Raw genomic sequence first — 56,801 nt, forward strand, 5'->3', positions numbered from 1 at the left:
CCGGGGCGATCGGGACGGTCGCGGCGTTCGCGCCCGGTGTCGCGCAGGCGGCGTCCGGCCGGCCCGTGCTGACGCACGGCGTGCAGTCCGGCGACGTGACGTTCGACGGCGGGCTCGTGTGGACGCGGTCCGACCGGCCGGCGCGGATGCTCGTGGAGGTGGCGTCGGACCCGTCGTTCCGGCACGCCCGCGGGCTGCGCGGCCCGCTGCTCACGCCGTCGACGGGCGGCACCGGCCGGACTGCTTCCTGCACAGCGGCGACACGGTGTACGCCGACAATCCCATGCAGGAGACGGTCGCGCTGCCCGACGGGCGGATCTGGCGCAACGTGGTGACGCCGGAGAAGCTGAAGGTCGCCGAGACGCTCGACGAGTACCGCGGCCAGTTCGCGTACAACCTGGTCGACCCGAACTTCCGGTCGTTCGCCGCCGACGTGCCCGCGTTCGTGCAGTGGGACGACCACGAGGTGGTCAACAACCGGTACCTGGGCGAGATCCCGGACTACCGCTTACCGGGGTTACAGTAACACGCGATTGATCACTACCTCTTTGACCAAGCTCCGCCGACGCGGTCAGCTCTGGTGGATCAGCCGGTCGGGCGCGGCCTTCGTGTCGAGCCAGGCCCTGGCCAGCTTGCCCGCCGCCGCGCGGAACACGCCGTCGCGGTTGCCGTCGTCGGGCGTGATGGTCTCCGACCGCTTGTCCAGGACGAGGTACCGCTCCGTCCCGCCGTCGGTGTGGAACCGGTAGCGCGCCTCGGCTTCGGTCTCGTTCTCCTTGTGCAAGTACACGAGCATCGCCAACGCGATCACCTCCAAGGCTTGCTGTAGTCCTCATCGGACGCGGGCGGGATCTGGGTCTCCCACCGCGACACGTCGTTGGCCGCCGCGTGAGCGTCCCGGTACGAGGCGTTCGGGTTCTGCTGCCAGTATCGCGCCTCGGCGAGTTCGTGTTCGAGCAGGGCGATGTCCGAGGGCTGCGCGCGTCCCGATCGCAGCCTCAGCCACGCCTCCGCCATGTCCGGGTTCGGGTCGAAGCGGGCCATGACCGTGCCCCCGTCGACGCCTTCAAGCGGGTGCAGGTCCTCGAACACGTGGTTCTTGATCTGCTCGATCTCGGCTCGGCTGAACCCGGTGCCGCCCCCGACCCGCGGCACATCAGCGACATGGCCCGCGACGTCGTCGATGTCATCGGACCCGCGGATCGATTGGTACGCGTTCTCCGACCAGCGGTCGATGCGGTCGTAGGCGCGCAAGGACCCGTCGTCCACCGGTCGCGCGCCGCCGGTCTGGCCGGGGCGTGGGAGTTCATCGCCCGATCGCGCCGGGGCCTTGAGGTCGTCCAGCACCTTGCGGACCTTGCCGAACACGTCGCCGAGTTTGCGCAGCAGCGGGACGAGCTTGCCGATCGTGCGCACCAGCTTCTTGAGGATGTCGCCGATCTTCACGCCCCAGCGCGCGACAGCCGCGGACGCCTGCGCGACCACGACAGGTGTGGCCAGACCGAGCGTGAATGCCACCTCCAGCGCCCAGGCGATCAACCGTCCGACGAGGTCGGCGATCAGGTCCCGCACGACCTCCCGGACCACGGCGACCACGACGCCCGCCATCTCCACGGCCGAGCCGAACCCGTCGGCGGCGGTGGACGCGCCACCCAACACCTCGGCGGTGTTCCCGGCGGCGGCCCGGTAGGCATCCCCCGCCTGCCCCTGCCATCCCGCGGTGTCGTTGGCGACGTCGCGCGTGTAGTCGTCACGGACTTCGGCCACGGCCTTGGCGACGTTCTTCCACGTAGCCGCGTGCGAGGCGACGAGGTCGGCGTTGCCCGCGAGCCAGTCCAACGCGTCGGACAACGGCTTGACGTGCTCGATCAGCCACGAGACTCCGGCCGACAGCAGCGAGCCCAGCGGGTCGACGACCATGCTCAGCGCCTCAAGCCCGACACCCGCGACACCCATGCCGATGTCGATCCAGTTGCCGCTCTCGATGCCGGACTTGAGGTCGGCGGCGGACTCGGCGATCCCGATGCCGGAGTACCACCGCGTGCTGTCCTGGACCGGCGCGATGAGGGGATTGGTGTCGGTCACCGCAAGCTCCCGAAGGTGACGGCCGCGTCGTCCTCACGCTGCTCGTACTCATCGGCCGTGTACTTCACCTGGGTGGCGATGTCGGCCATTCCCTTGGTACCGGCGGTCAACGCCTCACTGGCCTGATCCTCGATGCCGCGCATGACCGAGGGCAGGAACTGGCACAACTGTCCGTAGGCGCCGTCGGCCATGCTGACCGTGCGGGCGGCGTGCACCGCCTCACCCAGCCGTTCGGCCAGTGCCTCGAGCCTGACGGCATGCGCGCGCAGTTCATCGGGCAGAACGTCGTATCCGTCCACTGCGCCTCCTTCACCTCAGGTACGAGTCGTCGCCGAAGTCGTCGTCATCGCGCCGGGGGGTCCGTGGTGCGGGCGGCGGAGCGTCACCGAACCGATCGCGGTACGCGTCCACGACCATCCGACGGGTTTCCGGCAGGTCGTCGCCCACCTGTGCCTCCGTCGCGGCCCGGACCTCACCGGCGATCCGCGCGCGAGCGGCCTTCAGGGTGTTCATGAACAGCGGACCGAGGTCGTCGGGGCGCACCGAAACCGCCCGATCGGTGAACCGCACCTCCACCGGTGAGCCAGTGGAGTCGACGGTCACGACAACCGCGCCGTTGGAGCTGGTCTCCGTCACCCGGATCCGCTCCACCTCGTCGCGCAACGCCTGCAGGCGATCGGCCCGGCTGCGCATTCCCTCGACCCAGTCGTCGATGCTGCGCTCGGCCTGCCCCGGATCTCCGTTCAGCAGCCCGTCCCAACGTGGCTCCGCCATGCGTCGGTTATAGCCGCACCCCATCGGTGTGATCAGGCGATCGGAAGATTTCCACCGGATGAGTGTCCTGGCCAGGAAGCGCGATTGCCTGGTCACCGCAGGGCATGCACATACCCTGAACTGACACTGGACCTGCCTCAGTACACGGAGAAGCGGGTGGACGTGCTCGCGGCGCGGGCGTTCCGGGCGTTCCACGAGTGGCAGCCCATCGACCCGCGGCAGGCCGTCGACGGGCGCGTCTACCGCGAGTTCGCCTACGGGTCGCACGTCGAGGTGTTCATCCTGGACATGCGGTCGTACAAGGACGCCAACGACGCCCCGCGCGACGGCGTCGGTCACGTGCTGGGGGAGCGGCAGGCCCGCTGGCTGGTCGACTCGCTCGACCGCTCGCGCGCCACGTGGAAGATCATCGCGACCGACCTGCCCATCGGCCTCACCGTGCCGGACGGCGCCGGCATCGAGGGCGTCGCCAACGGCCTGCCGGGCGCTCCCGGCGGACGTGAGCACGAGCTGGCGTGGGTCCTGCGGGAACTGCGGCGGCGGCGCGTGCGCAACACCGTGTGGCTGACCGCCGACGTGCACTACACGGCGGCGCACCACTACTCGCCCGAGTGGGCGGCGGTGTCGGACTTCGACCCGTTCTGGGAGTTCGTGTCCGGGCCGCTGCACGCGGGCGCGTTCGGGCCCAACGCGCTGGACCCGACGTTCGGGCCGGAGGCGGTCTTCGTGCACGCGCCGCCGGCGGCGAACACCTCGCCGCTGGACGGGTTCCAGCACTTCGGCGAGGTCGAGGTGACGCGTGACGGCGAGCTGACCGTGTGGCTGCGCGACGCCACGGGCGCGTCGCTGTGGTCGAAGACGTTGCAGCCCCAGCGCCGGTAGGGCTGGGCTCCGGGGGCTTGTCGACCGGAGATCGTCGTGGTTCCGTTGGCCCCGCCCGGTTCCGGTCGGGCGGGGCTCGCAGGTCCTCGCGACAAGGAGGTCGCCATGCGCCGTCGCGTGGGTCTCGTCGTCACGCTGTTGGTCGGACTGGTCGTCCCGGCGACAGCGGTGTCGGTGGTGCCCGCGTCCGGGGAGCCGTCGCCCGGCGGGCGCCTCGCGGTGGGCGCGGTGGTCGACCTCGCCCCCGGTGCGCGGCCCGGTGACCGGGCGCTGGCCCGAGACGCACTGCGCGACGACCTCACGGGCGAGCGGTTCTACTTCGTCCTGCCCGACCGGTTCGCCAACGGCGACCGCGGCAACGACCACGGGCGCTCCGGCGCGACGGACCGGGCGCGCACCGGGTTCGACCCGTCGGACAAGGGCTTCTACCACGGCGGCGACCTGGAGGGCCTCCGCGGGAAGATCGACTACCTGGACGGCATGGGCGTCACGGCCCTGTGGCTGACCCCGGTGTTCCGCAACCGCTGGGTGCAGGGCTCGGGAGCCGACGCGTCCGCCGGCTACCACGGCTACTGGACCACCGACTACACCTCGCTCGACCCGCACTTCGGCACCACCGACGACATGCGGCGGCTGATCCGGGACGCGCACCGGCGCGGCATCAAGGTGTTCTTCGACATCGTCGCCAACCACACCGCCGACCTCATCGAGTACGCCGAAGGCCGGTACGACTACGTCCCGACCGACGTCGCGCCCTACCTCGACCCGTCCGGGAACCCCGTCGCCATCGCCGCCATCGCCGGGCGGGAGGACTTCCCCCGGCTCACCGGCCCGTACACGCCGGTCGTGCGCGGGCGCAAGGCGCCTGCCTGGCTGAACGACCCGTCGCTGTACCACAACCGGGGCAACTCGACGTTCAGCGGCGAATCCGCCGAGTACGGCGACTTCGCGGGCCTGGACGACCTGATGACCGAGCACCCGGCGGTCGTCGCGGGCATGAAGCGCATCTTCACGAGCTGGATCGACACCCTCGGCATCGACGGCTACCGCGTCGACACGGTCAAGCACGTGAACATCGGGTTCTGGCAGGCGCTCGCGCCCCACGTGCGGGAGTACGCGGCGCAGCGCGGCAAGGAGGACTTCTTCGTGTTCGGCGAGGTGTTCGACGCCGACCCGGCGGTGACGTCCCGCTACACCACCACCGGTGGCATCCAGTCGGCGCTGGACTTCCCGTTCCAGGCCGGTGCGACGGCGTTCCTGTCCGGTCGCGGCGCGGAGCGGCTGGGTGAGGTGCTGGTGGCCGACGACCGGTACACCGACGCCGACTCCAACGCCTCGTCGCTGCCGACGTTCCTGGGCAACCACGACCTGGGACGCGTCGCCTGGGCGGTGCGGCACAACCGGCCCGGCGTGGGCGAGGCGGAACTCCTGGAGCGGCTGGAACTCGGCAACGCGCTGATGCACCTGTGGCGCGGCAACCCGGTCGTGTACTACGGCGACGAGCAGGGGTTCGCCGGTAGCGGTGGCGACAAGCCGGCGAGGCAGGACATGTTCGCGTCCGAGACGCCCGAGTACCGGGCGGAGGACCTGGTCGGCAGCGACCGGACGGGAGCCGTGGACAACTTCTCCACCGACCACCCGCTGTACCGGCAGCTGCGCGACCTGGCGTCGTTCGTCGACGCCGATCCGGTGTGGCGCGTCGGGAACCAGACCCTGCGGTACGCGTCGGGCGACGTGCTGGCGTTCAGCCGGGTGGCCGCCGCCGAGCAGGTCGAGCACCTGGTGGTGGCCAACGCCGGGACGTCCGCGGCGTCGGTCGAGGTGCCGGCGGCCAGTGCCGCCCTGTGCCCGGTGCGACCGGCGGCGGCTTCGGTGACGCCCGTGGTGGGCGGCAGGGCGCGGGTGACGGTGCCGCCGCTGTCGGTGGTGGTGCTCCGGGGCACCGACCGGCTGCCGTCCGCCGTGCCCACGCCGACCCTGGTCCTGCCCCCGGTCGGGACCGCGCTGGACGAGCGGGTGGAGCTGCGTGCGGACGGGATCACGGCGCCGTTCGCGCAGGCGACGTTCGCGGCGAGGGCCGAGGGCGCGCCCGACTGGACCGTGCTGGGCACCGACGACACCGCGCCCTACCGGGTGTTCGCCGACCTCGCCCGGCTGCCCGGCGCGGCGGCGGGTCGACAGGTCGAGGTGCGGGTGGTGGCGAAGGGGGCCGGCGGTCTTGTCGGGGCGGACGGCGCGGTGCTGTCCCTGGTGCCCGCGGACCGCTGACCGCCGGTCGGCGGTATTCCATTCCAGGCGGACATGTGATCAGGGATGTGGCGGCCTTGAGCGCGCAAGTCCCGACGGATGACGATCGAGCATCCCGACGTTCATCGCTATCAGCCGATGGTGTTATGCGGGTACCGACCGTGTATTTTCGCCGGGCTATGGCTGCGATGACGTCGCTTGAGTTCGCTCATTTGGCCTATCAAGGCGTTGTGCCGTCCAGTTCAGCGGACTCGGCAGACCGCTGGGCGTTCGAATTGCACCGCCCGGCGTTCGGGTCGAACGCGGACTTGCTAGCGTGTTGGTAGCATGTGGGAGATGGTCGCACTTGGTGCACACCAAACCCACCAAGGAATAGCAAGTCAGGGTGGTGGTTGGTAGTCGCGATGGTGAACCCGACACCAGAGGTGCCCTGAGGCGGCCCATTGAACGGGTTGAAGGTGATGTGCGTGGTACACGACGAGTGTGTGGGAAGGCGAGTGGAGAGCAAGGGTGTCGGTCCGGCTCGACGACGAAGACCGAGTGCGCGGCGGCAACGCTGCGCGGAGCTGACGGACGGGATGTGGGCGGCCTCGGGACGCGAGGTCAGATGATGATGATGCGTGAGGTTTCCCCGTCGCGGCGCAGCAGGATTTCGTCACCGTTCACGGCGACGGTCTCATAGAGGACCCTGCCGTACCCGACCATCCGCCGGACCGCTTCGGTCATGGTGATGCCCTCGCGATCGACGATCATCTGGAGCGCCTCTTCGGTGGCCGGGCTGATGTTGACGCTGAGCCGGGTGGGCTTGTCGGCCGACTGCGGGTTCTTGTCGGTCGGGTCGTCGCCGGACTTGCCCTTGGCGCCTCGTCGTTCGGCTCCACCTGCTGTGTGGGTCGTCATGCGATCCTCCTCCTCCAGGCGGACTGGTGTCCCCAGGGCCCGTGGCCCCGAACTTTCAAGATCATTATGGCATCGAGCCAGGGTGACCGGACAGCACCAGGTTCGGTGCCCGAGTGACGTTCGCATGGGCTGTGGGCGAACGTTGCTCCACTGGTGCAGTTCATATGAAGATTCGTGGTGTCGAGTGGAAGTTGTGTGACATGCTTTTGTTGGAATCCTCTCGCATGCAGCTCGTGCGGCGAGTGGGAGTCATGTGCATCAAGGGGGACGCGTGAACGGCTTACCTCCTCGCCTGTTCCGGCGCGGTCGCCGTCCCACCTCGGCGAACGGGCCGGCCCGACGACGATCCGGTGGCAGCGGCAGTTCCCCTCCGCCCCGCGGGGCCCGGCATGCACACAAGACACCACCGGAAAAGGCGCCAGTGAGTCCTCGCGATCCCGAAGATCGGCCTGACGAGGTGGGCCCACCTCGTTCGGCGGCCGACGACCTGCACGAACGCCCGTATCGAGAAGCGGGCCGCCATCGCCGCGAAATCGATGAGGACTTCATTCCGGCGGATCGCCCGCTGGTGCGTCTCGAGAAGGTCGTCAGGCATCGGCGGCTGACCGTGGTGCTGTTCGCCGCGGCGTTCATCTCACTGGTGGCCCGGATCGTGCTCGTGATGTCGGGCCTCGACGGAGGGCTGTTGGGCGCGACTCTCATCGCCATCGCCCCGCTCCTGTTCTTCGCTGCCCTGTGCCGAATCCTCACGAATCGCCCCCGGCACCGTCGTTGAGGCGGTGCGTCGGGAAGCCGCCATGCCATTGGCCATTGGCTCCATCCGCCGGATGTTACAACTTCGTGTTGTCCATCAGGTGTTCACCGGTCAGGCGTGAACCCCTTCGCATCCGGGAGGCGGCTGCTCGAATTCAACCAGATGGATTAGCGCGGATAGTCCCAGGGGTCGCTTGCGCTTGTGCGTGACCCTCACTTTCCCTGACAGGAGGAATATCCCGGCATTCATCGGTCGCCGCAGGTCGCCGATGCCGCCGAGCCCGCGACCCGGTGCCGGGTGTGCCTCGGCCTCGGCACCGCTGACCCGAACGCGGTGGTCACAACTCGACGCCGGCACGCGTCCGGCTACCCTTCACGCATCCCGACTCTTCTTGCCAGCACCCGTACGAAGGAGTACAGACGGCCGTGAGCGAGCGCACTCTGGTCCTGGTCAAGCCCGATGGCGTCAGCCGGGGCCTGGTCGGCGAGGTCATCTCCCGCATCGAGCGCAAGGGCCTCACGCTGGCCGCCCTCGAACTGCGCACGGTGGACCGCGCGACCGCCGAGCAGCACTACGCCGAGCACGACGGCAAGCCGTTCTTCGGCGACCTGGTGGAGTTCATCACCGGCGGCCCGCTCGTCGCGCTCGTCGTGGAGGGCACCCGCGCCATCTCGGCGTTCCGCCAGCTCGCCGGCGGCACCGACCCGGTGGAGAAGGCCACGCCCGGCACGATCCGCGGCGACTTCGGCCTGGAGGTCCAGTTCAACCTGGTGCACGGCTCGGACTCGCCGGAGTCGGCCGAGCGCGAGATCAAGCTCTGGTTCCCCAACCTCTGAGCACCGAGCACCGCCGTCACGGCCCGGACCGCCCGCGCGGTCCGGGCCGTGCCACGTCTTGCCCTCGCGGCCGGTCGCGCTTGGGCGGCTCGGCCGGTTGCTGACCACCTGACCTGGTTGAACACTGGACGGACCGCACAACCAGGAGGTCGTCATGGACGTGATCGCACTGATCGGCCGGATCCTGTTCGTGGTCCTGTTCTTCGGCTCGGCCGTGGGCCACTTCACCCAGACGGAGGCGATGGCCGGCTACGCGGCGTCGAAGAAGGTGCCCTCGCCGAAACTCGCCACGCAGCTCAGCGGGGTCGTGATGGTCGTCGGCGCGCTCATGGTGCTGCTCGGCGTGTGGGCCGACCTCGGTGCGCTGTTGCTCGCGTTGTTCCTGTTGCCCACGGCGTTCCTGATGCACGACTTCTGGGCGCAGACCGACCCGCAGGCCAAGCAGCAGGAGATGATCCAGTTCAACAAGAACCTGTCGCTGGCCGGCGCGGCGCTGCTGTTCTTCGGCGTCTACGCCGGACCGGGCTCCGACCTGGGCCTGACGGTCACGGGACCGCTGTTCGGATAGCACGCCGGGATGCCGTTACCCTGGGAACGTGAGTGTCGAGTCGGTCTTCCCCGCGTTGGAACCGCTGCTGCCCAGGGTCTCCAAGCCGGTGCAGTACGTCGGCGGGGAGCTCAACGCGACCGTGAAGGACTGGGACTCCGCCGCCGTGCGGTGGGCCCTGATGTACCCGGACGCCTACGAGGTCGGGCTGCCCAACCAGGGCGTCATGATCCTGTACGAAGTCCTCAACGAGCAGCCCGACGTGCTGGCGGAGCGGACCTACGCGGTGTGGCCCGACCTGGAGCGGCTGATGCGCGAGCACGGCGTGCCCCAGTTCACCGTGGACGCGCACCGGCCGGTCGCGGCGTTCGACCTGCTCGGCGTCAGCTTCGCCACCGAGCTCGGCTACACGAACCTGCTCACGGCGCTGGACCTGGGCGGCATCCCGATCCACGCGGCCGACCGCACCGACGCTCACCCGATCGTGGTGGCCGGCGGTCACGCGGCGTTCAACCCGGAGCCGATCTCGCCGTTCGTCGACGCGGCCGTGCTCGGTGACGGCGAGGAAGCCGTCCTGGAGATCACCGACCTCGTGCGGGCGTGGAAGGCCGAGGGCAGCCCCGGCGGGCGGGACGAGATCCTGACCCGCCTCGCCGAGACCGGCGGCGTCTACGTGCCCCGGTTCTACGACGTCGAGTACCTGCCCGACGGCCGCATCCAGCGCGTGGTGCCCAACCGCGAACGCGTGCCGTACCGGGTGTTCAAGCGGACCACGATGGACCTCGACGCGTGGCCGTACCCCAAGCAGCCGCTGGTGCCGCTGGCGGAGTCCGTGCACGAGCGGATGAGCGTCGAGATCTTCCGCGGCTGCACGCGCGGTTGCCGCTTCTGCCAGGCGGGCATGATCACGCGGCCGGTGCGCGAGCGCTCGATCGAGGGCATCGGCGCGATGGTGCAGCGCGGCCTGGAGGCGACCGGGTTCGAGGAGGTGGGCCTGCTGTCGCTGTCCAGCGCGGACCACTCGGAGATCGGGGAGATCACCAAGGGGCTCGCGGACCGGTACGAGGGCACCAACACCAGCCTGTCGCTGCCGAGCACCCGCGTCGACGCGTTCAACATCGACCTGGCCAACGAGCTGTCCCGCAACGGTCGTCGCTCGGGCCTGACGTTCGCGCCCGAGGGCGGCAGCGAACGCATCCGACGCGTGATCAACAAGATGGTGTCCGAAGAGGACCTGATCCGCACCGTCAGCGCCGCGTTCAAGGCGGGGTGGCGGCAGGTGAAGCTGTACTTCATGTGCGGGCTGCCCACCGAGACCGACGAGGACGTCCTGCAGATCGCGGAGATGGCCAAGAACGTCATCCGGGCGGGGCGGGAGGTCAGCGGTCGCAAGGACATCCGCTGCACGATCTCCATCGGCGGGTTCGTGCCCAAGCCGCACACGCCGTTCCAGTGGGCGGCGCAGTGCGATCCGGCCACGGTGGACAGTCGACTGAGGAAGCTGCGCGAGGCCGTCAACTCGGACCGCTCGCTCGGGCGCAACATCGGGATGCGCTACCACGACGGCCAGCCGTCGCTGATCGAGGGATTGCTGTCGCGCGGCGACCGGCGGGTCGGGCGCGTGATCGAGCGGGTGTGGCGCGAGGGCGGTCGGTTCGACGGGTGGTCGGAGCACTTCTCGTACGAGCGGTGGGTGACCGCGGCGGAGGCCGAGCTGTCGCCGCTGGGCGTGAGCCTGGACTGGTTCACGACCCGTGAGCGGGAGGAGTTGGAAGTCCTGCCCTGGGACCACTTGGACTCGGGTTTGGACAAGGAATGGCTGTGGGCCGACTGGCAGGACGCGCTGGACGAGCGGGAGCAGGACGACTGCCGCTGGACGCCGTGCTTCGACTGCGGTGTGTGCCCGGCGATGGGCACCGACATCGAAGTAGGCCCGACCGGCCGAACCCTGCTGCCGATCGCCCCGGTGGGCAAGGGCTCGCCAACCCGCAACCCAGCACTAACCCCAAACACGACCGGGTGAACCAGGGGGCGGACATGTACGAAACACGCGCCGCCCCCACTCGGTAATACAAGGAAGCCGCGCGACCACCCACACCCGTTCCCTCACAATCCTTCGAATCCCCGCCTCATTGCCCTCAAGTCCCCGGCCCCAACCACCCATGAACCCAGCTCCGACCACGTAGCCGTAGTCCGCACTGGACGATGCGGCAGAGCCCGTGCGGCGTGGATGCGGGCACTGGTGCGCCTGCCTGCCGAACGCGAGGTCGAACACGGGCATGAGCGGCAGCACCGGTGAACACGAGGGGAAGCGTCGGTGCAGCGGGCCGGTCCGGTGGCCCTGACTGCGCTCGGTCGGAGTCGCGAGCGGCCCTGATCGCCGACTGCGAAGAACACCGCCTCGGAACCCCCGCCCCAGCGACACTGCCCCCGCAGCCCCGCAGCCCCGCAGCCCCGCAGCCCCGCCCGCACCCCGGCTGCGTAGGTGCCGGACAGCGGCCGCGGGCTTGCAGGTCACCGAGCCGGCACCGGGCCTTCCAACCCGTGCCTTCCCAGCACCGCGCCTCCCGGTGGCGGGCTGAAAGGTGCCTCGGCCAGCGGTTGAAAGGCGTATTTCAGAGGCCACCTGCCGGCGACCAAGGAGGCGAGCGTCAGAGGCCGCTGTGGTCGTCACCACGATGAGCCGACGCCTGGACGCGTGGCAGACCGGGTGGAAAGGACGACCGGGTCGTGTGGCGTGAGGGTGCCGAATCCGGAGGGTGGCTTCAGACTGGTCTGGTCACTCGGACGTGGGTCACCTAGTTGGCCGCGTTCCCTGCGACGCCCACCTTGCCGCCAACGCCCATTTTGCCGTTAGTGTCCGATTTGCCTTCAGTGTCCGGCTTGCCACCCGCGTCGGGTTTCCCGCCGGCATCCGCCTTGCCCCCGACCTCGGCCCCGCCCCCGATCGCAGCGCCGCCCTCGGCCTTCCCATCGTCCTTCACCGTGCCAGGCCCCTGCACTGCGGCCTCCGCGTTCACCAACCCGTGCCCGTAGAAGCCGTTGTACTCCGAATACCCGGTGCAGTAAGCGTCCTGCACCCCGGTCCCACTGAGGTCGTAATCGGCCGGGCACGGGAGCGTCTCCGCCTGCGAGTTCAGCATCCGGCTCAACTCACCCACCGTCGCGCTCGGGTGCGTCGAAGCTAGCAACGCCGCCACCCCGGAAACATGCGGCACCGCCATGGAAGTCCCGCACGAGTAGTCATAACCCGAAGGCACGGTGGACAGCACGCAAGCGGGCCCCTCCTCCGGCGACTGCTTGCGATCGCCGCCGGGAGCCGTCACATCGACCGCGCCCAGCCCGTAAGAGCTGTACCCGGCCTTCACCTTGGCCGTCCCGACCGACGACACGGCCACCACGTTCCGCAACTGCGCGGGCAGCACCAGGCACGTGTTGTCCACCGGCCGCGGCTTGAGGTCCTCCGGAGCCGCGTTGGTGGGGCTCTGGGTGTCCCGCCCGGACTTGGACAGGTCGACGGCCCCGTTGCCCGTCGCCGCCACGGTCAGCACGCCGCGCCCGTTCGCGTAGTCGACGGCCCGCCGCACGGCCTCGTACACGACCGCCTGGCCGGCCTGGTTCTGGCAGGTGAACACCCAGGGGTCGATGAAGTAGCTGTTGTTGGTGATGGTCATCCCCTGTGCGGCAGCCCACATGAACCCGCACACCGCGTACTCGGGGTAGATGAACCCGTCGTCGTCCACGACCTTCACCGACGCGATCCGCACGCCCGGCGCCACGCCCGTGGTGCCCAGCCCGTCGTCCGCCGCCGCGATGGTGCCCGCCACGTGCGTCCCGTGCGCGGACGTCGTGGGCGACCAGGCGGCGGGTGCGGGATTCGCCACACCGGTCGTGCAGCCCGCCGACAGCGCCGGGTCCAGTGCGCCCACCAGGTCCGGGTGGGTCGGGTCGATGCCCGAGTCCAGGACGCCCACGACCACGTCGCGGCTGCCCCGGCTGATCGCGTGGGCCTCGGCGGCCCGGATCATGTCCATGTCCCACTGCTGGGCGGTGAGGTCGGCCGCACCGGTCGGGAACGACCTGGACGCCGACGTCTCGTCGTCCTTCTTCCGGGCGGGCGCCCCGGTGTGCTTGGACAGGCCCTCGGCCTGCGCGCTGTAGGCCCGGCCGAAACCGATCTTGCGGCCGAAGCCGGGGTCGGCCGACACCGCCACGGCCACGCCGATCTGCGGGTAGTAACCGGTGATCAGGCCGCACGCCCGCGTGATCGCCGCGTCGGCCAGCGGCTCGGCGGTGCCGGGCGCGAGCACCACCAGGTACCGCAGCGTGGGACCCGGTTGGACGCAGCCGGAGACGGCGGACGGCTCGTGTTCCGGCACGGTGGCGTGCGCGGGCGTCGCGGTGCTGCCGGTCGCGAGCAGCGCCGCGCCGACCGCGACCGCTCCGACGCGGCGGAGCAGAGGCACGGGGGACCTCCAGTGCTGGGCCACCGATCGACCACGGCGGCGGCCGTCAACGGGATCTCTGTCGCCGGACGGTAGCCAGGCGCGGCGAACCAGACAAGCTCAACGGTGTCGAAGGCCACCAAGGTACCGTCCCGCTGGAGTAGAAGCGTGGACCGTTGGGGTGCTCACCCCGACGGATCACCACCCGTACCCAAGGGGAGTAGCACTGAGCCGCCAGCAGCAGCCCAACCCGTCGGCCGCACCGGTCCAGAAGCTCCGGCTGCGCTACGCCAAGCGCGGTCGGTTGCGGTTCACGTCGCACCGCGACATCGCGCGCACCTTCGAACGCGCCCTCCGGCGGGCGGGCGTGCCGATGGCCTACTCGCAGGGTTTCAGCCCGCACCCGAAGGTCTCCTGGGTCGGCGCCGCGCCGACCGGCGTGGCCAGCGAGGCCGAGTACGTCGAGGTCCAGGTCGTGGAGCCGGTCGACCCGGACGCGCTGCGGACCGCGTTGGACGCCGTGCTGCCGCCGGGCCTGGACGTGGTCGAGGTGGTGCAGGCCGCGGGCGGCACGCTGCCCGAGCGCATCGAGGCGAGCGCCTGGCAGGTGGAACTGCCCGGCATCTCACCCGAACAGTTGAACGACGCCGTGACGGCGTTCCTCGCGGCGGACTCCGTCGAGGTGGAACGGCTCACGAAGGACGGCAAGAAGGTGATCGACGTCCGGCCCGCCGTGGTGTCCGCCACCGTGCGGTCCGCCGAGCCGGAGGCGCCTGGGTCACCCCAGGTCGGGGTGCATTCGAGCGACGCGGGACACGATGCACGGGATTTGTCACAACCGTGTGGGATACTCGTGACGGTCGTACGGCAGACAACGCCTACCGTTCGACCCGACGACGTGCTGAGCGCGCTCCGAGTCGTCGCCGACCTGGTTCCGCCGGTGCCCGCGAAGGCGACCCGGATGGCGCAGGGGCGGCTCGACGACCAAGGCCACTTGGTCGACCCGCTCGCCCCTGACCGGGCGGCGGAGGTCTGATCCGGCTGCCGCCGGAGCGGCGCTGACGGCGTCGTCGCGGGAGAAAGGCCCTGCTGTGCCGTGCGCACAGCGTGAAACACAGGATTCCCGCCGCCAGCCGCGGCGGTGAGTGGACAAGAGAGGCCCCTGCGCGGCCGCGTCTCCCCAGACGCGCCCGGGGGCGGAGGAGCTGCATGTCGAACACGAACAAGCCCGCCGGCGCCGGCGGGGGTAACGCCACATCCGCGCACCCCGCGCTGGCGGATCTGCCGGCCAAGCTGCGCGTGCACGCGCTGGCGAAGCTGCTGGGCACCAGCAGCAAGGACGTCGTGGCGGCGCTCGCCGACCTGGGCGAGACCGTCAAGGGCGCCCAGTCCAGCGTGAGCCGCGATCTGGCGCTCAAAGTCGCCGAGAGCCTGCTGAACTGGGACGACATCGTCACCGGCGAGGTCGACGAAGCCACCGAGGAACCGGCCGTGCCGGTCCGCGAGGCCGCCGCGCTCGCGCCGCTGTTCGCGCCGCCGTCCGCGGTGTTCCTGCCGCCCACCCCGGTCGCCGCCCCGGCGCCCGTCGTGGTGGAGGAGGAGCCCGAGGAGGAGCACGCCGAGGACGCGTCCGCCGACGACGCCGGTGACGAGGGCGAAGGCCGCCGCCGCCGTCGTCGTGGCCGGCGTGGTCGCGGTCGGGGCAAGGGCGTGGGTGAGGACGGTCACGGCGACGACGAGTCCGCCGAGGAGCCCGCCGAGGCGGAGGCCGAGGAGCCCGCCGCCGAGGAGGAGGGCCCGTCGGACGAGGAGTCGGACGGCGGCACCAGCCGTCGCCGCCGCCGTCGTCGGCGCCGCAAGGTCGGCGCGGACGACGAGGCCGCGCCCAGCGAGGACGACCCGCCGAACACCGTCGTGCACGTCCGCGAGGTCCGCGACGCGCGGGACGACAAGGCCGACTCCGAAGCCGCCCAGAACGAGGTGCGCAGCGTGCGCGGCTCGACCCGGCTGGAGGCCAAGCGCCAGCGCCGCCGGGACGGCCGCGAGGCCGGTCGCCGGCGTGCCCCGGTGCTGTCCGAGTCCGAGTTCCTGGCGCGCCGCGAGGCCGTCGAGCGCACGATGGTGGTCCGCGAGCGCGGCGACCGCACCCAGATCGGTGTCCTGGAGGACGGCGTGCTCGTGGAGCACTTCGTGACCTCGGCCGGCACCGGTTCGCTGGTCGGCAACGTCTACCTGGGCCGCGTGCAGAACGTCCTGCCCTCGATGGAGGCGGCGTTCATCGACATCGGCCGCGGCCGGAACGCGGTGCTGTACGCGGGCGAGGTCGACTGGGACGCGGCCGGCCTGGAGGGCAAGGCGCGCAAGATCGAGCAGGCGCTCTCCACCGGCGACAGCGTCCTGGTGCAGGTCACCAAGGACCCGGTCGGCCACAAGGGTGCCCGCCTGACCACGCAGATCAGCCTGCCCGGCCGGTTCCTGGTGTACGTGCCGGGCGGCGGCGCGACGGGCATCAGCCGCAAGCTGCCCGACAACGAGCGCAAGCGGCTCAAGGACATCCTCAAGCGCGTCGTCCCCGAGGACGCCGGCGTGATCATCCGCACCGCCTCGGAGGGCATCGCCGAGGAGGAGCTGGCCCGCGACGTGACGCGCCTCCAGGCGCAGTGGCAGGTCATCAAGGAGAAGGCCGACGTGCCCAAGGCGCAGGCGCCGCAGCTGCTGTACGAAGAGCCGGACCTGCTGGTGAAGGTCGTGCGCGACCTGTTCACCGAGGACTTCTCGGCGCTCATCGTCCAGGGTGCGGACGCGTGGGACACGATCGACGCCTACGTGCGCCACGTGGCGCCCGACCTCCAGGACCGGCTGCGCAGGCACGTCGGCAACAACGACGTGTTCGTCGAGCACCGCATCGACGAGCAGCTGCTCAAGGCGCTGGACCGCAAGGTCTGGCTGCCGTCCGGCGGCTACCTGGTGATCGACCGGACCGAAGCGATGACGGTCATCGACGTGAACACCGGCAAGTTCACCGGATCGGGTGGCAACCTCGAGGAGACGGTGACCCGCAACAACCTGGAGGCGGCGGAGGAGATCGTCCGCCAGCTCCGGCTGCGGGACGTCGGCGGCATCATCGTGATCGACTTCATCGACATGGTCCTGGAGTCGAACCGCGACCTGGTGCTGCGCCGGCTGACCGAGTGCCTCGGCCGTGACCGGACGCGCCACCAGGTGGCTGAGGTGACGTCGCTCGGCCTGGTCCAGATGACCCGCAAGCGGGTCGGTACGGGCCTGCTGGAGGCGTTCTCGACCACGTGCGAGCACTGCCGCGGGCGTGGCCTGGTCGTGTCGACCGAGCCGGTCCACTCGCACGGCCCGGCCAACGGCCAAGGCCAGCAGCAACAGCAGCAGGGCGGTCGCAAGTCCCGGCGCGGCAAGGCCGTGGAGGCGCCCGAGCCGGTGGCCGAGGTCGTGGTCGAGCCGACGGAGGAGCCCGAGGCGGTCGCCGAGCAGCCCGCGTCGGAGGAGCCGATCGCGGCTGTCGTGGAGGAGGCGGCCGTCGAGCCCAAGCGCGAACGCCGCCAGCGCCGCCGCGCCCGCCGGGAGGCCGGTGCGGTGGTCCGCCACGAGAGCGCGGGCGGGCAGCCCGTGGACGCCGGCACGACTCAGGCGGACGCGGAAGCCCAGGCCGGGCGGGGGACGGACGAGCCCGGTCGGGCCGCGCGGAGCGAGGGCGAGCGCCCGGCCGCCGAGCCCGCTGTGACCGAGCCCGCTGTGACCAAGCAGACTAAGCAGGCTGTGACCGAGCAGGCCGTGACCGAGCCGGTGGCCACCGAAGCTGCGGCTGTCGAGCCCGCCGCTGTCGAGCCCACGGCCACCGGGTCCGCGGCCACCGGGTCCGAGGCGGTCCGGCCCGGCGCCGAGCCCACCGCGGTCGAACGGCCCGAGCCGGTCGCGGCCCGGACGGACTCGCCGGCCACGTCGGCCGCCGAGCCTGGTGTCGTCGCCGAGCCCGGTGCGGCCCAGCCCGCCGCAGGCGAGTCCGCCGCGGTCGAGTCCGGTGTGACCCAGTCCGGTGCGACCCAGCCCGGCTCGGTCCAGTCCGGGCCCGTCCAGCCCGTCGCGCCCGCTCGGCAGGAGGTGGCAGCGGCCGAGGTCCCGCCCACCGCACCCGAGCCGTCCGTCCGGCCCGACGCGGGCGAACCGGCGGCCGAGCCGCACATCGCGCCGCCCACCCAGGTCGGCACGGCGGAGGCCAACGCGGCCGACCAGTCGCTGAACGGCCACGGCGAGCCCGTGGCGGCCACCCGCCGCCGTCCGCGCCGAGCCGCCTCACGGCCCGCCGGCCCGCCGCTGGGCGCGGTCAAGGAGAGCTGAACCGCCACCGGGTGTGGCCTCGGGGAACCGGGGCCACACCGGCGGTGAGCTGCGCGAACGGGTCGGACCCACCCCGGTTTGACCCCGCAGTCCACCGCCACGTAACCTGATACACGGCCCGCCGTCCGGTGGGTCCTGTCGTGCGAAGCCCAGTTTCCGCGAATATCCGTGGCACTGCGGCGCGCGTGGCCCCGTCCCGTCGAGTAGCAGGAGACTTCCGTCCCGATGTACGCGATCGTCAAGACCGGCGGCAAGCAGTACAAGGTGGCTGTCGGCGACGTCATCGAGGTCGAGAAGCTCGAGGGCGAGCCGGACACCGAGATCACGTTCGCGGCGCCGCTCCTCGTGGTGGACGGCTCTGACGTCACCTCCGCCGCCGACGCCCTGGCGAAGATCTCGGTGACCGGCAAGGTCGTCGAGCAGACCAAGGGTCCCAAGATCCGCATCCACAAGTTCAAGAACAAGACCGGCTACCACAAGCGCCAGGGTCACCGCCAGAAGCTGACCCGCGTCGAGGTCACCGGCATCACCGGTAAGTGAGGATCTGACTAGCCATGGCACACAAGAAGGGTGCATCCAGCTCCCGCAACGGCCGTGACTCGAACCCCCAGTACCTCGGGGTCAAGCGGTTCGGCGGTCAGGTCGTCAAGGCCGGCGAGATCCTGATCCGCCAGCGCGGCACCAAGTTCCACCCCGGCGTGAACGTCGGTCGCGGCAAGGACGACACCCTGTTCGCCCTCACCCCCGGTGCGGTCGAGTTCGGCGTCAAGCGCGGCCGCAAGACCGTGAACATCGTCCCGGTCGAGTCCGCCGCCTGAGTACGTCCCTTCTGAGCGCCGTGTGTCCGCGGGAATGCGCGGACCACGGCGCTCAGTAGTGTTTAGAGAGTCAGTCCGCACCTAGCGCTTGGAAGTGATTCCCGTGTCCCGTTTTGTCGACCGGGTGGTGATCCACGTTGCCGCCGGCGATGGCGGTAACGGGGTCGCCTCCGTGCACCGCGAGAAGTTCAAGCCGTTGGGCGGCCCCGACGGGGGCAACGGCGGCAAGGGCGGCGACGTCGTCCTGGTCGTCGACTCGCAGGTGCACACCCTGCTGGACTTCCACTTCCGCCCGAACGCGTCCGCCGGCAACGGCAAGGGCGGCCAGGGCGGCAACCGCGACGGCGCGAACGGCGCGGACCTGGAGCTGCGCGTGCCCGACGGCACCGTGGTCCTCACGCCCGAGGGTGAAGTCCTGGCGGACCTCACCGGCGAGGGCACGCGGCTCATCGCCGCCCAGGGCGGTCGCGGCGGGCTGGGCAACGCGTCCCTCGCCTCCAAGGCGCGGAAAGCCCCCGGCTTCGCCCTGCTGGGTGAACCCGGCGAGGAGCACGACCTCGTCCTGGAGCTGAAGTCCGTCGCCGACGTCGGCCTGCTCGGCTTCCCGTCGGCGGGCAAGTCGTCGCTGATCTCGGTGCTGTCCGCGGCCAAGCCGAAGATCGCCGACTACCCGTTCACCACGCTGGTGCCCAACCTGGGCGTGATCACCGGCGGCGACACCATCTTCACGATGGCCGACGTGCCCGGCCTGATCCCCGGCGCGTCCGAGGGCAAGGGCCTCGGCCTGGACTTCCTGCGCCACATCGAGCGCTGCGCGGTGCTCGTGCACGTGGTCGACTGCGCCACCTACGAAGCCGGCCGCGACCCGCTGTCCGACATCGACGCGCTGGAAGCCGAACTCGCGAAGTACACCCCGTCGCTGGCCGACGACCTGGCCGAGCGCCCGCGCGTGGTGGTGCTGAACAAGATCGACATCCCGGAGGCGCGGGACTTGGCGGAGATCGTGCGCCCCGACATCGAGGCCCGCGGGCTGCCGGTGTTCGAGGTGTCCACGGCCAGCCGGGAGGGCTTGCGCGAACTGACCTTCGCGCTGGCCCGCGTGGTCGAGGAGTACCGGGCGTCGCGCCCCAAGCAGGAGGCGACCCGGATCGTGCTGCGGCCGACCGCCGTGGACGACGCGGGCTTCACCGTGGTCGAGGACCCGCAGGAACCGGGCGGGTTCATCGTGCGCGGCGAACGCCCCGAGCGGTGGATCCGCCAGACCGACTTCAGCAACGACGAGGCCGTCGGCTACCTCGCGGACCGGCTGGCCCGGTTGGGCGTCGAGGACGTGCTGGTCAAGAAGGGCGCGGTGCCCGGCTGCCAGGTCACCATCGGCGACCTGGTGTTCGACTGGGAACCGTCCACGCCGGCCGGTATCGCGATGACGATGACCGGTCGCGGCACGGACGCCCGGCTGGAGGCCAACCACCGCGTCGGCGCGTCCGAGCGGTTGGCGGCGAAGAAGGCGCGGCGGCTGCCCGGCGACTATGAGGACTTCGAAGAGGACGAGTGATCGGGTCGGAGTTGTCCCTGGCCCGGCAGGCTGTGTCGGCGGCGGGCCGGGTCGTGGTGAAGGTCGGGTCGTCGTCGCTGACCACGGCCGAGGGCGGCCTGGACCGCTCCCGGCTGGACGCCCTGGTGGACGCCGTCGCCGCCCGCTGCGCGGCGGGCAGCCAGGTGGTGCTCGTGTCGTCCGGTGCGATCGCGGCCGGCCTGGCGCCCCTCGGCGTGCCCCGGCGGCCCCGTGACCTGGCGACCCAGCAGGCGGCGGCGAGCGTCGGGCAGCTCACGCTGGCGCACGCCTACGCGAACTCGTTCGGCCGGTACTCGCTGACCGTCGGCCAGGTCCTGCTCACCGCGGACGACGTGGTGCGCCGCTCGCACTACCGCAACGCGCAGCGCACCTTCTCCCGCCTGCTGGCCCTGGGCGCGGTGCCGGTGGTGAACGAGAACGACACCGTCGCCACCGAGGAGATCCGGTTCGGCGACAACGACCGGCTGGCCGCGCTGGTGGCGCACCTGGTCGGGGCGGACGCCCTGGTCCTGCTGTCCGACGTCGACGCCCTGTACGACGGCGATCCCCGGCTCCCCGGCGCACAACGCGTTACCGAGGTGACCGGCGCGGCCGACGTAGACGGTGTGCGGGCGGGCTCGGTCGGCGCGTCCGGTCTCGGCACCGGCGGAATGGCCTCCAAGCTCGCCGCTGCGCGCCTGGCGGCGTCGGCGGGTGTTCCGGTGCTGCTCGCGGGTGCGGCGGACGCCGTGCGAGCCCTCGGCGCGGCGGACGTCGGCACGGCGTTCGCGACCACCGGACCACGGCTGTCGGCGCGCCGCTTCTGGCTCGGCCACGCCGCCGACGCGACCGGCCGGCTCACCCTGGACGACGGCGCGGTGGCGGCGGTCGTCGGCCGCCGCCGGTCACTGCTCGCGGCCGGCATCACCTCGGTCGAGGGCGTGTTCGAGGCGGGCGACGTGGTCGAGCTGGTCGACCTGTCCGGCCGGGTGGTCGCGCGCGGCGTGGTCGGCTTCGACGCGGGTGAGCTGCCCGCGCTGATCGGCCGGTCGAGCCACGACCTGCCCGCCGAACAACGCCGCGAGGTCGTCCACGCCGACGACCTCGTCCCGCTGCCGACGCAGTAGCGAACCCTCTGACGGCGCTCGCGGAAAACACGAACAGCGGCCCGTTCCGGCCGACCTTGGCGCGCTGATCGGAACGCGGGCGAGGACCGTGCCCGTGGAGGCGCCCGGTGCCGGCGACCGGGTGCCGGGAACCCGCCACGACGTGCCGGACCTGAGGGGCACGCCTCAGCGCAACTCGCTGTTCCTCGTTTCGGGCAACGTGAGGATGACCGCGAACGCGATCGCCGCGGCCACCGCCACGTACCAGAAGAACGTCGTGCCCGGCAGGATCTTGATGACCAGCGGAGCCGTGCCGCCGAACAACGCGACCGTCAGGTTGTACCAGGCGCCGATCCCCAACCCCCGCAGCTCGGTCGGGAACAGCTCGCTCATCACGGCGGGCGCGATCGACGTCATCGCCGTGTAGAGCCCGAGCCCCACGCAGAACACCACGACCAACCCGCCGAGGCCGGGCCCGATCAACGCCGACAACGGCACGACCAGCGCCGCCGTCGCCGCCGACCACACCAGCAGCTGCGGCTTGCGCCCGATCCGGTCCGACAGCGCACCCATCGGGTACTGGAGGGCGATGAACAGGACCGTGGCGATGGACAAGGCCAGGAACACGTCCACCGGGTCCGCCTTGCGCGTGGTCACCGCGAACGGCGTCAGCGCGCTGAAGAACGTGTAGTAGCACAACGTGGACAGCATGCTGAAGCCCACCAACCGCCCCACTGCCTTGGGATGGTGCCGCAACGTCGCCACCAACGGCCGCCGCAGCTGCACGGCCTTGCCGCGGTTGTGGGAGAACTGCTCGGTCTCCTCCAGATCCCGCCGCAACCACAAGCCGACCAGGCCCAGCACACCACCGACCAGGAACGGGATCCGCCACCCGTAGGACGCGAGGTCCGCGTGGTCCATCGTCCGGGCCAGCGTGAACCCGAGCAACGAAGCCACCAACAACGCGACACCGGTCGAGATGTAGAAGAACGCCGAATACCGCCCGCGTCGCTCCGGCGGAGCGATCTCGGCGAGGTACGCCGACGCGTTCGACACCTCACCGCCCAGCGAAAGCCCCTGGGCGATCCGCGCCACCACCAGCAGGGCCGGTGCCAGCCACCCGACCTGGGCGTAGGTCGGCAGCACCGCGATCGCCACCGACCCGCCCGCCATCAGCACGATGGTGAAGATCATCGCCGTGCGCCGCCCGCGCACGTCGGCGAACCGCCCGAGCAGGTAGCCGCCGAGCGGCCGGAAGAAGAACGCCAAGGCGTACGTCGCCAGGGTGTTGATCAACGCCAGTTGCTCGTTGTCCTTCGGGAAGATCTGGGTCGCGAAGTAGATGCTGAAGGTCGCGTAGATGGTCCAGTCGTACCACTCGATCGCGTTGCCGATGCTCGCCGCGACCAGCTTCCGGACCGGCAGCCGGTGCCGCGCCGAGCCCACCGTCGTCTCCGTCACCACCGGGCCCCCTTCCGGCGTGCGGAGGAGGAGCGCGGTCGGCCGACCGGGCCGGCCTCACGACTCCCGGCTGCCCGCCCGGCGTCGCGCGCCACCGGATCGCGCCCGATCCCCGGCACGACGATCGTGCGGACCGCTGGTCGGGTGCTCACCTCGATGGCTGCCATAGTGGGACACAACCACAAAGCATTCGCAGTGGGTAGATCCTTCACCGATTCCGTTCGATGGTCCTCCACTCCCGGTCGAGCAGGCCGAACAGCAGGTCATCGGTCCACTCGCCCTTGGCCCAGGTGTGCTCGACCAGGGTCCCTTCATGCCGGAAACCCAGCCGTGCCAACAGCTTCGCCGATCGTTCATTGCGTGCGTCGCACTCGGCGGACACCTTGTGCAGCCCGCGGTCCACGAACAGGTGCTCCAGCACGCGCCCGACCGCTTCGGTCGCGTACCCCTTGCCCTGGTGGGCCGTGGTGATGGTGTAGCCGATCTCCGCCTGCCGCCGGTTCTCGTGCAGGTTCACGCCGACATCACCGATCAGCATCCCGCCCACGTCGATGGCGTACTGGAACCAACCCGGCTCGACCGGGTCCAAGCCCGCCATCTCCCGCATGAACTCCTCGGCCACCGCCGGCGGGAACGGTGGTTCCCACGATTGGTAGCGCGCCACCTCCGGGTCCGACCGGTACGCGGCGAACGCCGCAGCGTCGTCCGGCCGGAACCGGCGCAGCGCCAACCGGTCCGTCCGCAGCGTCACGCCGTCACCGCCAACGCGAACGGCAGCACGGCCGGCGCTCCCGCCCGCCGCAGCAGCCGCGCCGCGACGGTCATCGTCCAGCCGGTGTCGATCTGGTCGTCCACCAACAACACCGGTCCGTCGACAGTGGACAGATCGGGCGCATCCGTGGATCGCACCAGCCCGGCCAACCGCTGCGCGCTGTTCGCCCGTCGCGGAGACTCGCCCAGCCACACCTGGCCCAGCAGCGGCAACCGGCCGACGGTCGAGATGCGCCGCCCGAAACTGCCCACCAACTCCGGGCGACCGCGCGAGCCGACCGTCACGACACCCACCGGCCGCTCCGACCAACCCCATGCGGACAACACCTTCACGCACGCGGCGAAAACGTCATCCGGCACCTCCTGGTCCTCGCCCGCGAACAGCGACCGCAGCCGGTTACCCCACCCGATGTCGGTCAGCCGCCCCAACGCCCGCCCCGTCTCGGCCGCCTCGGTCGCGGGGATGCGTCCGGACAGTCCCACCCCGACCGCCGCCATGCCGGTCGGCCACTGCTTGCGCGGCTCGACCTCCACACCGGGGCGCAGCAGCCGCTCCCGCGCCGCCGACGCGGCATCCGAGGACACCTCCGCCGACCACCGCCGCCCGGTGCAGTTGTCACACCGGCCGCACGGTGCCGCGTGCGGATCGTCCAGCTGCCGCAACAGGAACTCCATGCGACAGCCGGTGGTGGCGAGGTAGTCGAGCACCGCCTGCTGCTCGACCTTCCGCGCCTCCTCGATCCGCGCGTACCGCTCGGCGTCGTAGGACCACGGCCGCCCGGTCGACTCCCACCCGCCGCGCACCCGCCGCACCGCGCCGTCCACGTCGAGCACCTTCAGCACGACCTCCAGCCGGGTGCGCGACAACTCCACCAACGGCTCCAAGGCCGCCGTGGACAACGTGCGCCCCGCCTCGGCCAACGCGTCCAGCACCTGCCGCACGACCCGCTCCGGCGGGAACGCCAGCGACGCGAAGTACGCCCAGATGTCCCGGTCCTCAGGCCCCGGCAGCAGCAGCACCTCGGCCCGCTCCACCCCGCGGCCCGCACGCCCGATCTGCTGGTAGTACGCGATGGGGGACGGCGGTGCGCCCAGGTGCACCACGAACCCCAGGTCCGGCTTGTCGAACCCCATGCCCAGCGCCGACGTCGCCACCAACGCCTTGACGCGGTTGGCCAGGAGGTCCTCCTCGGCACGCTGCCGCTCACCCGGATCGGTGCGCCCCGAGTACGCCGCCACCGCGAACCCGCGCTCCCGCAGGAACGCCGCCACGTCGTCGGCGGAAGCCACCGTCAGCGTGTAGATGATCCCCGAGCCGGGCAGCCGCTCCAACTGCTCGGCCAGCCACCCCAACCGGGCCTCCGCGCTGGGCAGCCGGACCACTGCCAGCCGCAGGCTCTCCCGGTCCAACGGACCACGCAGCACCAGTGTGTCCGAGCCGGCTCCCAACCCGAGCTGGTCGGCCACGTCCCGCACCACCCGGTCGTTGGCCGTCGCGGTCGTCGCCAGCACCGGCACCCCAGCCGGCAGCTCCGTCAGCAACGTCCGCAGCCGCCGGTAATCGGGCCGGAAATCGTGGCCCCAATCCGAGATGCAATGCGCCTCGTCGACCACCAGCAGCCCTGCCGATGATGTCAGAGCGGGTAGGACGGAGTCACGGAAATCGGGATTGTTCAGCCTTTCCGGTGAAACCAGCAGCACGTCGACCTCACCGGCCGCCACCCGGTCCTGGACGTCCTGCCATTCGTCGGTGTTCGCGGAATTGATGGTGGCCGCGTGCACCCCGGCCCGCGCCGCCGCGGTGACCTGGTTGCGCATCAACGCCAGCAGCGGGGACACGATCACCGTGGGCCCCTCGCCCAAGGCCCGCAGCAACGCCGTGGCGATGAAGTACACCGCGGACTTGCCCCACCCCGTCCGCTGCACCACCAGCGCCCGCCGCCGCTCGGCGACCAGGGCGTGGATGGCCGCCCACTGGTCATCGCGCAGCACGGCCTCGGGGCCCGCCAGAGCCCTGAGTCGTTCCTCGGCCAGTTCGCGCAATGCCATTTCGTCCACGCGACCACGATGGCAGAGGGGTACGACAGATTCGAATCGCCGTGCTCCGCCGGTCGGCTTCCCGGCGGCTGGGAACCTCGACGACAACCACCAACGGGTGACCGTAGTCTGATTCGCGTGACTGACGACCTGCGCGAACAGGTGCACGCCGCCGCCCGGCGCGCCCGCGTCGCCGCCGATGAGCTCGTCCTGGCCACCCGCGAGCGCAAGGACGCCGCGCTGCACGAGATGGCCGCCGGCCTGCGCGCCCGTGTCCGGGAAGTCCTCGACGCCAACGCCAAGGACCTGGAAGCCGGTCGCGCGGCCGGCCTGTCCCAGGGGCTGCTGGACCGCCTCGCGCTCGACGAGAAGCGCGTCGACGGCGTCGCGAAGGGCCTGGAGACCGTGGCCGGGCTGGCCGACCCGGTGGGCGAGGTGCTGCGCGGCTCGATCCTGCCGAACGGCTTGGAGCTGCGGCAGGTGCGCGTCCCGATGGGCGTCGTCGGCATGGTCTACGAGGCGCGTCCCAACGTCACGGTCGACGCCGCCGGCCTCGCGCTGAAGTCCGGCAACGCCGTCCTGCTGCGCGGCTCGTCCTCCGCCGAGCACTCGAACGCCGCGCTGGTCGCGATCCTGCGGGACGCGCTCGAAGCCGCCGGTCTCCCCGCCGACGGCGTCCAGCTGCTGCCGTGCCACGACCGCGCCTCCGTCCGCCACCTCATCACGGCGCGCGGCCTGGTCGACCTGGTGATCCCGCGTGGCGGGGCCGGTCTGATCAACGCGGTGGTGGAGCAGGCGACCGTGCCGACGATCGAGACCGGTGTGGGCAACTGCCACGTCTACGTCGACGCGGCGGCCGACCTCGACGTGGCCGAGCGGATCGTCCTCAACTCCAAGACCCGCCGCACGAGCGTGTGCAACGCGGCCGAGTCGCTGCTGGTGCACGCGGCGGTGGCGGACGAATTCGTGCCCCGCATCACCGCCGCGCTCCAGGCGCACCGGGTCACCATCCACGGTGACGACGTGTTCGCCCGCCAGGACGGCGTCGAGCGGGCCACCGAGGAGGACTGGGGCACCGAGTACCTGTCGTCGGACATCGCCGCCAGGGTGGTCGACTCGCTGGACGAGGCCGTGCGGCACATCGCGGCCCACGGCTCCGGCCACACCGAGGCGATCGTGACCGGTGACGTCAACGCCGCACGCCGGTTCACGGCCCGCGTGGACGCGGCGGCGGTCATGGTCAACGCCTCCACCGCGTTCACCGACGGCGCGGAGTTCGGCATGGGCGCGGAGATCGGCATCTCCACCCAGAAGCTGCACGCGCGCGGCCCGATGGGGCTGTCCGAGCTGACCTCGTCGAAGTGGATCGCCTGGGGTGAGGGGCACGTGCGGCCCTCATCGTGAGCTTCGGAGCCGTAGCGGCATCACCCTGACGCGTGGACGGTGGGGATCGGCCCTCCATAGGGTTGCCGGCAAGCCTTCGCTTGCCTGGGGGTCCTCCATGGAGATCCGGCCCTACCCGTTCCCCGACCCCGACGATCTCGGCGTCAACGAGACGTACCTGGCACTCCAGCGGGACGACCCGGTGGTCCGGGTGCGGTTGCCGTACGGCGGCGAAGCGTGGCTGGCCACCCGTTATGCCGACGCGAAGGTCGTCATGGGCGACCCGAGGTTCGTCCGCGCGCCGGTCATGGACCCCCACCGGGACCCGCCGCGGACCATGCCGGAGGTGCCGCAGGTCAGCACCATCCTGAGCATGGACCCGCCGGAGCACACCAGGCTGCGCCGCATCCTGGCGAAGGCGTTCACGGCCCGCCGCACGGCGCAGTTGCGCGGGCGCGCCCAGGAGATCGTGGACGACCTGCTGGACCGGATGGAGGAGCAGGGCCCGCCCGCCGACCTGGTCGACGCGCTCGCCATGCCGGTGGCCATCACGCTGATCAGCGAGATGCTGGGCGTGCCGCGGCTGGACCGGGCGCAGTTCCGCGAGTGGTCGGACGCGGCGGTCGCGATCACGGCGTTCACCGTCCCGGAGATCGAGGCGGCGGCCGCGTCGCTGCGGGCCTACATCCGCGACCTCGTGGAGGACAAGCGGAGGAACCCGGCCGACGACATGCTCACCGTGCTGGTCACCGCGCACGACGAGGAGGACCGCCTCAGCGAAGAGGAGCTGGTGTCGTTCGGCGTGACGCTGCTCATCGCGGGCCACGAGACGACCGGCAGCGAGATCGGCAACTTCGTCTACCAGCTGCTGACCAGGCCCGAGCGGCTCGCCGAGGTGCGCGCGGACCCGTCACTGCTGCCTGCGGCGATCGAGGAGCTGCTGAGGTTCACCAAGCTCTCCGGCGCGCCCGCGTTCCCCCGGTTCGCCACCGAGGACGTCGAACTCGGTGGGGTGACCATCGCGGCGGGCGAGGCGGTGTTCGTGGACGGGCTGGTCGCCAACCGCGACCCGTCGGTCTTCGAGAACCCCCACGAACTGGACTTCCACCGCTCCGAGAACCCGCATTTCGCCTTCGGTCACGGCGTGCACCACTGCATCGGCGCGCCACTGGCGCGGATGGAGCTCCAGGTTTCCATCAGCACGCTCCTCAGGCGGTTCCCGAACCTCCGTTTGGCGGGTGACGTGACCATCAAGAAGGGCAGACTGGTCCGCGGACCGCACAGCCTTCCGGTGAGGTGGTAGCCCGATGGGCAGGTGGAGCGTCGAGGTCGACAGTGCCGCGTGCATCGGTTCGGGGATGTGCGCGGGGATGGCGCCGGACCACTTCCGCCTGGAAGGGAGCACCGCCACGCCGGTGAGCCGGTTGGTCGAACCGGACGACGTGGTCGTCGACGCGGCGGAGTCGTGTCCGATGGAGGCCATTCTGGTGCGTGACTCCGACGGCTCGAAGCTGGCCCCGTAAGGCCCTGTGACCAGCGTCACCTCGATTGGTCGAAGAATCTCGCCGGGCTGGCGTCATGTCCGCGCGCCGGCCGTATCTCACTGTTGCGCGGCTCTGATTCGGGGTGGGCCGCGCTCCGCGGAGGCGGCCTCCTCCCCTAGGGCCGCAAACGGGGAGCTGAGTGCGCGGGCGGTCGTTCGGGGAGTGACTCGGTCGCCCGCGCACCACCCGAACTAGGCTCACCTCCCATGTCCAACCGCCGGATCGGCGTCATGGGTGGCACCTTCGACCCGGTGCACCACGGCCACCTCGTCGCGGCCAGTGAGGTCCAGGCGCGGTTCGAACTCGACGAAGTGATCTTCGTGCCGACGGGTCAGCCGTGGCAGAAGAGCGACCGCGAGGTCAGCGCCGCCGAGGACCGCTACCTGATGACGGTCATCGCGACCGCGTCCAACCCGAGGTTCTCCGTCAGCCGCGTCGACATCGACCGGGGCGGGCCGACCTACACGTTCGACACGCTCAACGACCTCAAGGCCACGCACCCGGAGGCCGACCTGTTCTTCATCACCGGCGCGGACGCGCTGGAACAGATTTTGTCCTGGCGACGTGCCGACGACGTGTTCGGCTTGGCCCATTTCATCGGCGTCACCCGACCGGGTTACGACCTGGACGACACCCACCTGCCGCCCGGCGCGGTGTCCCTGGTCGAGGTGCCCGCAATGGCCATCTCGTCCACCGCCGTGAGGGCGCGCACGGCCTCCGGCCTGCCGGTTTGGTACCTCGTGCCGGATGGCGTTGTGCAGTATATCTCGAAGACCGGGCTTTACTCGGTGCCGGACTGACGCCGGACGCCGGTACCCTCATTGACTCGTGCGGGCGTATCGGCGCCCGCCGAGGTGATGAGGAGAAACGTGGCAGCCACCGACGAGGCACGACGGTTGGCGCTGGTCGCCGCTAACGCGGCGGCCGACAAGAAGGCGCACGACGTGATCGTGCTCGACGTGTCCGACCAACTGGTGATCACGGACGTCTTCGTGATCGCGTCCGCTCCGAACGAGCGGCAGGTCGGCGCGATCGTGGACAACATCGAGGAGAAGCTGCGCGAGGCGGGCCGCAAGCCGGTCCGCCGTGAGGGCGCGCGCGAAGGCCGCTGGGTCCTGCTGGACTTCGTGGACGTCGTGGTGCACGTCCAGCACGTCGAGGAACGCAGCTTCTACGGCCTCGAACGGCTGTGGAAGGACTGCCCGCGCATCGAGTTCGACGCCGGGCCGACGGCCGACGAGGCCGCCGAGGCATGAGCCTGGACCGGCTCGTGCTGTGGCGGCACGGTGAGACCGACTACAACGCGACCGGGCGCATGCAGGGCCACCTGGACTCGGCGCTGACCGAGACCGGCTGGAACCAGGCGCGGTTCGCGGTGCCGGTGCTCGCCGGGTTCGCCCCCGAGTTGGTGGTGGCCTCCGACCTGCGGCGGGCGCGGGACACGGCGACCGTGTTCACCTCCGCCACCGGTATCGGGCTGAGGATCGACGAGCGGCTCCGGGAGACCAACCTCGGCAAGTGGCAGGGGCTGACCGGCGACGAGATCGAGGTCGAGTGGCCGGGACTGCTCGACGCGTGGCGCGCGGACGGGACCCTCGCCCCGCCTGAAGGCGAGACGCGGGTCGAGGTGGCCGAGCGCGCGCTCGCGGTGGTCGAGCAGGTGGACGTGGAGTGCTCCGGAACCGTGCTGCTGTGTGCGCACGGGGGGCTGATCAGCGCGTTGACCGGGCGGTTGCTGGAGCTGCCGGTGGACCGGTGGGCGTTGCTGGGCGGCATCGGGAACTGCCACTGGACGGTGTTCACGCGGCGACCGCAGGGCGACGGCCGTTGGCGGCTGTCGTCGTACAACGCCGGCACCACCAGGTGAGGCTGCTCGTCCTCGGTGACTCGCTGACGTTCCACGGCCCGCAGGGGCCGCTGCCCGCCGATCACCCGCGGTTGTGGCCCAACGTCGCCGCCGCTGCCTTGGACGGGCACGCGGAGCTGGCGGCGGGGTTCGGGTGGACCGCTCGGGACGCCTGGTGGGCGTTGACCGGTGACCCGCGCGTTTGGTCGTTGTTGCCGCGCACCGACGTTCTCGTGCTGGCGGTCGGGCACATGGACACGCTGCCCTCGCCGTTGCCGACGTTCCTGCGCCAGGGGTTGCGCTACCTGCGTCCCGATGGCCTGCGCCGGCGGGCCCGGAGTACCTACCGCGCACTCCAGCCTGGCCTGTCGCGGCTGTTCGGGGGCTTCCCGGTGGCCTTGCCGCCGCATCTGACGGTGCGGTACCTGGACTCGTGCGTGCGTTCCGTGCGCGCGTTGCAGCCCGGTATCCGGGCGGTCGGGATGACGCCCTCGGTGCACCGCTCTCCGGCTTATGCGAACGTGCACACAGGGCGTTCGGCCGGCGAGCGCGCGGTCCGTGCGTGGGCCTCGGGGGCCGGCGTTCCGCTGCTGGACGTGCCCGCGCTGGTGGGGGAGCACGTGCGGACCCGGCGCGGCAACCCGGACGGCATGCACTGGGGCTGGGAGGGGCATGCGCTGGTCGGCGCGGCGATGGCGGATCTCATCAGGTCCGTGGCGGTGAGCCGTTCGGGTGCCGACGAGCCGTAGTCTCGGCACTCGTGTCCACCACGATCGTCACCGACTCCACGGCGTACCTGCCGAAGGGGTTCGCCGAGCGGTACGGCATCCAGGTCGTCCCGCTGCACGTCGCGGTGGACGGCCGGAGCAGGCTCGACGGCGTCGACTTCGGTCCGGCGGAGCTGGCGGCGGCGCTGGGTGGGCACCGCCGCGTCACCACGTCCAGACCGACGCCCGGCGAGCTGGCGGAGGTGTACCGGTCGGTGCTCGGGCGGGGCGCGGAGCGGATCGTGTCGGTGCACCTGTCCCGCGAGCTGTCCGGGACGTGGGAGGCGGCCCGGCTGGCGGCCGAGGAGGTCGATCCGACGCGCATCCGCGTGGTCGACTCGCGGGCGACCGGGATGGGGCTCGGGTTCGCGGTGCTGGCCGCGTGTGCGGCGGGCGACGACGCCGAGGAGGCCGCGAGCCGCGCGGCCGAGCGAATCCGCATGTTCTTCTGCGTGGAGACCCTGGACCACCTGCGGCGGGGTGGGCGGATCGGTACGACGGCGGCCCTGGTGGGCACGGCGCTGGCGGTCAAGCCGCTGCTGCACGTGGACGACGGTCGGATCGTGCCCCTGGAGAAGGTCCGGACGACGAGCCGCGCGATCGGCCGCCTGGTCGACCTGGCCGCTTCGGCGGCGGGTTCCGGCCCGGTCGGTCTGGCGGTGCACCACCTGGCGGCTCCGGAGCGGGCGGCGGAGCTGGCGATGCTGCTGGACGAACGGGTCCCGGCCTCGTCCGGCTGCCTGATCTCCGAGGTCGGGGCCGTGATCGGCGCGCACACCGGCCCCGGCGTGCTGGGTGTCGTCGTCCTGCCCGGCGGGTACGAGTAGCCGAGTTATCCACAGCCCTGGACTTTGTCCACAGATCCAAAACCACCGCTGTGCCCCGCCCCGCCCCCTCCCTAATGTCGACCACATGTTCGACAACAACCCGGATCCCACATCAGCCCGACTCGACGCCCTGATCGCCAAGGCCAAGGGCAGGCACCGAGCCGAGGACGGCCCACTGGTCGTCTTCGCTTCCTCGGCCGGCGGAACCGATCCGCCCGGTCGGTTGCGCGGTCTCCTGGGCCGCCTGCCGCGCCGTCGGCTGTCCGTGCCACCGTCGATCCGCCGCCCGGCCGTCTACGCGGGGTTGCTGGCAGGCGTGGCGCTGGCTGTCGCGCTCAGCCTGTGGTGGCAACGTCCCGAGCCCGAGCCGCCACCCGCTCTCGCGGTCGCCGCGGCCGAGGTGACCAAGGTGCCCGAGCACGTGGTGGTCAACGTCGTGGGCGAGGTGCCCAAGCCCGGCCTGGTGACGGTCACCAGCGGTGCGCGCGTCGCCGAGGCGGTGCTGGCCGCGGGCGGTGCCCACCCCGACGCCGACCTCCGCGGCCTGAACCTCGCCCGGCGCGTCACCGACGGTGAGCAGATAGCCGTCGGCATTCCGGTCGAGAGCCAGGCTTCCCACCCGGCACCCGTCAGCCTCAACACCGCGACGAAGGAGCAATTGGACGAACTGCCCGGCATAGGGCCGGTGACCGCTCAACGAATTGTGGAACGCCGCCTGAAACGCGGCCCGTTCACCGCCATCGAACAATTAGGTGAAATCGAAGGAATAGGAGACGCCAAGCTGGCCAAACTGAGCGCCCTCGTCCGCCTCTGACCCGTCTGTCCCACCCCGCCACCTTTCCGCCAGCCCAGAGTCACCGCACCCGCCACCTTGTCCCGACCCATCACGAGTCCCGACTACCACCGCCCTGCCCGACCCCAAGGCACGGCGGCACATCCCAACCGCCGCTCGCTCCACCCGATCGTCCGTCCACTGAAGATCAGTACCGCCTATCGGAGCAACCAGGAGGAAAACCATGACACAGGCACTGCCGGCCGTGACTCGCTTGATCGTGCGGCGAGTCCATCACCACTCGAAGTGCGTCGATCACAGCCCTGACCGGCGAACCGGGCCGTGAGCTCCCGCGCCTACCTCGTCCCCGCAGCGCTGGCGGTCTGGGCGACCGCGCTGGTCGGTCTGCTGTGGACCTGGTGGGCAGGTGCGGCGGTCGGCGTGGCCGCGGCTGGGATTGGCGGCGTGCTCCTGCGCCGTTGGCGGCCTGCCGCGGCGGCGATCGCCGTGGTCGGGCCGGTGGCGGCGTGCTGGATCGGCGTGCAGTTGCACCAGTCGGCCCACCACCCGCTCCGCGCCGAAGCCGAGCGCGGTGGTCCGACCACATTGCGCCTGGCACTGTCCGACCGGCCGCGCGGCGTGCGCACGAGCGGGTTCGGCTCGCGGGCGAGTGGCGTCGACCTGGTCCTAGCCCAGGCTGCGCTTGAGGACGGTGGCCGGATCACGGTGCTGGCACCGGCGAAGGAGTGGCGTGAGTTGCTGCCAGGGCAGGAGGTGCTGGCCCGTGGCACGTTGGCTCCCGCCAGACCGAGCGAACTCGCCGTCGCGTTGCTCCGCGTCCGAGGGCCTCCGCGCGAGGTGACACCGGCGCCCGTCTGGCAACGGGCCGCCGAGTCCTTGCGGGAGGGGCTGCGGGCGGCGAGCGGCACCCTCGACCCCGAGCCGGCCGGTTTGCTGCCCGCGCTGGTGGTCGGCGACACGTCCGGTCTGTCGCCGCGGATGGTGGACGAGTTCCGCACCGCGGGATTGGCTCACCTGTTGGCGGTCAGCGGCGCGAACTTGGCGATCCTGTGCGGCGCGGTGCTGCTGTTGTTGCGGCTGCTCTGGCTCGGGCCGCGGGTTTGTGCAGCGGGCGCGATGGCCGCGCTGGTCGGGTTCGTGGTCCTGGCCGGCCCGGAGCCGAGTGTCCTGCGGGCGGCGGTGATGGGTGCCATAGCCCTGCTCGCCCTGGTGCTGGGACGGGAACGGTCGGCGTTGCCGGCGCTCGCTGCCGGTGTGGTCGTGCTGGTGCTGTACGACCCGGAGTTGGCGGTCGACCCCGGGTTCGGGTTGTCCGTCGCGGCCACGGCGGCGCTGGTACTGGTCGCGCCCCGCTGGGCGGCCTGGTTGCGCGACCGGGGCGTGCCGGTCGGGTTGGCGGAGGCGTTGGCGGTCCCCGCCGCGGCGCACGTCGCCACGGCTCCGCTGGTCGCCGGGATCTCCGGCCAGGTGAGCCTGGTGGCGGTGTTGGCGAACCTGCTCGTCGGGCCGCTCGTGGCGCCGGCGACCGTGCTCGGGGTGTTGGCGGCCGTCATCGCCCCGGTCCACCTGGGTGCCGCTCGGGTGGTCGCGGAGGTGGCCGGTCCGGCGGCGGACTGGTTGATCGTCGTCGGACGGCACGCGGCGGCGGTGCCGGGTGCGGCCGTGTCCTGGCCCGAGGGCTGGCTGGGCGGGGCGTTGCTGGCCGGTGCGGTGGTGCTCGCGTACGGCGTGTTCCGGCTGCGCCGGGTGCGGGTGCTGGTCGTGGCGGCGGTGGTCGGGGTTGTCGTGGTCCTGGCGCCGCTCAGCGTGGTCGTGCCTCGGTGGCCGGTGCCGGGCTGGGCCGTGGTGGCGTGCGATGTCGGGCAGGGCGACGCCGTGGTTCTCGCGACGGCGGAGCGCGACCGGGCCGTGCTGGTCGACACGGGGCCCGATCCGGTGCCGTTGCTGGCTTGCCTGCGGCGGTTGGGGGTGCGTCGCATCCCGTTGGTGGTGCTGAGTCACTTGCACGCCGATCACATCGGCGGGTTGGCGGCGGTCCTCGCGGAGCGGGGAGTCGGCGCGGTGGCCGTCGGGCCGTCACGGCAGCCCGAGTGGGCGTGGAAGGAGGTGCGTGCGCAAGCGAGCGCCGCCGGGGTCCAGGTGGTCGAGCTGGGTGTCGGGCAGCGGTTGAGCTGGCCGGGGCTGGAGCTGGATGTGCTGGGGCCGCGAGTAGTGCCGCGAGGGGAGGAGAACACCGCGGTCAATGACGCGTCGGTGGTACTGCGGGCGACGACCGCCGCTGGGCGGGTGTTGCTGACCGGTGACGTCGAGTTGGCTGGGCAGGCCGGGCTGCTCGGTGAGCACGTCGACCTGCGGGCCGAGGTGTTGAAGGTGCCGCATCACGGGTCGCGGTACTCGTCGCCCGCGTTCCTCGCGGCGGTGCGGCCACGGGTTGCGCTGGTCAGTGTCGGGGCGGGCAACCGCTACGGCCACCCCAGCGAGGTGCTGGTCGATGCCCTGGGGGGTCAGGGCGTGCTGGTGCTGCGCACTGATCGGGACGGCGACACCGCCGTCCTGCCCGGCCCGGAGGGGCCGCGGGTCGTCCGCCGGGGCGATCCGCTGAAGAAGAGCCGTTGAAGAAGAGCCGTTGAACGAAGAACAGCCGTTGAACACAACGAAAGGGAGCAAACCATGAGCAACGACGACACGTGGGTCCGACTGCACACCGGCTGGGAGCCGCGTGAGCTGGGGTGGGCACTGTGGCAGCCCGGTTACGTCGCCCACCCCTGGCCGCGCGAGGAACTGCGGACCGGGTTCGCCTTCTACATCTGCCAGGAGATCCCGGCCGGTGGACGGGGCATCGTGGCGCGGGCGACGGTCACGAAACTCGTGCGCACCACGGAGGTGAAGTCGCCCGAGGATGCCTATCAGCGGATCGCCGACACCTTGTTCGACGACGACCTCACCATCCCACCCGAGGATTGGCGGGCCAATCGGTACAACGGGCACAAGACGGCTTCGCCGTGGCCGCAACAGCTCACGGCGTGGCGGTCCGAGACCGAGGAAGTCGGCCCCTACGTGTTGCCGGAGCTGTCGTCGTTCCCGCGGAGCGGCTGGCTGCACACGTCCCGCATCGCGTTGTGATCGGCAGCCGCGCGTCGTGACCACCGTGGTGGGGTGGTCGGGTCCGGCCGGAAGACCGGCTCACCCGCCATGAGCCGAGCGGTCATGTCAGGTGAGCCGGTCTGTCCGGGTCGGTGCTGAAGGGAGGTCGGGCGGTCAGTCCTTGAGGGCGTTCAGCACGGCCTCGGCGGACGGCGGGACGTTGGCGCGCGGGCCGATGCGGTCGCCGAGGGCGTCGAGGGTCTTGAGGCCGTCGCCGGTGATCAGCAGCACGGTCTCGGCGTCGGGGTCGAGCTGACCGGTCTCGATGAGCTTCTTCGCCGTCGCCACGGTGACGCCGCCGGCGGTCTCGGCGAAGATGCCCTCGGTGCGGGCGAGCAGGCGGATGCCCTCCACGACCTCTTCGTCGGTGACGTCCTCGATCGCGCCACCGGTCCGGCGGACGGCGTCGAGCACGTAGGGGCCGTCGGCGGGGGCGCCGATCGCCAGCGACCGGGCGATCGTGTCCGGGCGGACGGGGGAGATCACGTCGTGGCCTGCCTTGAACGCCGCCGCCACCGGTGAGCAGCCGGTGGCCTGCGCGCCGAACACCTTGTACGGGGTGGCGTCGACCAGGCCGAGCTGACCGAACTCGCGGAACGCCTTGTCGACCTTGGTGAGCTGCGAGCCGGACGCGATGGGCACCACGATCTGGTCGGGCAGTCGCCAGCCCAGCTGCTCGGCCACCTCGTAACCGAGGGTCTTCGAGCCCTCGGCGTAGTAGGGGCGGACGTTGACGTTGACGAACGCCCAGTCCTCGTGTTCGGCGGCCAGTTCCTGCGCGAGGCGGTTCACGTCGTCGTAGTTGCCGTCGACGGTGATCAGGTTGCCGTCGTAGACGGCGGTCATGAGGATCTTGGCGCTTTCGAGGGAGGAGGGAACCAGCACGACGGACTGCCAGCCGGCTCGGGCCGCCGCCGCCGCGACGGCGTTGGCCAGGTTGCCGGTGGAGGGGCACGCGAGCACCTTGAAGCCCAGTTCGCGGGCGGCGGCCAAGGCGACGCCGACGACGCGGTCCTTGAACGAGTGGGTGGGGTTGCCGGTGTCGTCCTTCACCCAGACCTTGCGCACGCCCAGCGCCTTGGCCAGGCGGTCGGCCTCGACGAGGCGGGTGTTGCCGGGGTTGGTGTTGGGGTGCGACTCGACGTCGGAGGGCACCGGGAGCAGCCCGCGGTAGCGCCAGATCGACCGGGGACCCGCCTCGATGTCCTCGCGGCGGACGCGGCCGAAGTCGTAGGCGACTTCCAGCGGGCCGAAACACTCCAGGCAGGCGTATTCGGGCGCGAGCGGGGTCTCGTGGCCGCATTCACGACACGACAGGGCACGTGCCGGACCGAGGTCGAAGGAGGTGGTGGTGGCCGAAGGCGCACTGACGGCAGTCATCGCGAGGTATCTCCTCATCTTTCCCGCGTCGCGGGTCGGAATTGGCACCGTGGTCGCGGGCAGCGGACGCTGCGCGACGGGTTGCCGGGGCTTCTTCGGGCCGATCCCTCTGCCCCTCTGGATGAGCGGTATTCGGTTGTGGGTGCCAACTTACGGCACGGTCCCGGCCTTCAGCCAGATCCGTCCACCATCCGGACGCGGCCGACCTCGTGGGAGGATCGCTGCCGTGAGCCCGTCCGCAGTGTCGCCAGACCCCGTGCACCTGGTCGTCGGCGAGGAGGAATTGCTGGTCGAGCGCGCGGTGCGCGGTGCGCTGGCGGCTGCGCGCAAGGCCGATCCGCAGGCCGACCTGACCCGCGTGAAAGTGACCGAACTCACCCCGCCTGAACTCGCCGAACTGGTGAGCCCGTCGCTGTTCGCCGAGGGGCGGGTGGTGGCCCTGGAGGCGGCTCAGGACGCCGGCAAGGAGATCGCGGAGGCGGTCGTCGCCTATGCCAAGGCTCCCGCGGACGGGGTGACGCTGGTCGTCGTCCACAGTGGTGGTGGGCGCAGCAAGGTCGCGAAGGAGCTGCCCGCGGCGCTGCGCAAGGTGGGTGCGGCCGTCACCGAGTGCCCGAAGATCACGAAGGCGGCGGACCGCGAGGCGTTCGTGCGCAACGAGATCCGCGCGGCGGGTGGCAAGGCGGACCCGGACGCGGTGGGCGCGCTGATCGAGGCGGTGGGGTCGGACCTGAGGGAGCTCGCGGCGGCGGCGTCCCAGTTGGTGTCCGACACGGGTGGCAAGGTCGACGCCCACGCCGTCCACCGCTACCACCGCGGGCGGGCGGAGGTGACCGGGTTCGCGGTGGCGGAGAAGGCGGTGATGGGCGACCGCGCCGGTGCGCTGGAGGCGCTGCGCTGGGCGATCCAGCTCGGTGTGCCGCACGTGCTGGTCGCGGACGCGTTGGCGGACGCCGTGCGCACCATCGCGCGGGTGTCGGCGGTGGGACGGGGCGACCCGTTCAAGCTCGCCGGTGAACTGGGCATGCCGCCGTGGAAGGTGAAGAAGGCGCAAGGGCAGGCGCGTGGCTGGGACGGTGACGGCCTCGCGGTCGCGATGTCCGTGGTGGCGGGGCTGAACGCCGACGTCAAGGGTGTCGCGGCCGACTCGGGCTATGCGCTGGAGCGGGCCGTGCTGAGGATCGTCGCCGCTCACGGTCGCCGCTGATGTCGCCGCCGATGCCGCTGCTGATGTTGCCGCTGATCCGGGACTGCTGACGATCCGGCCGCCGATGGGTGCGTGGAGGCGGCTGTGTCGGTTGTGGGCTGTGTCGGTGTGAGCTGTGTCGGGTCGGTTGTGAGCTGTGTCGGGCGCGGTCGGCTGTGTGGGGCGCGTGGCCGTGCACGTGGCCGGTGGGGAACGCGAAACGCCGCCCCCTCGGGTGAGGGAGCGGCGTTTCGGGAGATCCGGACTCAGATCTGGTTGGCGCGCTTGGCCAGCGCCGACTTCTTGTTGGCGGCCTGGTTGGCGTGGATCACGCCCTTGGTGACCGCCTTGTCGAGCTTGCGGGAGGCTTCGCGGGCGAGGGCGGTGGCCTTTTCCTTGTCGCCGGCCTCCGCGGCCTCGCGGAACTTGCGGATGGCGGTCTTGAGGGACGACTTGACGGCCTTGTTGCGCAGGCGCGCCTTCTCGTTCGTCTTGATCCGCTTCAGCTGGGACTTGATGTTCGCCATGCGAAAGCCACCTTCTCCTCGGTCTGGGGTGTACCGCGCCTGGTGATCGGCCCCACCGGTGAGTGGGTTTCCTCCATTGCGGAATGCCGCGCGGGTACGACTGGGAAGGATATCAGGGCTGCTCACGGGACCGTGAATCCGGGCCTTGGCGAGTGGTGCCGGTCTCGTGGCGCGCCGAGCCGGCTTCGGGTCCGGTACGGCGGGTGGGGGCGGGGTGCGGCCGGGTGGGTGGCACGGCAGTGAGTGGCACGGCAGTGAGCGGTGGCGCGAGGGGAGTGGCGTGGCCGGCGGGATGGCGCGGCGGGGTGGCGCGGCCCAAAAAGCAGTACGTCTGTCCGGTTACGCTGATCGGGTGACGAGCGCTCTCGACTGGCCCGGCTTCGGCCAGGTCTCCCTCGCCGGTCTGCTGTTCCTCTGCCTCGCCGCGGCGTTCGCCGGTGCGGTCGACGCCGTCGTCGGCGGGGGAGGGCTCATCCAGGTGCCCGCCCTGCTCCTGATCGGGCCCGGTGGGCAGCCGTTGTACGCGCTGGCCACCAACAAGGTCGCGTCGGTCGTCGGCACGGGCTCCGCCGTCGTGACCTACGCCCGGCAGACCACGGTCGACTGGGGGTCGGCGCTGCCCATGGCGTTCGCCGCGTTCGGTGGCGCCGTCGGCGGTGCGGCGTTCGCCGGGGCGCTCCAGCCCTCCGTGCTGAACGCGGTCGTGCTGGTGGCGCTGGTCGGCGTCGGGCTCTACACGTGGCGCAAGCCCGAACTCGGCGTGGCGGAGACGCCGCGGTTCAAGCGTGTCGCGCAGATCGCCATGATGGTGCTGGGCGGCGGGCTGATCGGCTTCTACGACGGGCTCGCCGGGCCGGGCACCGGGGCGTTCCTGGTGTTCCTGCTGGTCGGCCTGCTCGGGTTCGCGTTCCTGCGCGCATCGGCCACGGCGAAGGTGGTCAACGTCGCGACGAACCTGGGCGCCCTGCTCTACTTCATCCCGGCGGGCAAGGTGCTGTGGGGGCTGGGGCTCGTGCTCGCGGCGTGCAACCTGGCCGGTGCGGTGTTCGGCGCCCGGCTCGCGGTCCGGCGCGGTTCGGCGTTCGTGCGGCGCGTGTTCCTGACCGTCGTGGTGGCGTTGGTGGTCAGCCTCGGCTGGAAGGCGGCGCTTGGATGACCTTGAACGTCGCGCCCATCGGGTCGCCCAGGGTCGTGAAGCGGCCGAACCGGGACTCGGCGATCCTCCCCACCGGGATGCCGCCCAGCTCGCGGGCCCTCGCCACCACGTCGTCCACGTCGGACACCGCGAAGTAGGTCATCCAGTGCGGTGGGATCTCGGGCGGGATGGCGTCGTCCATGCCGAAGATCCCGCCCACCGTGCGGCCCTCGACCTGGAGCTGCTGGTACGGGACGTCCGCCATCGGTTCCAGGCCGAACCCGAAGACCTCCCGGTAGAACTCGGCCGCGCCGTCCGGGTCGCGGGTCGCGAGCTCGTTCCAGACCACCGCGCCCGGCTCGTTGACCACGTACGCGCCGATGTGCGTCCCGGCCTCCCACAGGCCGAACGCCGCGCCGGTCGGGTCCACCGCGACCGCGCCCCGGCCGGGCCCGCCGGTGTCGTACTCGGGCACCAGCACCTTGCCGCCGCGGCTGTTGACCAGCGCCAGGGTGTCGTCCAGGTCGTCGGTGGCCAGGTAGGTCGTCCAGACCACCGGGAACATCGCGTCCCGCGGCATCTCGCCGAACCCGGCCACGGGCTTCCCGCGCACGAGCGCCATCGTGTAGTAACCGGTCTCCGGGCCGCCGATCTCGAAGTCCCAGCCGAACAGGCCGCCGTAGAAGTCCATGGTGGCCACCCGGTCGGTGGTCATCATGTCCACCCACGCCGGCGTGCCGGGTGCGTACGGGGCGTTCAGCTCGCTCATCGGGTCAACGGTCGCATCGGCCGGTCACGCCCGCGAGTTGATCACCGTCCGAAGTGGATCGCCGCCGGGGGCGGTGGTGTGCCGTGAGGACGGACGGCGAACGCCCAGCCGCCCCGAGGGGAGACGGCTGGGCGTTCGGGACCGGTCGCGCGCCGGGTCCGCTACCCCGGATCGGGCGGTTCGTCGGTGGGCGCGTCGCGGGGTCGAGCGTCCTTGCGGGGACGGCCCCTCCTGGGCGGGGCGGAGGCTCCCGAGGGCAGCCGCCCCGCCTCCGCGAGCGCCCGGCGCAGGATGAACTCGATCTGCGCGTTGGTGCTGCGCAGCTCGTCGTTCGCCCACCTGGTCAGGGCGTCGTGCACCGCCGGGTCCAGGCGGAGGAGGACGCTCTTGCGCTCCGCCACGTCAGTGGTACAGCGACCCGGCGTTCACGACGGGTTGCGCCGACCGGTCACCGCACAGCACCACCAGCAGGTTCGACACCATCGCCGCCTTGCGCTCCTCGTCGAGCTCCACCACGTCCTGCTCGGCGAGCCTGGCCAACGCCAGCTCCACCATGCCCACCGCGCCCTCCACGATGCGCTGCCGCGCCGCCACCACCGCGCCCGCCTGCTGCCGCTGGAGCATCGCCTGGGCGATCTCCGGCGCGTAGGCGAGGTGGGTCAGCCGGGACTCGATCACCTTCACCCCCGCCGCCTGCACGCGGGCCGCGATCTCCACCGACAGGGTCTCGGTGATCTCGTCCGCGTTCTCCCGCAGCGACAGCCCGGCCTCGTCGTGGTTGTCGTACGGGTAGCTGGTCGCGATGTGGCGCACGGCGGTCTCGGTCTGGATGCCGACGAACCGCACGAAGTCGTCCACCTCGAACTTGGCCCGCGCCGTGTCGTCCACCTGCCACACGACCACCGCCGCGATCTCGATCGGGTTGCCGTCGGCGTCGTTGACCTTGAGCGTGGCCGTCTCGTGGTTGCGGATTCGGGTCGACACCTTCACCTTCGTGGTGAACGGGTTCGCCCAGCGCAGGCCGTCCTGGCGCACCGTGCCCGTGTAGCGGCCGAGGAATTGCAGCACCCGCGCCTCGCCCGGCGCGACGGTGAACAGCCCGCTGCTCGTGATCGCACCCGCGGCGGTCAGCAGGGCGCCGCCGACGATGATCGACACGCTCGGGTCGCCGTCGGGGACCAGCCCGAGGAGGGCCACCGCCACGCCGACCACGATGAGGCCCGCACCCACGGTGAGCATCGCCCACCCGGACACCTCCGCCGCCCTGCGCTCTCGCACCGCGGGCGCCGGCATTCGCACGCTCACCTCTGTCGACGCGTCCATCGTCCCCACCCCTCATCGATCCATCCCGTGCTTAGCAAAGTGATATCACTTTTTCGGCGAGGGTCACAACTCGCCGCCCATCGAGGACCGGAACTGCCCGCGATGGGCGTGGCAGCTCGTGCCGGACTTCGGCGACGGCCGGTCGCCGAGGTCGTCTGCCGCACCGGGCCGCGCGAGGTCCTGAAGGGGGTGCCGCTGGTCCGGTTCGCCGGCGAGCGCCCCGCCCGGCGCGCCCCGCCCGCTGAACCTCCCCTGGCCCCACGCGTCCTGCGAGGCATGGGGAGCATCACGATCCGGACGCCCGTCGAGGCCGACTCGGCGCGCATCGTCGAAGTGCACATCAAGGCGCGGCGCAGCTACTACGAGGGCCACCTGCCCGAAGCGGAGCTCGCCGAGTGGGAGGCGGCGGTCCGGGCCGACGGGTACCGGTTCGACACCACGGACCGCGCGTCGTGGCTGTGCGCGGAGCTGGACGGGGTCGTCGTCGGTTTCGCGCTGGTGATGGGGGACGAGTTGTTGCAGGTCCAGGTCGATCCGGCGCACTGGGGACGGGGCGTGGGCGGTGCGCTGCTCGACGCGTGCACGGCGGTGTGGCGCTCGGCCGGGGTGCGGACCGCGCACCTGGAGGTGTTCGCGCCCAACGATCGCGCCCGCCGGTTCTACGCCGGTCGCGGCTGGCGCGAGCTGGGCGTGGCCGACGGCCCGCACCCGCACGTCCGGATGGCGTACGACGTGCCGGAGAGCCCCTGGCGGGAACCGGGCCGCGACCGCTGATCCCGCACGGCCCGCGGGCGGTGGCGCCCGGGTGGGGGTGCCCAGGCGGGGGGGCTCGGGTGGGCGCGCTCGGGTGGCGTGGAGCGCCCGAGCGTGGTCGGCTGGGGTCGTGGAGGTGCTGAGCTCACGGGTCCTGCTGAGGTCCCGCGACCCTGAGCGGGCGCGGGCGTTCTACCGCGACGTGCTGGGGCTGGCCGTGTACCGGGAGTTCCCCGGCGGCACGGTGTTCTTCCTCGGGCACGGTTTCCTGGAGGTGTCGGGTCGGTCCGACAGCGCGCCGACCGAGGCCGTCCAGCTGTGGCTCCAGGTGCGCGACCTGCGCGCGGCGGCCGACCGGCTGGCCGCGCACGTGGTCCGGCCGGCGCGCCGGGAGCCGTGGGGGCTGGACGAGCTGTGGGTCGAGGACCCGGACGGCGTGCGGATCGTGCTCGTCGAGGTGCCCCCGGAGCACCCGCTGCGCCGGGACGCGCGCGACTAGCCCCACCGTCGACGGCGTCACGCCGCCGTGCCGCCACCGGCCCGTGCGGGCGGCCGTGCCCTCGCGCAGCTCGGCGCGGCCCGCGATCGCCCGGAGGCGCCGCCCGTTCCACCCTGGTCCGGGCGCTGCGGTGGAACCCGTGCGGGCCCGCCGGGCGGAACCGCCACGCCGAGCGGCCGGATGACCCCGGTCACGCCCGGGTGGAACGGCACGTCGGCTTGACGTGAGATGATTGGGCCGACCCCTTCTGCCCGTCCCGTGCGAGGAACCTGAGTGAGCACGTTCGCCGATCAGACGTTCACGCCTCCGGAGCTGATCCGGAACTTCTGCATCATCGCGCACATCGACCACGGCAAGTCCACCCTGGCCGACCGCATGTTGCAGCTCACCGGCGTGGTCGAGGAGCGGGCGATGCGTGCGCAGTACCTCGACCGCATGGACATCGAGCGGGAGCGCGGCATCACCATCAAGGCGCAGAACGTGCGCCTGCCGTGGCAGCTCGACGGCCGCGACCACGTCCTGCACATGATCGACACCCCCGGCCACGTCGACTTCACCTACGAGGTGTCGCGGGCGCTGGAGGCGTGCGAGGGCACGGTCCTCCTGGTCGACGCGGCGCAGGGCATCGAGGCGCAGACGCTGGCCAACCTGTACCTGGCGATGGAGAACGACCTCACCATCATCCCGGTGCTGAACAAGATCGACCTGCCCGCCGCGGACCCGGACAAGTACGCCAAGGAGCTCGCCCACATCGTCGGGTGCGACCCCGACGAGGTGCTGCGGGTCTCGGCCAAGACGGGGCTGGGCGTCGGCGACCTGCTGGACGAGGTCGTGCGGCGCGTCCCGCCACCGGTCGGCGAGGCCGACGCGCCGGCCCGCGCCATGATCTTCGACTCGGTGTACGACACCTACCGGGGCGTGGTCACCTACATCCGCGTCGTGGACGGCAAGATCACGCCGCGCGAGCGCATCAAGATGATGTCGACCGGCGCGAACCACGAGATCCTGGAAGTCGGCATCATCTCGCCCGAGCCCAAGCCGAGCCGCGGCCTGGGCGTCGGCGAGGTCGGCTACCTCATCACGGGCGTCAAGGACGTGCGCCAGTCGAAGGTCGGCGACACGGTCACCTCCGAGCGCAAGGGCGCGACCGAGCCGCTGGCCGGTTACCGCGAGCCGCGGCCGATGGTGTACTCCGGCCTGTACCCGGTGGACGGCTCGGACTACCCGCTGCTGCGCGAGGCGCTGGAGAAGCTCCAGCTCAACGACGCCGCGCTGACCTTCGAGCCGGAGACGTCGGCCGCGCTGGGGTTCGGCTTCCGCTGCGGCTTCCTCGGCCTGCTGCACCTGGAGATCACGCGCGACCGGCTGGAGCGCGAGTTCGGCCTCGACCTGATCTCCACCGCGCCCAACGTCGTCTACCGGGTGGTGATGGAGGACGGCACGGAGCACGTCGTGACCAACCCGTCCGACTGGCCCGAGGGCAAGCGGGCCGAGGTGTACGAGCCGGTCACCAAGTGCACGATCATCGCGCCGAGCGACTACATCGGCGCGATCATGGAGCTGTGCCAGGCCAAGCGCGGCCAGCTGGGCGGCATGGACTACCTGTCCGAGGACCGCGTCGAGCTGCGCTACACGATGCCGCTCGGTGAGATCATCTTCGACTTCTTCGACTCGCTGAAGTCCCGCACGCGCGGTTACGCGTCGCTGGACTACGAGGAGGCGGGCGAGCAGGACGCCGAGCTGGTCAAGGTCGACATCCTGCTCCAGGGCGAGGCGGTGGACGCGTTCAGCGCGATCGTCCACAAGGACCACGCCTACGGCTACGGCACCAGGATGGCGACCAAGCTGCGCGAGCTGATCCCGCGGCAGCAGTTCGAGGTCCCGATCCAGGCCGCCATCGGGTCGCGCGTGATCGCCCGCGAGACCATCCGCGCGATGCGGAAGGACGTGCTCGCCAAGTGCTACGGCGGTGACATCACCCGCAAGCGCAAGCTGCTGGAGAAGCAGAAGGAAGGCAAGAAGCGGATGAAGATGGTGGGGCGCGTGGAAGTGCCCCAGGAAGCCTTCGTCGCCGCGCTGTCGACCGACGACTCGGGCAAGGACAAGAAGAAGTAGCGCGCTCCGGGGCGTCCGGTCCGAGCGGTGGCACCGCCCGGACCGGCGCTCAGGAGAGCGCGTCGAGCAGGTCGAGGGCGCGGGCGTACTTGGCGCGCAGCCGGGCCCGGCTGGGCGGGTCGAGCAGGGCCATCCGGGGCGGCGAGGTGTTGTCCGCGATGTCCGCCCGCTTCACCTCGACCGCGACCGGGTCGGCGGCCACCCGTCGCAGGTAGTCCTCCTGCGGCTCGCCCGGCCGGTGGGTCAGCGCGACCACGGTGCCCACGACGTGCGCCGGGCAGCCCGCCGCGCGCAGGTCGTCCGCCGTCACGGCGGTGTCCTCCACGACGTCGTGCAGCACCGCCGCCATCCGGGCGTGCTCGCCGGACACCCGGCCCATGACCCGCAGCGGGTGCTCGACGTACGGTCGGCCGGACTTGTCGACCTGCCCGTCGTGCGCGGCGCGGGCGATCCGGACGGCGTCATCAACGGTGAACGTCACACCGCTCATGGTCACACCCTTGACAAGCCGCAGTGGTCTAGTCCATTTTGCCAGTGGCCCACGTCACCTGCTGGGCAAGGCCGCCGAATGGACTTCGTGGAGGTGGACGTGGCTTCGAGGACGAGACGCGCCCTGGGCGCCGTGCTGGCCGGCTTGCTGGCCCTGTCCGGGCTGACCCTGGTGGTCGTGGGCAGCGCGTCGGCCGCCAACCTGGTCGCCAACCCCGGTTTCGACGAGGGCAGCACCAGCGGCTGGACGTGTTCCGGCACGGCGAACGTGGTCACCACGCCCGTGCACAGCGGCTCGCACGCGTTGTCGGGCGCGCCGGCGGGCGCGGACAACGCCCGCTGCTCGCAGACCGTCAAGGTGCGGCCCAACAGCGCCTACAAGCTCACCGCCTGGGTGCAGGGCAGCTACGTGTACCTGGGCGTCACCGGGACCGGCAGCGGCGACAAGAGCACCTGGACGCCCGGCTCCAGCGGCTACACCCAGCTGAGCATCGACTTCACCACCGGCGGGTCGGCGAGCAGCGTCACGATCTACCTCAACGGCTGGTACGGCCAGTCCGCCTACTACGCCGACGACGTGAGCCTGGACGGTCCGGGCGACCCGCCGACCAGCACGTCCACCAGCACGTCGACGTCCACCAGCACGTCGACCAGCACGTCGACGACCACCACGACCACCACGACCACCACGACGACGACCAACCCGCCGAACCCGGCGCTGCCGAAGCACGTGCTGACCGGCTACTGGCACAACTTCGACAACGGCTCGCGCCTGCTCAAGCTCGCCGACGTGCCCACCACGTACGACATCGTGGCCGTGGCGTTCGCGGACGCCGTGCCGTCGACCAGGGGCGCGGTGGCGTTCAACCTGGACCCGACGCTGTCGAGCAAGCTCGGCGGCTACACCGACGCCCAGTTCAAGGCCGACATCCGCACCCTCCAGGCCCGCGGCCAGAAGGTGATCATCTCCGTCGGCGGTGAGAAGGGCACGATCTGGGTCGGCGACTCCGCGTCGTCCACCGCGTTCGCCAACAGCGTGCGCGGCCTCATCGCGAACTACGGGTTCGACGGCGTCGACATCGACCTGGAGAACGGCATCAACGCCACCTACATGGGTTCGGCGTTGCGCAGCATCCACGCGGGCGGCGGCAAGGTCATCACGATGGCGCCGCAGACCATCGACATGCAGTCGACCGGTCAGGAGTACTTCAAGCTCGCGCTCGCCGTGAAGGACATCCTCACGGTCGTCAACATGCAGTTCTACAACTCCGGCACGATGCTGGGCTGCGACCAGAAGGTCTACTCGCAGGGCACGGTCGACTTCCTGGTCTCGCTGGCCTGCATCCAGCTCCAGGGCGGCCTGCGGCCCGACCAGGTGGGCCTGGGCCTGCCCGCCTCGCCGTCCGGCGCGGGTGGCGGCTACCAGTCGCCCGCCAACGTCAACAAGGCCCTCGATTGCCTGGCCAAGGGCACGAACTGCGGCTCGTTCAAGCCGTCGCAGACCTGGCCCGGCATCCGCGGCGCGATGACCTGGTCGATCAACTGGGACGCGTCCAGCGGGTGGCAGTTCTCCAACACGGTGGCGCCGCACCTCGACACCCTGCCGTGAGCCGGTGGTGCTCCCCGCCGTGCACAGCGGCGGGGAGCACCACCCCACCGGTGCGCGGCCGGTCACCGCGCGCCGTCACCACCGCCGGGTCCGCACGGGTCGGCTCCGGGCCGGCCGGGTCCGGCAGGTGGTGGGTCGTGATCTCCGCCAAATGGCGGGTTATCGTCGGTGCCATGCTCGACCGACTCGAAGTGCCCGTCATCGCCGCGCCGATGGCGGGCGGCGCGTCCACCCCCGAACTCGTCGCCGAGGTGGGCCGCGCGGGCGGCCTGGGCTTCCTGGCGGCCGGCTACCTGTCCGTCGAGGCGGTCGCCGACCAGCTGGCCGCCACGACCGCGCGGACCGACCGGCCGTTCGGCGTCAACCTGTTCGTGCCCGGCCCGAAGTCCGCGGCGGACCTCAGCGGCTACCGGGACCGCGTGCGGGCGCGGTCCGGCGCGGAACCGGGCGAGCCGCGCTGGGACGACGACGCGTACGCCGCCAAGCTCGAACTCGTGATGGCGATGCGCGTGCCGGTGGTGTCGTTCACCTTCGGCCTGCCCGACCCGCACGACGTGCGGCGGCTGCACGCGGCGGGGTCCACGGTCGTCGTGACGGTCACCACGCCCGAGGAGGCCGCGCAGGCGGCCAGGGTCGGCGCGGACGCGTTGTGCGTCCAGGGCTGCGACGCGGGCGGGCACCGCGGCACGTTCTCCGACGACGGCGTCTCGCCCGGTGGCGGCGAGCTGTTCGGCGTACTGGCCGCGCTCCGCCTGGTCCGCGCCCGGGTGGACCTGCCGCTGGTCGCCGCCGGCGGCCTCGTGCACGGCGCGGACGTGGCGGCGGTGGTCGCGGCGGGCGCGGTCGCGGCGCAGCTCGGCACCGCGTTCCTGTCCTGCCCGGAGGCGGGCACCTCGGCCCCGTACCGCCGAGCGCTCGCGGAGGGCACCCGCCGGACCGCGCTGACCAGGGCGTTCAGCGGACGTCCCGCGCGCGGGCTGGTGAACCGGTTCCTCACCGACAACGGGCCGCACGCGCCGGCCGCGTACCCCGACGTGCACCACCTGACCAAGCCGGTGCGCGCCACCGGCGACCCGGAGCTGATGTCGCTGTGGGCCGGGCAGACCTACGCGCTGGTCCGACCGGCTCCGGCCGCCGAGGTGGTGACCCGGCTGCGCGCCGAGGCGAGCGCGGCGCTGTCCACCGCGCTCACCCGAATTCCGCCGCGGTAGCAACGGTTTCGCGCGCCAGAATGGCGGGATGACGACAGCGCGCGAACTCGCCGACGACCTGCTGGCCGTGATCCTGGACGCGGATCCGGTCACCGCGACCCTGCTGGGCGTGCCCGGTCGCGACGACCGGCTGCCGGACCCGAGCGCCGCCGCGGACCGGGAGGTGCGCCGCCGCGCCGAGGCGATCGCCGCGCGGGCGAGGGCCGGGGAGGACGACCCGGTGACCCGCGCGGTGGTCGCGCAGCAGGCGGACGCGCTGGCGTGCAAGGCGAAGTCGAACCTCGTCGAGCACACCTACGCCGAGGGCCTCAGCGCGCCGGTGATGCTGCTGCTGGGCGCGCTGCCGCTCACCCGGCCCGCCGACGAGCGGGGCGCGCGGGACTACCTGACGCGGCTGGCCGGCCTGCCGGGCTACCTGGACGCGCTGGCGGACCGGCAGCGCGGTTCGCGCCGCCGCCCGCTCGCGCACCTGGTGGCGGCGGCCGTCGACCGGCTGGACCGCCACCTCGCCGAGGACGTCGACCCGTTGGCCGACCCGGTGCGCGGCACCCGGTTCGCCGCCGAGTGCGCCGACCTGCTGGTCACGTCGGTGCGCCCGGCGTTCGCCCGCTACCGGGACTTCCTGCGCGCCGAGGTCGGGCCGCGCGGGCGCTCGGCGGACGAGCCCGGCCTGTGCTGGCTGCCCGGCGGCGACGAGGTGTACGCGGACCTGGTGCGCTCGTACACGACGACCGACCACACCGCCGAGCAGCTGCACCGGATCGGGCTCGACCTGGTCCGGGCGCTGGACCGGGAGTACGAGGAGATCGGCGCGCGGGTGTTCGGCCCGATACCGGCGGCCGAGGTGCGCGCGCGGCTGCTGGCGGACCCGGCGCTGCGCTGGACGGGCCCGGACGAGATGCTGCGGCTGGCCGAGGACGCCATCGCGCGCGCCGAGCGGGTCGCGGGCGACTGGTTCGGCGCCGTGCCGGACGCCCGGTGCGAGGTGCGCGCGGTGCCCGAGGCGGACGCGCCGAACGCGCCGCTGGCCTACTACCTGGACCCGGCGCTGGACGGGTCCAGACCGGGCACCTACTTCGTCAACACCCACCAGGCCGAGCAGCGCGACCGGTTCAGCGCGGAGGCGACCGCGTTCCACGAGGGCGTGCCCGGCCACCACTTCCAGCTCGCGCTGGCCCAGCGGTTGACGGACCTGCCGCTGCTGCGCCGGTTCGCGTCCATCGAGGCGTACCTGGAGGGCTGGGCGCTCTACACTGAGCGGCTGGCCGACGAGATGGGCCTCTACAGCGACGACGTGGCGCGGCTGGGGATGCTCTCGGGCGACTCGCTGCGCGCCGCGCGGCTGGTCGTGGACACCGGCGTCCACGCGCTGCGCTGGACCCGGCGGCAGGCCGTGGACTACCTGCGCGCCAACGCGGTGCTGCCGGACGTCGACATCGACTCCGAGGTGGACCGGTACATCGAGAACCCCGCGCAGGCGCTGGCGTACATGGTGGGGCGGCTGGAGATCCAGCGCCTGCGCGGTGAGGCGGAGCGCCGCCTGGGCGACCGCTTCGACATCAGGGCCTTCCACGACGTCGTGCTCGGCGACGGCCCGCTGCCGATGGCCGTGCTCGCCGACGTGGTCGACCGGTGGTGCGACTCACTCGGCTGACGAGCCCGCGTCCTTCTTCTCCAGCGCGGAGTTCCGCTTGCCGTAGGCGAAGTAGACGATCAGGCCGATGGCGAACCAGATCCCGAACCGCAGCCACGTCTCCGGCGCGAGGAACGTGATCAGCCACAGGGAGAACACCACGCCGATGATCGGCACGACCGGCATGCCGGGCGTCTTGAACGTGCGGGGCAGGTCCGGCTGCTTGTAGCGCAGCACGATCACCGCGACGCAGACCACCACGAACGCCAGCAGGATGCCGATGTTGGTCAGCTCGGCCGCCTCCGCGATGGGCAGGAAGCCCGCGATGAGGGCGGACGCGACGCCCAGCACCCACGTGGTGCGGGTGGGCACGTGCTTCACCGGGTGCGTCTTGGCGAACCACTTGGGCAGCAGGCCGTCGCGGGACATCGAGTAGCCGACCCGCGCCGCGCCCAGGAGGAACGTGAACAGCACGGTCGTGATGCCCAGCACCGCGCCGACGGAGATGATGATGCCCAGCGCGGGCAGGCCGATGTCGGAGAACGCCGTCGCGAACGCGCTCTCGGCGTCCACGGCCTGGTAGTTGACCATGCCGGTGAGCACCAGGCAGGCCAGGACGTAGAGCACCATCGAGATGCCCAGCGAGTAGATGATCGCCTTCGGCATGTGCCGCTGCGAGTCCTTGGACTCCTCGGCGGCGGTGCTCATCGCGTCGTAGCCGAACACCGCGAAGAAGACGGTGGCCGCGCCCGTGAACGCGCCCGACAGCCCGAACGGGAAGAACGGGTTGTAGTTGTCGGTGTCGATGTGGAACACGCCGACGACGATGACCAGCAGGACGATGGCGACCTTCAGGTACACCAGGACCGTCTCGAACCGGGCCGCGTTCTTCATGCCCAGGTTCAGCACGTAGGCGATGAGCAGGCAGAGGACCACCGCGAACAGGTTCACCTTGTAGCTGCCCGCGGCCACGTCACCGGTCTCCGTGCCGGGTGCGCCGAGCATCCACACCGGCAGGTCGAGGCCCAGCAGGTTGAGCAGCTCGTTGAAGTAGCCCGAGATGCCGATCGCCACGACGGCGACGATCGCGGTGTACTCCAGCAGGAGGTCCCAGCCGATGAACCAGCCGACGATCTCGCCCAGCACGGCGTAGCCGTAGGTGTAGGCCGAACCCGCCCTGGGGATCAGGCCCGCGAACTCGGCGTAGGAGAACGCCGCCGCCGCGCTGGCGATGCCCGCGATCAGGAACGAGATCAGCACGGCCGGGCCCGCGGTCTTGTTCGCGACGGCGCCCGCCAGCGAGAAGATGCCCGCGCCGATGATGCCGCCGACGCCGATCGCGGTGAGCTGCCACAGCCCGAGGGTGCGGGTGAGCGCGGTGTCCCCGTCCTCGGATATCTGCTCGATGGGCTTGCGGCGGAAAACGCCCGAGCCCTGGCCGAAGCCGCTCTGCGCGGAGGTCATTCGCTTGCTCCCTCGGTGGTCGTGTGCGGCGAACCGTACGCCCGTCAGCCGGCACCGGGTTTGTCCGCTCGTACCACTTGGGGGGCTTTTTCTTGTCCTTTCGGACGAGCGGACGGCGCGCGAGCGAGTAGCACGCCCGCCACCACGATCGCACCGCCGACCACGGTGTTCCAGCCCGCGGTCTCCGACAGCAGCAGCACCCCCAGCGCCGTCGACCACAGCGGCGTCACGTAGGTGACCGTGGACGCGACCGTCGGACCGGCGTCGCGGATCACGTCCAGGTTCAGCACGTACGCGAAGCCCGTGCCCACCGCGCCCAGCACCCCGAGGGCGGCGACGGCGGTCGTGCCGGGCCACGTGGGCAGCCCGCCGATCACGGGTGCGGCGACGGCGAGCTGGGCCGTCGCGCAGGTGATCTGCACGGCGGACAGGGCGGTCGCCGAGTGCGGCCCGGAGGAGAAGAACCGCCGCGTGTAGGCGAACCCGGCCCCGTAGCAGGTGATCGCGGCCAGGCACGCCAGGCTGCCCGCGACCAGGTCGCCGGACAGGCCCTCCCACGCGCCCAGCACCACCAGCACCCCGGCGAAGCCCACCGCGAGGCCCACCGCCCTCGTCCACGTGATCCGCTCGTCCGGCACGATCAGCAGCGCGAACACCAGCGTGGTCAGCGGCGTGATGGCGTTGAGGGCGCCCGCGAGCACCGAACTCACCAGCGTCTCGCCGTGCGCGAGCAGCGTGAACGGCACGCTGTTGAGCAACGCGGCGACGACCAGCGCGTGCCCCCACGTGCGCCGGTCGCGCGGCACGCCGCCGCGCCCGACCGCGCAGAGCAGCCACAGCGTGAGCGCGCCGAACAGGCAGCGGAAGAAGGCCACCCAGACCGGCGGCACGCCCGCGTCCACCGCCACCTTGATCAGGGTGAAGCTGCTGCCCCAGATCGCCGACACCACGGCGAACTTGCCCATGCCCCGCTTTCCCATCGGTGCATGCTCCCGAGACCGGGCACAATGAGTCCAACAAGTGATCCGGCGGGCGGTATGAGAGCGGCTCATGGCGTTGAACTTCGCGCAGCTCCGCGCGTTCCTGGCGGTGGTCGACGAGGGCGGGTTCGGCGCGGCGGCCGACGCGCTGGGCCTCACGCAGTCCGCCGTGTCGCACGCGGTCGCGGCGCTGGAGCGCACCCTCGGGCACCCCGTGCTGCACCGGCGTGGCGGGCCGCGGCCGACCGCGTTCGGCCGGGAGGTGCTGGGCCACGCGCGGTCGGCGGTCGCCGCGTCCGCCGCGATCACCGACCTGGCCGCGCGGCGGGGCGGTCTGGCCGGCGGCACCGTCCGGCTCGCCGCACCGCCCACGGTGTGCCAGGGGCTGCTGCCGGACCTGCTCGCGCGGTGGCGGGACGAGCTGCCGCAGGTGCGGGTCAGGGTGTTCGAGGGCGAGGACGACGAGGTCGTCGACTGGCTGGCCAACGGGGCGGTGGAGGTCGCCGTCGCGGTCGACCCGCCGCCGGGTCGCGGTGTCGTGGTGGGCGAGGACCCGTTCCACGCGTTGCTGCTCGCCGACCACCCGCTGGCGCGCGAGGAGTCCGTGCACGTCTCGGACCTGGCGGACGACCCGTTCCTGCTGTCCTGCGGCGGGTGCGAGCGGCACGTCCGGCAGGCGCACCGGGGCGTGCCGTTCGACCCGGTGCACCGGGTGCGCGAGCTGGGGACGCTGCTGGCGATGGTGCGGGCCGGCGTCGGGGTCTCCATCGTGCCCGGCCTGGTCCGGGCCATGCTGCCGCCCGGCCTGGTGCTGGTACCGCTGCGGCCGGTGGTGGCCCGCCGCTTGGTGCTCGGCGGTCCGCCGGACCGCGAGTGGCACCCCGCGGTGACCGCGCTGGTGGCCTCGGTCGCGTGAGCCGCCCAGTCGCGCATGACCCAGTCGCGGGTGACCCCGCCGCGCGGGACGGCCACGGCCGCGCGGGTCCTAGCGGGTGAAGACGATCTTGCCGGCGGTCTCGCCGTCGAGCATCGCCCGCAGGCCCTCCTCGGCCCGCTCCATCGGCAGCACGGACCCGATCCGGGGGCGCAGGCCGTTCAGGGCGCAGAACGCCAGCAGGTCGCCCAGCTCCGCCCGCGTGCCCATCGTGGAGCCGACCACCCGCAGCTGGAGGAAGAACAGCCGCTGCAACTCGGCCGCCGTGGCGTCGCCGCTGGTCGCGCCGGAGACGACCACGATGCCGCCGGGCTTGAGCGACTTCATCGAGTGCGACCAGGTGGCCCTGCCGACCGTCTCGAACACGGCGTCGACGCGCTCGGGCAGCCGCGCGCCGGTCTCGAACGCGGCGTGCGCGCCCAGGGCCTCGGCCAGCGCCCGCTTCTCCTCCGTGCGCCCGGTCACCCACACGCGGAAGCCCGCCGCGCGGCCCAGCTGGACCAGCGCGGTCGACACGCCGCCGGACGCGCCCTGCACCAGCATCGTCTGCCCCGGCCGCAGCCCGGACTTCACGAACAGCATCCGGTACGCCGTCAGCCACGCCGTGCCCATGCACGCGGCCTCCTCGAACGACAGGTCCGCCGGCTTGGGCAGCGCGTTGCGCGCCGGCACCACCACGTGGTCGGCGAACGTGCCCTGGTACTTCTCGGTCAGCAGCGTCCGGCCGGGGTCGAGGGTCTCGTCGCCGGACCACGCCGGGTCGCCGATCACCGAGTGCAGCACCACCTCGGTGCCGTCGTCCAGCACGCCCGCGCCGTCGCAGCCCAGGGTCATCGGGAAGCGGTCGGCCTTGATGCCCACACCCCGCAGCGTCCACAGGTCGTGCATGTTCAGGCTCGCCGCCCGCACCGCGACCCGCACCCAGCCGTCGGGCACCTCCGGTTCGGGTCGCTCGCCCACGCGCAGTGCGGCGATCGGGTCCTCGGGGCTCGGCTCGGCTGCGTAGACGGCGAACATGACCCGGAACTTACCGAGAGGTAGGGACACCTGTGCGGTGAACCACGTCACGGCGCTAGGCTCGGTGGTGTGCTGGAGGCGATCGCGCAGTGGTGGGACGGGGTGGAGCTGTGGCTCGCCCAGTTGCCCTTCCCGTTCCAGTTCGCGCTGCTCATGGCGGTGCTGCTGCCGCTGTGCCTGGGCGCCGCGCGCCTGATCGACCGGCTCGTGGACAACGTGTCCTCGCGGTTCAACCCGGCGCCGCCGCTGGACGTGCCCGCCGAGCCCGACAAGGTGGACGCGGGCGTGCCTTCGTAGGCTGGCGCACGTGACTCCCGCCCGGCGCCTCACCGCCGCACTCCTGGGCCTGATCGCGCTGGTCGTGATCGGCTACTTCGCCAAGGACCTCGGGGACTCCCCGGCCCCGGCGCCCACCACCGCCCCGAGCGGCCCCAGCGCCTCGGCGGGGTCGGTGCCCGGCGCGGCGTCCGGGTTGCCGGTGGAGCGGCTGTCCGGCCTGCCCGCCGAGGCGGCGGCCACCTGGCGGCTGATCGAGCAGGGCGGGCCGTTCCCCTACCCGCGCAACGACGGCGTGACCTTCCGGAACCGGGAGAAGCGGCTGCCCGCCAAGTCCGGCGACTACTACCGCGAGTACACCGTGCCGACGCCGGGCAGCGACGACCGCGGCGCCCGCCGGCTCGTCACCGGGTCGAGCGACGAGGTGTACTACACCGGTGACCACTACTCGACGTTCGTCGTCGTGGACGTGACCCGATGAGCACCCACCGGCACGTGGTGCGGCCCGGCGCGCGGTCGAAGTCGGCGGCGCTGGCCGCCATCGGCGAGGCGATGGCGTTCCCCGACTACTACGGGCAGAACCTGGACGCCCTCTACGACTGCCTGACCGACCTGTCGTGGCTGCCGCCCGGCGAGCACGTCCTGGTGTGGGAGGGCGGCGACGAGGACGTGGCCGCGGTGCTGGCCGACGCGCAGGCGGCGATGTCGGAGGGGCGGCGCAGGTTGAGGGTGTGCTTGACCGGCTGTGTTTAATGGCCCGACTCCGTCGGGCGGCTCGGCCGCCTGGGAGTCGGCGGCTCGCGGGGCGGTTTCCGCCGATCGAAGAGCGTGATCGGCGGAAACCGCGCCGTGAACCACCGACGCGGCCTCGCTGTGTTGGATTGGCCCGACTTCGTCGGGCGGCTCGGCCGCCTGGGAGTCGGTGGCTCGCGGGGCGGTTTCCGCCGATCGAAGAGCGTGATCGGCGGGAACCGCGCCGTGAACCACCGACGCGGCCTCGCTGTGTTGGATTGGCCCGACTTCGTCGGGCGGCTCGGCCGCCTGGGAGTCGGCGGCTCGCGGGGCGGTTTCCGCCGATCGAAGAGCGTGATCGGCGGAAACCGCGCCGTGAACCACCGACGCGGCCTCGCGGGACTGTGGGTGCGGGGGTGACGGTGGTCAGTCCTGCGTGGGTACCCAGGACGGGGTGCGCTTGGCTGTGAAGGCCGCGATGCCCTCCTGGCCCTCGGGGCCGCCGAAGTGTCGTGCGGACAGTTCCAGCATGTCGGCGAACACCTCGCCGAGGTTGGCGCGTCGGGGCTCCCGCAGCATCCGCTTGGTGGCGGCCAGGGCGTTCGGCGCGCCCAGCGCCAGCATGTCGGTGTAGCGCCGGACCTCGGCGTCCAGCGCCTCGGCGGCGACGGCCGCGTTGACCAGCCCGATCTCCCTGGCCCGCGCCGCGTCGAACGTCTCGCCGGTCAGGAACAGCTCGTGCGCCGCGCGCGGCAGCAGGCGCGGCAGCACGGTCACCGAGATGACGGCGGGCACGACCCCGATGCGGACCTCGCTGAACGCGAACGTCGCCGTGTCGACGGCCACCGCGATGTCGCACGCGGCCACCAGCCCGACCCC

Annotated in this window: 53 protein-coding genes, 2 pseudogenes and 1 riboswitch (2 of these 56 running past the window's edge); of the genes and pseudogenes, 36 read left to right on the top strand and 19 right to left on the bottom strand. The window is 71.7% G+C overall.

Annotation, left to right across the window (positions count from 1 at the left end; translation table 11 throughout):
• Positions 1-502, top strand: a pseudogene (locus C8E97_RS08135) (alkaline phosphatase D family protein) (its annotated part extends 40 nt beyond the left edge of the window); the annotation flags it as partial.
• A gap of 69 nt (positions 503-571) precedes the next feature.
• On the opposite strand, the gene C8E97_RS08140 reads toward C8E97_RS08135, so the two are convergent.
• Genes C8E97_RS08140 through C8E97_RS08155 form a run of 4 tightly spaced genes read right to left on the bottom strand, consistent with a single transcriptional unit; the run spans position 572 to position 2,955 of the window.
• On the bottom strand, positions 572-796 hold the full coding sequence (locus C8E97_RS08140) for a hypothetical protein (protein WP_147455029.1): 225 nt from the start codon (positions 794-796) through the stop codon (positions 572-574).
• Between the two features lie 11 nt (positions 797-807).
• Positions 808-2,085 carry a WXG100 family type VII secretion target gene (locus C8E97_RS34355; RefSeq protein ID WP_170211691.1) on the bottom strand — a complete coding sequence of 426 codons (1,278 nt, stop codon included), beginning with the start codon at positions 2,083-2,085 and terminating at the stop codon, positions 808-810.
• The gene (locus tag C8E97_RS08150) at positions 2,082-2,384 is read right to left on the bottom strand and encodes a type VII secretion target (RefSeq protein ID WP_121003113.1); all 303 of its coding nucleotides are present in this window, start codon (positions 2,382-2,384) and stop codon (positions 2,082-2,084) included. The genes C8E97_RS34355 and C8E97_RS08150 overlap by 4 nt, the downstream gene beginning before the upstream one ends.
• A 10-nt stretch (positions 2,385-2,394) precedes the next feature.
• The gene (locus tag C8E97_RS08155) at positions 2,395-2,955 is read right to left on the bottom strand and encodes a YbaB/EbfC family nucleoid-associated protein (protein WP_147455030.1); all 561 of its coding nucleotides are present in this window, start codon (positions 2,953-2,955) and stop codon (positions 2,395-2,397) included.
• 15 nt (positions 2,956-2,970) lie between these two features.
• Here C8E97_RS08155 and C8E97_RS08160 point away from each other — a divergent pair.
• Positions 2,971-3,741 (top strand): annotated as a pseudogene (locus C8E97_RS08160) (alkaline phosphatase D family protein); the annotation flags it as partial.
• A 105-nt stretch (positions 3,742-3,846) separates the two neighbouring features.
• Positions 3,847-6,009: an alpha-amylase family glycosyl hydrolase gene (locus tag C8E97_RS08165; RefSeq protein WP_121003119.1), complete on the top strand. Its 2,163-nt coding sequence runs from the start codon at positions 3,847-3,849 to the stop codon at positions 6,007-6,009.
• A gap of 582 nt (positions 6,010-6,591) precedes the next feature.
• On the opposite strand, the gene C8E97_RS08170 is transcribed toward C8E97_RS08165, so the two are convergent.
• Positions 6,592-6,888, bottom strand: coding sequence for a hypothetical protein (locus C8E97_RS08170; RefSeq protein WP_121003121.1), 297 nt, complete (start codon positions 6,886-6,888; stop codon positions 6,592-6,594).
• A gap of 421 nt (positions 6,889-7,309) precedes the next feature.
• Between C8E97_RS08170 and C8E97_RS34015 the strand changes: the two genes are divergently transcribed.
• From C8E97_RS34015 to C8E97_RS08195, 4 genes are all read left to right on the top strand, one after another.
• The gene (locus C8E97_RS34015) at positions 7,310-7,663 is read left to right on the top strand and encodes a hypothetical protein (RefSeq protein WP_147455031.1); all 354 of its coding nucleotides are present in this window, start codon (positions 7,310-7,312) and stop codon (positions 7,661-7,663) included.
• Between the two features lie 404 nt (positions 7,664-8,067).
• Positions 8,068-8,478, top strand: coding sequence for a nucleoside-diphosphate kinase (gene ndk / locus C8E97_RS08185; RefSeq protein ID WP_121003127.1), 411 nt, complete (start codon positions 8,068-8,070; stop codon positions 8,476-8,478).
• 154 nt (positions 8,479-8,632) lie between these two features.
• The gene (locus C8E97_RS08190) at positions 8,633-9,046 is read left to right on the top strand and encodes a DoxX family protein (RefSeq protein WP_121003129.1); all 414 of its coding nucleotides are present in this window, start codon (positions 8,633-8,635) and stop codon (positions 9,044-9,046) included.
• A gap of 28 nt (positions 9,047-9,074) precedes the next feature.
• Positions 9,075-11,048 carry a TIGR03960 family B12-binding radical SAM protein gene (locus C8E97_RS08195; RefSeq protein WP_121003131.1) on the top strand — a complete coding sequence of 658 codons (1,974 nt, stop codon included), beginning with the start codon at positions 9,075-9,077 and terminating at the stop codon, positions 11,046-11,048.
• Between the two features lie 775 nt (positions 11,049-11,823).
• Here the strand turns inward: C8E97_RS08195 and C8E97_RS08200 are convergent.
• On the bottom strand, positions 11,824-13,491 hold the full coding sequence (locus C8E97_RS08200; RefSeq protein ID WP_121003133.1) for a S8 family peptidase: 1,668 nt from the start codon (positions 13,489-13,491) through the stop codon (positions 11,824-11,826).
• A 259-nt stretch (positions 13,492-13,750) separates the two neighbouring features.
• On the opposite strand from C8E97_RS08200, the gene C8E97_RS08205 reads away from it, so the two are divergent.
• The 6 genes from C8E97_RS08205 to proB all read left to right on the top strand — a co-directional run bounded on the left by C8E97_RS08205 (position 13,751) and on the right by proB (position 21,338).
• Positions 13,751-14,506, top strand: coding sequence for a TIGR03936 family radical SAM-associated protein (locus tag C8E97_RS08205; protein ID WP_121011077.1), 756 nt, complete (start codon positions 13,751-13,753; stop codon positions 14,504-14,506).
• 173 nt (positions 14,507-14,679) lie between these two features.
• Positions 14,680-17,838 carry a translation initiation factor IF-2 N-terminal domain-containing protein gene (locus C8E97_RS08210; protein ID WP_121003135.1) on the top strand — a complete coding sequence of 1,053 codons (3,159 nt, stop codon included), beginning with the start codon at positions 14,680-14,682 and terminating at the stop codon, positions 17,836-17,838.
• Between the two features lie 225 nt (positions 17,839-18,063).
• Positions 18,064-18,378 (top strand): 50S ribosomal protein L21, encoded by a 315-nt coding sequence (gene rplU / locus C8E97_RS08215; protein WP_121003137.1) that lies wholly within the window; start codon positions 18,064-18,066, stop codon positions 18,376-18,378.
• A gap of 14 nt (positions 18,379-18,392) precedes the next feature.
• Positions 18,393-18,656: a 50S ribosomal protein L27 gene (rpmA, locus tag C8E97_RS08220; protein ID WP_121003139.1), complete on the top strand. Its 264-nt coding sequence runs from the start codon at positions 18,393-18,395 to the stop codon at positions 18,654-18,656.
• A 103-nt stretch (positions 18,657-18,759) separates the two neighbouring features.
• Entirely contained in the window at positions 18,760-20,211 is a 1,452-nt protein-coding gene (gene obgE, locus C8E97_RS08225; RefSeq protein WP_121003141.1) for a GTPase ObgE, read from the top strand.
• 11 nt (positions 20,212-20,222) lie between these two features.
• The gene (gene proB, locus C8E97_RS08230) at positions 20,223-21,338 is read left to right on the top strand and encodes a glutamate 5-kinase (RefSeq protein ID WP_121011080.1); all 1,116 of its coding nucleotides are present in this window, start codon (positions 20,223-20,225) and stop codon (positions 21,336-21,338) included.
• 165 nt (positions 21,339-21,503) lie between these two features.
• On the opposite strand, the gene C8E97_RS08235 is transcribed toward proB, so the two are convergent.
• From C8E97_RS08235 to C8E97_RS08245, 3 genes are all read right to left on the bottom strand, one after another.
• Positions 21,504-22,778, bottom strand: a complete 1,275-nt coding sequence (locus tag C8E97_RS08235; protein ID WP_121011083.1) for an MFS transporter — start codon at positions 22,776-22,778, stop codon at positions 21,504-21,506.
• A gap of 208 nt (positions 22,779-22,986) precedes the next feature.
• Entirely contained in the window at positions 22,987-23,529 is a 543-nt protein-coding gene (locus C8E97_RS08240; protein WP_121003143.1) for a GNAT family N-acetyltransferase, read from the bottom strand.
• Complete coding sequence (locus C8E97_RS08245; RefSeq protein ID WP_121003145.1) at positions 23,526-25,607, bottom strand: RecQ family ATP-dependent DNA helicase; 2,082 nt, start codon at positions 25,605-25,607, stop codon at positions 23,526-23,528. The genes C8E97_RS08240 and C8E97_RS08245 overlap by 4 nt, the downstream gene beginning before the upstream one ends.
• Positions 25,608-25,724: 117 nt before the next feature.
• On the opposite strand from C8E97_RS08245, the gene C8E97_RS08250 reads away from it, so the two are divergent.
• The 11 genes from C8E97_RS08250 (at position 25,725) to C8E97_RS08300 (ending at position 35,869) form a co-directional block, all read left to right on the top strand.
• Positions 25,725-26,990 (top strand): glutamate-5-semialdehyde dehydrogenase, encoded by a 1,266-nt coding sequence (locus C8E97_RS08250; RefSeq protein WP_246018752.1) that lies wholly within the window; start codon positions 25,725-25,727, stop codon positions 26,988-26,990.
• Between the two features lie 97 nt (positions 26,991-27,087).
• Complete coding sequence (locus tag C8E97_RS08255; protein ID WP_121003147.1) at positions 27,088-28,272, top strand: cytochrome P450; 1,185 nt, start codon at positions 27,088-27,090, stop codon at positions 28,270-28,272.
• A 4-nt stretch (positions 28,273-28,276) separates the two neighbouring features.
• Complete coding sequence (locus C8E97_RS08260) at positions 28,277-28,492, top strand: ferredoxin (protein WP_121003149.1); 216 nt, start codon at positions 28,277-28,279, stop codon at positions 28,490-28,492.
• Positions 28,493-28,719: 227 nt separating this feature from the next.
• Entirely contained in the window at positions 28,720-29,313 is a 594-nt protein-coding gene (nadD, locus tag C8E97_RS08265; RefSeq protein WP_121003151.1) for a nicotinate-nucleotide adenylyltransferase, read from the top strand.
• 69 nt (positions 29,314-29,382) lie between these two features.
• Positions 29,383-29,769, top strand: coding sequence for a ribosome silencing factor (gene rsfS, locus C8E97_RS08270; RefSeq protein WP_121003153.1), 387 nt, complete (start codon positions 29,383-29,385; stop codon positions 29,767-29,769).
• Positions 29,766-30,380 (top strand): histidine phosphatase family protein, encoded by a 615-nt coding sequence (locus C8E97_RS08275; protein ID WP_121003155.1) that lies wholly within the window; start codon positions 29,766-29,768, stop codon positions 30,378-30,380. Before rsfS ends, C8E97_RS08275 begins: the two co-directional genes overlap by 4 nt.
• Complete coding sequence (gene octT / locus C8E97_RS08280) at positions 30,377-31,108, top strand: diglucosylglycerate octanoyltransferase (RefSeq protein WP_246018755.1); 732 nt, start codon at positions 30,377-30,379, stop codon at positions 31,106-31,108. The genes C8E97_RS08275 and octT overlap by 4 nt, the downstream gene beginning before the upstream one ends.
• Positions 31,109-31,119: 11 nt before the next feature.
• The gene (locus tag C8E97_RS08285) at positions 31,120-31,953 is read left to right on the top strand and encodes a DegV family protein (protein WP_121003159.1); all 834 of its coding nucleotides are present in this window, start codon (positions 31,120-31,122) and stop codon (positions 31,951-31,953) included.
• 85 nt (positions 31,954-32,038) lie between these two features.
• Positions 32,039-32,767: a ComEA family DNA-binding protein gene (locus C8E97_RS08290; RefSeq protein WP_121003161.1), complete on the top strand. Its 729-nt coding sequence runs from the start codon at positions 32,039-32,041 to the stop codon at positions 32,765-32,767.
• A gap of 300 nt (positions 32,768-33,067) precedes the next feature.
• Positions 33,068-35,362 carry a DNA internalization-related competence protein ComEC/Rec2 gene (locus C8E97_RS08295; protein WP_121003163.1) on the top strand — a complete coding sequence of 765 codons (2,295 nt, stop codon included), beginning with the start codon at positions 33,068-33,070 and terminating at the stop codon, positions 35,360-35,362.
• 54 nt (positions 35,363-35,416) lie between these two features.
• Positions 35,417-35,869, top strand: coding sequence for a hypothetical protein (locus tag C8E97_RS08300; protein ID WP_121003165.1), 453 nt, complete (start codon positions 35,417-35,419; stop codon positions 35,867-35,869).
• 135 nt (positions 35,870-36,004) lie between these two features.
• Here C8E97_RS08300 and thrC read toward each other — a convergent pair whose 3' ends face one another.
• Complete coding sequence (thrC, locus tag C8E97_RS08305) at positions 36,005-37,270, bottom strand: threonine synthase (protein ID WP_121003167.1); 1,266 nt, start codon at positions 37,268-37,270, stop codon at positions 36,005-36,007.
• Positions 37,271-37,281: 11 nt separating this feature from the next.
• A riboswitch (SAM riboswitch) is annotated at positions 37,282-37,398 on the bottom strand.
• Between the two features lie 98 nt (positions 37,399-37,496).
• Between thrC and holA the strand changes: the two genes are divergently transcribed.
• Positions 37,497-38,477: a DNA polymerase III subunit delta gene (gene holA / locus C8E97_RS08310; RefSeq protein WP_121003169.1), complete on the top strand. Its 981-nt coding sequence runs from the start codon at positions 37,497-37,499 to the stop codon at positions 38,475-38,477.
• 245 nt (positions 38,478-38,722) lie between these two features.
• On the opposite strand, the gene rpsT is transcribed toward holA, so the two are convergent.
• The gene (gene rpsT, locus C8E97_RS08315; RefSeq protein ID WP_121003171.1) at positions 38,723-38,983 is read right to left on the bottom strand and encodes a 30S ribosomal protein S20; all 261 of its coding nucleotides are present in this window, start codon (positions 38,981-38,983) and stop codon (positions 38,723-38,725) included.
• 352 nt (positions 38,984-39,335) lie between these two features.
• On the opposite strand from rpsT, the gene C8E97_RS08320 reads away from it, so the two are divergent.
• Positions 39,336-40,139 (top strand): TSUP family transporter, encoded by an 804-nt coding sequence (locus C8E97_RS08320; RefSeq protein ID WP_246018757.1) that lies wholly within the window; start codon positions 39,336-39,338, stop codon positions 40,137-40,139.
• On the opposite strand, the gene C8E97_RS08325 is transcribed toward C8E97_RS08320, so the two are convergent.
• From C8E97_RS08325 to C8E97_RS08335, 3 genes are all read right to left on the bottom strand, one after another.
• Positions 40,108-40,887, bottom strand: coding sequence for a VOC family protein (locus C8E97_RS08325; RefSeq protein WP_121003173.1), 780 nt, complete (start codon positions 40,885-40,887; stop codon positions 40,108-40,110). The genes C8E97_RS08320 and C8E97_RS08325 overlap by 32 nt on opposite strands.
• Before the next feature lie 161 nt (positions 40,888-41,048).
• Positions 41,049-41,288: a type II toxin-antitoxin system antitoxin gene (locus tag C8E97_RS08330; RefSeq protein ID WP_121003175.1), complete on the bottom strand. Its 240-nt coding sequence runs from the start codon at positions 41,286-41,288 to the stop codon at positions 41,049-41,051.
• Position 41,289: 1 nt separating this feature from the next.
• Positions 41,290-42,210 (bottom strand): SPFH domain-containing protein, encoded by a 921-nt coding sequence (locus C8E97_RS08335; RefSeq protein WP_121003177.1) that lies wholly within the window; start codon positions 42,208-42,210, stop codon positions 41,290-41,292.
• A gap of 276 nt (positions 42,211-42,486) precedes the next feature.
• On the opposite strand from C8E97_RS08335, the gene C8E97_RS08340 reads away from it, so the two are divergent.
• The 3 genes from C8E97_RS08340 to lepA all read left to right on the top strand — a co-directional run bounded on the left by C8E97_RS08340 (position 42,487) and on the right by lepA (position 45,577).
• Entirely contained in the window at positions 42,487-42,984 is a 498-nt protein-coding gene (locus C8E97_RS08340) for a GNAT family N-acetyltransferase (RefSeq protein WP_121003179.1), read from the top strand.
• Between the two features lie 109 nt (positions 42,985-43,093).
• Positions 43,094-43,462, top strand: a complete 369-nt coding sequence (locus tag C8E97_RS08345; RefSeq protein ID WP_121003181.1) for a VOC family protein — start codon at positions 43,094-43,096, stop codon at positions 43,460-43,462.
• A gap of 273 nt (positions 43,463-43,735) precedes the next feature.
• The gene (gene lepA / locus C8E97_RS08350) at positions 43,736-45,577 is read left to right on the top strand and encodes a translation elongation factor 4 (RefSeq protein WP_121003183.1); all 1,842 of its coding nucleotides are present in this window, start codon (positions 43,736-43,738) and stop codon (positions 45,575-45,577) included.
• A gap of 49 nt (positions 45,578-45,626) precedes the next feature.
• Here lepA and C8E97_RS08355 read toward each other — a convergent pair whose 3' ends face one another.
• Positions 45,627-46,067, bottom strand: a complete 441-nt coding sequence (locus C8E97_RS08355; protein ID WP_121003185.1) for an HD domain-containing protein — start codon at positions 46,065-46,067, stop codon at positions 45,627-45,629.
• 78 nt (positions 46,068-46,145) lie between these two features.
• Between C8E97_RS08355 and C8E97_RS08360 the strand changes: the two genes are divergently transcribed.
• From C8E97_RS08360 to C8E97_RS08370, 3 genes are all read left to right on the top strand, one after another.
• Positions 46,146-47,675 (top strand): chitinase, encoded by a 1,530-nt coding sequence (locus C8E97_RS08360; protein ID WP_121003187.1) that lies wholly within the window; start codon positions 46,146-46,148, stop codon positions 47,673-47,675.
• Between the two features lie 173 nt (positions 47,676-47,848).
• Positions 47,849-48,886 (top strand): NAD(P)H-dependent flavin oxidoreductase, encoded by a 1,038-nt coding sequence (locus C8E97_RS08365; RefSeq protein ID WP_121011092.1) that lies wholly within the window; start codon positions 47,849-47,851, stop codon positions 48,884-48,886.
• Between the two features lie 28 nt (positions 48,887-48,914).
• Positions 48,915-50,540 carry a DUF885 domain-containing protein gene (locus C8E97_RS08370; protein WP_121003189.1) on the top strand — a complete coding sequence of 542 codons (1,626 nt, stop codon included), beginning with the start codon at positions 48,915-48,917 and terminating at the stop codon, positions 50,538-50,540.
• On the opposite strand, the gene C8E97_RS08375 is transcribed toward C8E97_RS08370, so the two are convergent.
• Together C8E97_RS08375 and C8E97_RS08380 are read right to left on the bottom strand one after the other, a co-directional pair.
• Entirely contained in the window at positions 50,529-51,983 is a 1,455-nt protein-coding gene (locus tag C8E97_RS08375) for an amino acid permease (protein WP_121003191.1), read from the bottom strand. The genes C8E97_RS08370 and C8E97_RS08375 overlap by 12 nt on opposite strands.
• A 44-nt stretch (positions 51,984-52,027) precedes the next feature.
• Positions 52,028-52,963, bottom strand: coding sequence for a DMT family transporter (locus tag C8E97_RS08380; protein WP_246018759.1), 936 nt, complete (start codon positions 52,961-52,963; stop codon positions 52,028-52,030).
• Between the two features lie 70 nt (positions 52,964-53,033).
• On the opposite strand from C8E97_RS08380, the gene C8E97_RS08385 reads away from it, so the two are divergent.
• The gene (locus C8E97_RS08385) at positions 53,034-53,879 is read left to right on the top strand and encodes a LysR family transcriptional regulator (RefSeq protein WP_121003194.1); all 846 of its coding nucleotides are present in this window, start codon (positions 53,034-53,036) and stop codon (positions 53,877-53,879) included.
• A 69-nt stretch (positions 53,880-53,948) separates the two neighbouring features.
• Here the strand turns inward: C8E97_RS08385 and C8E97_RS08390 are convergent, their stop codons facing one another.
• Positions 53,949-54,914, bottom strand: coding sequence for a zinc-binding dehydrogenase (locus C8E97_RS08390; protein WP_121003196.1), 966 nt, complete (start codon positions 54,912-54,914; stop codon positions 53,949-53,951).
• 72 nt (positions 54,915-54,986) lie between these two features.
• Here C8E97_RS08390 and C8E97_RS08395 point away from each other — a divergent pair, with 72 nt between their 5' ends.
• From C8E97_RS08395 to C8E97_RS08405, 3 genes are read left to right on the top strand one after another with little or no spacing between them, the layout of a single operon-like run.
• Positions 54,987-55,211 carry a hypothetical protein gene (locus C8E97_RS08395; protein ID WP_121011098.1) on the top strand — a complete coding sequence of 75 codons (225 nt, stop codon included), beginning with the start codon at positions 54,987-54,989 and terminating at the stop codon, positions 55,209-55,211.
• Positions 55,212-55,221: 10 nt separating this feature from the next.
• Positions 55,222-55,671, top strand: coding sequence for a guanyl-specific ribonuclease (locus C8E97_RS08400; protein WP_121003197.1), 450 nt, complete (start codon positions 55,222-55,224; stop codon positions 55,669-55,671).
• On the top strand, positions 55,668-55,943 hold the full coding sequence (locus C8E97_RS08405) for a barstar family protein (RefSeq protein ID WP_121003199.1): 276 nt from the start codon (positions 55,668-55,670) through the stop codon (positions 55,941-55,943). The genes C8E97_RS08400 and C8E97_RS08405 overlap by 4 nt, the downstream gene beginning before the upstream one ends.
• A 405-nt stretch (positions 55,944-56,348) precedes the next feature.
• Here the strand turns inward: C8E97_RS08405 and C8E97_RS08410 are convergent, their stop codons facing one another.
• Positions 56,349-56,801, bottom strand: the 3' portion of a protein-coding gene (locus tag C8E97_RS08410) for an enoyl-CoA hydratase-related protein (protein WP_121011101.1). 324 nt of this gene lie beyond the right edge of the window; the window shows 453 of its 777 coding nt (coding positions 325-777); the start codon falls outside the window, past its right edge; its stop codon occupies positions 56,349-56,351.

This window comes from Saccharothrix australiensis (genome assembly GCF_003634935.1).
Lineage (GTDB): Bacteria > Actinomycetota > Actinomycetes > Mycobacteriales > Pseudonocardiaceae > Actinosynnema > Actinosynnema australiense.

Bases quoted from the DNA above. Each gene is read 5' to 3' on its own strand.
- C8E97_RS08255 (WP_121003147.1), top strand. From the start codon at position 27,088: ATGGAGATCCGGCCCTACCCGTTCCCCGACCCCGACGATCTCGGCGTC.
- C8E97_RS08405 (WP_121003199.1), top strand. From the start codon at position 55,668: ATGAGCACCCACCGGCACGTGGTGCGGCCCGGCGCGCGGTCGAAGTCG.
- C8E97_RS08370 (WP_121003189.1), top strand. From the start codon at position 48,915: ATGACGACAGCGCGCGAACTCGCCGACGACCTGCTGGCCGTGATCCTG.
- rpmA (WP_121003139.1), top strand. From the start codon at position 18,393: ATGGCACACAAGAAGGGTGCATCCAGCTCCCGCAACGGCCGTGACTCG.
- rplU (WP_121003137.1), top strand. From the start codon at position 18,064: ATGTACGCGATCGTCAAGACCGGCGGCAAGCAGTACAAGGTGGCTGTC.
- C8E97_RS08275 (WP_121003155.1), top strand. From the start codon at position 29,766: ATGAGCCTGGACCGGCTCGTGCTGTGGCGGCACGGTGAGACCGACTAC.
- C8E97_RS08300 (WP_121003165.1), top strand. From the start codon at position 35,417: ATGAGCAACGACGACACGTGGGTCCGACTGCACACCGGCTGGGAGCCG.
- C8E97_RS08365 (WP_121011092.1), top strand. From the start codon at position 47,849: ATGCTCGACCGACTCGAAGTGCCCGTCATCGCCGCGCCGATGGCGGGC.
- C8E97_RS08385 (WP_121003194.1), top strand. From the start codon at position 53,034: ATGGCGTTGAACTTCGCGCAGCTCCGCGCGTTCCTGGCGGTGGTCGAC.
- C8E97_RS08390 (WP_121003196.1), bottom strand. From the start codon at position 54,914: ATGTTCGCCGTCTACGCAGCCGAGCCGAGCCCCGAGGACCCGATCGCC.
- C8E97_RS08210 (WP_121003135.1), top strand. From the start codon at position 14,680: ATGTCGAACACGAACAAGCCCGCCGGCGCCGGCGGGGGTAACGCCACA.
- thrC (WP_121003167.1), bottom strand. From the start codon at position 37,270: ATGACTGCCGTCAGTGCGCCTTCGGCCACCACCACCTCCTTCGACCTC.
- C8E97_RS08340 (WP_121003179.1), top strand. From the start codon at position 42,487: ATGGGGAGCATCACGATCCGGACGCCCGTCGAGGCCGACTCGGCGCGC.
- C8E97_RS08190 (WP_121003129.1), top strand. From the start codon at position 8,633: ATGGACGTGATCGCACTGATCGGCCGGATCCTGTTCGTGGTCCTGTTC.
- C8E97_RS08325 (WP_121003173.1), bottom strand. From the start codon at position 40,887: ATGAGCGAGCTGAACGCCCCGTACGCACCCGGCACGCCGGCGTGGGTG.
- C8E97_RS08170 (WP_121003121.1), bottom strand. From the start codon at position 6,888: ATGACGACCCACACAGCAGGTGGAGCCGAACGACGAGGCGCCAAGGGC.
- C8E97_RS08165 (WP_121003119.1), top strand. From the start codon at position 3,847: ATGCGCCGTCGCGTGGGTCTCGTCGTCACGCTGTTGGTCGGACTGGTC.
- rpsT (WP_121003171.1), bottom strand. From the start codon at position 38,983: ATGGCGAACATCAAGTCCCAGCTGAAGCGGATCAAGACGAACGAGAAG.
- C8E97_RS08360 (WP_121003187.1), top strand. From the start codon at position 46,146: ATGGACTTCGTGGAGGTGGACGTGGCTTCGAGGACGAGACGCGCCCTG.
- C8E97_RS08260 (WP_121003149.1), top strand. From the start codon at position 28,277: ATGGGCAGGTGGAGCGTCGAGGTCGACAGTGCCGCGTGCATCGGTTCG.
- C8E97_RS08140 (WP_147455029.1), bottom strand. From the start codon at position 796: ATGCTCGTGTACTTGCACAAGGAGAACGAGACCGAAGCCGAGGCGCGC.
- nadD (WP_121003151.1), top strand. From the start codon at position 28,720: ATGTCCAACCGCCGGATCGGCGTCATGGGTGGCACCTTCGACCCGGTG.
- C8E97_RS08355 (WP_121003185.1), bottom strand. From the start codon at position 46,067: ATGAGCGGTGTGACGTTCACCGTTGATGACGCCGTCCGGATCGCCCGC.
- C8E97_RS08375 (WP_121003191.1), bottom strand. From the start codon at position 51,983: ATGACCTCCGCGCAGAGCGGCTTCGGCCAGGGCTCGGGCGTTTTCCGC.
- C8E97_RS08380 (WP_246018759.1), bottom strand. From the start codon at position 52,963: ATGGGAAAGCGGGGCATGGGCAAGTTCGCCGTGGTGTCGGCGATCTGG.
- C8E97_RS08290 (WP_121003161.1), top strand. From the start codon at position 32,039: ATGTTCGACAACAACCCGGATCCCACATCAGCCCGACTCGACGCCCTG.
- C8E97_RS08335 (WP_121003177.1), bottom strand. From the start codon at position 42,210: ATGGACGCGTCGACAGAGGTGAGCGTGCGAATGCCGGCGCCCGCGGTG.